The 57,671-nt window shown below is 68.9% G+C and carries 41 protein-coding genes, 1 pseudogene and 1 riboswitch (2 of these 43 running past the window's edge); of the genes and pseudogenes, 26 read left to right on the plus strand and 16 right to left on the minus strand.

The window, feature by feature from the left end:
- Window positions 1-650 carry the 5' portion of an alpha/beta fold hydrolase gene (locus OD750_RS01925; protein WP_263543679.1) on the minus strand. It extends 250 nt beyond the left edge of the window, so the window shows 650 of its 900 coding nt (coding positions 1-650); it begins with the start codon at window positions 648-650; its stop codon lies beyond the left edge, outside the window.
- Between the two features lie 159 nt (window positions 651-809).
- Here OD750_RS01925 and OD750_RS01930 point away from each other — a divergent pair, with 159 nt between their 5' ends.
- The 6 genes from OD750_RS01930 to OD750_RS01955 all read left to right on the plus strand — a co-directional run bounded on the left by OD750_RS01930 (window position 810) and on the right by OD750_RS01955 (window position 6,395).
- Window positions 810-1,397, plus strand: a complete 588-nt coding sequence (locus OD750_RS01930; RefSeq protein WP_263543678.1) for a TetR/AcrR family transcriptional regulator — start codon at window positions 810-812, stop codon at window positions 1,395-1,397.
- Between the two features lie 230 nt (window positions 1,398-1,627).
- A complete protein-coding gene (locus OD750_RS01935) occupies window positions 1,628-3,406 on the plus strand; it encodes a phosphoenolpyruvate carboxykinase (GTP) (RefSeq protein WP_263543677.1) in 1,779 nt (592 codons plus the stop codon).
- 40 nt (window positions 3,407-3,446) lie between these two features.
- Window positions 3,447-4,373, plus strand: coding sequence for a histone deacetylase family protein (locus tag OD750_RS01940; RefSeq protein WP_263543676.1), 927 nt, complete (start codon window positions 3,447-3,449; stop codon window positions 4,371-4,373).
- A gap of 35 nt (window positions 4,374-4,408) precedes the next feature.
- Window positions 4,409-4,990 (plus strand): RNA polymerase sigma factor, encoded by a 582-nt coding sequence (locus OD750_RS01945; protein WP_425508201.1) that lies wholly within the window; start codon window positions 4,409-4,411, stop codon window positions 4,988-4,990.
- Window positions 4,987-5,472: a hypothetical protein gene (locus tag OD750_RS01950; protein WP_263543674.1), complete on the plus strand. Its 486-nt coding sequence runs from the start codon at window positions 4,987-4,989 to the stop codon at window positions 5,470-5,472. The genes OD750_RS01945 and OD750_RS01950 overlap by 4 nt, the downstream gene beginning before the upstream one ends.
- 20 nt (window positions 5,473-5,492) lie before the next feature.
- The gene (locus tag OD750_RS01955; protein ID WP_263543673.1) at window positions 5,493-6,395 is read left to right on the plus strand and encodes a DUF4097 family beta strand repeat-containing protein; all 903 of its coding nucleotides are present in this window, start codon (window positions 5,493-5,495) and stop codon (window positions 6,393-6,395) included.
- Between the two features lie 50 nt (window positions 6,396-6,445).
- Here the strand turns inward: OD750_RS01955 and OD750_RS01960 are convergent, their stop codons facing one another.
- The 3 genes from OD750_RS01960 to OD750_RS01970 form a co-directional block, all read right to left on the minus strand.
- On the minus strand, window positions 6,446-7,024 hold the full coding sequence (locus tag OD750_RS01960) for a 2OG-Fe(II) oxygenase (protein ID WP_263543672.1): 579 nt from the start codon (window positions 7,022-7,024) through the stop codon (window positions 6,446-6,448).
- The gene (locus OD750_RS01965; RefSeq protein WP_263543671.1) at window positions 7,021-8,847 is read right to left on the minus strand and encodes a tetratricopeptide repeat-containing sulfotransferase family protein; all 1,827 of its coding nucleotides are present in this window, start codon (window positions 8,845-8,847) and stop codon (window positions 7,021-7,023) included. The genes OD750_RS01960 and OD750_RS01965 overlap by 4 nt, the downstream gene beginning before the upstream one ends.
- A 109-nt stretch (window positions 8,848-8,956) precedes the next feature.
- Window positions 8,957-9,940, minus strand: coding sequence for an aspartyl/asparaginyl beta-hydroxylase domain-containing protein (locus OD750_RS01970; RefSeq protein WP_263543670.1), 984 nt, complete (start codon window positions 9,938-9,940; stop codon window positions 8,957-8,959).
- A 168-nt stretch (window positions 9,941-10,108) separates the two neighbouring features.
- Between OD750_RS01970 and OD750_RS01975 the strand changes: the two genes are divergently transcribed.
- Window positions 10,109-10,735 carry a sulfotransferase family protein gene (locus OD750_RS01975; protein ID WP_263543669.1) on the plus strand — a complete coding sequence of 209 codons (627 nt, stop codon included), beginning with the start codon at window positions 10,109-10,111 and terminating at the stop codon, window positions 10,733-10,735.
- On the opposite strand, the gene OD750_RS01980 is transcribed toward OD750_RS01975, so the two are convergent.
- From OD750_RS01980 to OD750_RS01990, 3 genes are all read right to left on the minus strand, one after another.
- Window positions 10,717-12,522: a tetratricopeptide repeat-containing sulfotransferase family protein gene (locus tag OD750_RS01980; protein WP_263543668.1), complete on the minus strand. Its 1,806-nt coding sequence runs from the start codon at window positions 12,520-12,522 to the stop codon at window positions 10,717-10,719. The two genes, OD750_RS01975 and OD750_RS01980, sit on opposite strands and share 19 nt — an antisense overlap.
- A gap of 83 nt (window positions 12,523-12,605) precedes the next feature.
- Window positions 12,606-15,485, minus strand: a complete 2,880-nt coding sequence (locus OD750_RS01985) for a TonB-dependent receptor domain-containing protein (RefSeq protein WP_263543667.1) — start codon at window positions 15,483-15,485, stop codon at window positions 12,606-12,608.
- Window positions 15,486-15,879: 394 nt separating this feature from the next.
- Window positions 15,880-16,953 (minus strand): hypothetical protein, encoded by a 1,074-nt coding sequence (locus OD750_RS01990; RefSeq protein ID WP_263543666.1) that lies wholly within the window; start codon window positions 16,951-16,953, stop codon window positions 15,880-15,882.
- Window positions 16,954-17,307: 354 nt separating this feature from the next.
- On the opposite strand from OD750_RS01990, the gene OD750_RS01995 reads away from it, so the two are divergent.
- On the plus strand, window positions 17,308-20,289 hold the full coding sequence (locus OD750_RS01995; RefSeq protein WP_263543665.1) for a bifunctional diguanylate cyclase/phosphodiesterase: 2,982 nt from the start codon (window positions 17,308-17,310) through the stop codon (window positions 20,287-20,289).
- Window positions 20,290-20,296: 7 nt separating this feature from the next.
- Here OD750_RS01995 and hslO read toward each other — a convergent pair whose 3' ends face one another.
- Window positions 20,297-21,184, minus strand: a complete 888-nt coding sequence (hslO, locus tag OD750_RS02000; protein WP_263543664.1) for an Hsp33 family molecular chaperone HslO — start codon at window positions 21,182-21,184, stop codon at window positions 20,297-20,299.
- A 120-nt stretch (window positions 21,185-21,304) separates the two neighbouring features.
- On the opposite strand from hslO, the gene OD750_RS02005 reads away from it, so the two are divergent.
- The 9 genes from OD750_RS02005 (at window position 21,305) to OD750_RS02045 (ending at window position 36,301) form a co-directional block, all read left to right on the plus strand.
- Window positions 21,305-22,168: a Cif family virulence factor gene (locus OD750_RS02005; protein ID WP_263543663.1), complete on the plus strand. Its 864-nt coding sequence runs from the start codon at window positions 21,305-21,307 to the stop codon at window positions 22,166-22,168.
- 203 nt (window positions 22,169-22,371) lie between these two features.
- Window positions 22,372-25,905, plus strand: coding sequence for a S8 family serine peptidase (locus OD750_RS02010; RefSeq protein ID WP_263543662.1), 3,534 nt, complete (start codon window positions 22,372-22,374; stop codon window positions 25,903-25,905).
- Window positions 25,906-26,274: 369 nt separating this feature from the next.
- Window positions 26,275-29,772: a S8 family serine peptidase gene (locus tag OD750_RS02015; RefSeq protein WP_263543661.1), complete on the plus strand. Its 3,498-nt coding sequence runs from the start codon at window positions 26,275-26,277 to the stop codon at window positions 29,770-29,772.
- Window positions 29,773-29,885: 113 nt separating this feature from the next.
- The gene (mtgA, locus tag OD750_RS02020) at window positions 29,886-30,608 is read left to right on the plus strand and encodes a monofunctional biosynthetic peptidoglycan transglycosylase (RefSeq protein WP_425508202.1); all 723 of its coding nucleotides are present in this window, start codon (window positions 29,886-29,888) and stop codon (window positions 30,606-30,608) included.
- A 71-nt stretch (window positions 30,609-30,679) separates the two neighbouring features.
- Window positions 30,680-31,621, plus strand: coding sequence for a glycosyltransferase family 2 protein (locus tag OD750_RS02025; RefSeq protein ID WP_263543660.1), 942 nt, complete (start codon window positions 30,680-30,682; stop codon window positions 31,619-31,621).
- A 268-nt stretch (window positions 31,622-31,889) separates the two neighbouring features.
- Entirely contained in the window at window positions 31,890-34,562 is a 2,673-nt protein-coding gene (locus OD750_RS02030; RefSeq protein WP_263543659.1) for a beta propeller repeat protein, read from the plus strand.
- Window positions 34,563-34,654: 92 nt separating this feature from the next.
- Window positions 34,655-35,083, plus strand: coding sequence for a CBS domain-containing protein (locus tag OD750_RS02035; protein WP_263543658.1), 429 nt, complete (start codon window positions 34,655-34,657; stop codon window positions 35,081-35,083).
- A gap of 116 nt (window positions 35,084-35,199) precedes the next feature.
- Window positions 35,200-35,751 (plus strand): RNA polymerase sigma factor, encoded by a 552-nt coding sequence (locus tag OD750_RS02040; RefSeq protein WP_263543657.1) that lies wholly within the window; start codon window positions 35,200-35,202, stop codon window positions 35,749-35,751.
- Window positions 35,744-36,301: a hypothetical protein gene (locus tag OD750_RS02045; protein ID WP_263543656.1), complete on the plus strand. Its 558-nt coding sequence runs from the start codon at window positions 35,744-35,746 to the stop codon at window positions 36,299-36,301. Before OD750_RS02040 ends, OD750_RS02045 begins: the two co-directional genes overlap by 8 nt.
- A 71-nt stretch (window positions 36,302-36,372) precedes the next feature.
- Here the strand turns inward: OD750_RS02045 and OD750_RS02050 are convergent, their stop codons facing one another.
- A complete protein-coding gene (locus OD750_RS02050; RefSeq protein WP_263543655.1) occupies window positions 36,373-37,974 on the minus strand; it encodes a peptide chain release factor 3 in 1,602 nt (533 codons plus the stop codon).
- 52 nt (window positions 37,975-38,026) lie between these two features.
- Entirely contained in the window at window positions 38,027-38,965 is a 939-nt protein-coding gene (locus tag OD750_RS02055; protein WP_263543654.1) for a M23 family metallopeptidase, read from the minus strand.
- A gap of 227 nt (window positions 38,966-39,192) precedes the next feature.
- Window positions 39,193-39,308, plus strand: a riboswitch (SAM riboswitch).
- A gap of 85 nt (window positions 39,309-39,393) precedes the next feature.
- On the opposite strand from OD750_RS02055, the gene metX reads away from it, so the two are divergent.
- Genes metX through metL form a run of 3 tightly spaced genes read left to right on the plus strand, consistent with a single transcriptional unit; the run spans window position 39,394 to window position 44,083 of the window.
- Window positions 39,394-40,422 carry a homoserine O-succinyltransferase MetX gene (gene metX, locus OD750_RS02060; RefSeq protein ID WP_263543653.1) on the plus strand — a complete coding sequence of 343 codons (1,029 nt, stop codon included), beginning with the start codon at window positions 39,394-39,396 and terminating at the stop codon, window positions 40,420-40,422.
- A gap of 17 nt (window positions 40,423-40,439) precedes the next feature.
- Window positions 40,440-41,627: a cystathionine gamma-synthase gene (metB, locus tag OD750_RS02065; protein WP_263543652.1), complete on the plus strand. Its 1,188-nt coding sequence runs from the start codon at window positions 40,440-40,442 to the stop codon at window positions 41,625-41,627.
- Complete coding sequence (metL, locus tag OD750_RS02070; protein WP_263543651.1) at window positions 41,624-44,083, plus strand: bifunctional aspartate kinase/homoserine dehydrogenase II; 2,460 nt, start codon at window positions 41,624-41,626, stop codon at window positions 44,081-44,083. Before metB ends, metL begins: the two co-directional genes overlap by 4 nt.
- 69 nt (window positions 44,084-44,152) lie before the next feature.
- Here the strand turns inward: metL and OD750_RS02075 are convergent, their stop codons facing one another.
- Window positions 44,153-45,535, minus strand: a complete 1,383-nt coding sequence (locus tag OD750_RS02075; protein ID WP_263543650.1) for an L-serine ammonia-lyase — start codon at window positions 45,533-45,535, stop codon at window positions 44,153-44,155.
- A gap of 67 nt (window positions 45,536-45,602) precedes the next feature.
- Between OD750_RS02075 and OD750_RS02080 the strand changes: the two genes are divergently transcribed.
- Complete coding sequence (locus OD750_RS02080) at window positions 45,603-45,833, plus strand: glutaredoxin family protein (protein WP_263543649.1); 231 nt, start codon at window positions 45,603-45,605, stop codon at window positions 45,831-45,833.
- Here OD750_RS02080 and OD750_RS02085 read toward each other — a convergent pair.
- From OD750_RS02085 to OD750_RS02105, 5 genes and pseudogenes are all read right to left on the minus strand, one after another.
- Window positions 45,830-47,197 (minus strand): DUF697 domain-containing protein, encoded by a 1,368-nt coding sequence (locus OD750_RS02085; protein WP_425508203.1) that lies wholly within the window; start codon window positions 47,195-47,197, stop codon window positions 45,830-45,832. The genes OD750_RS02080 and OD750_RS02085 overlap by 4 nt on opposite strands.
- Window positions 47,198-47,207: 10 nt before the next feature.
- Entirely contained in the window at window positions 47,208-47,750 is a 543-nt protein-coding gene (locus OD750_RS02090; RefSeq protein ID WP_263543648.1) for a YceI family protein, read from the minus strand.
- Between the two features lie 127 nt (window positions 47,751-47,877).
- A pseudogene (locus tag OD750_RS02095) lies at window positions 47,878-48,414 on the minus strand (cytochrome b); the annotation flags it as partial.
- Entirely contained in the window at window positions 48,401-49,048 is a 648-nt protein-coding gene (locus OD750_RS02100; protein WP_263543647.1) for a YceI family protein, read from the minus strand. The gene OD750_RS02100 and the pseudogene OD750_RS02095, both read right to left, overlap by 14 nt.
- Window positions 49,049-49,140: 92 nt before the next feature.
- Window positions 49,141-50,637, minus strand: coding sequence for a GTPase (locus OD750_RS02105; protein ID WP_263543646.1), 1,497 nt, complete (start codon window positions 50,635-50,637; stop codon window positions 49,141-49,143).
- An 84-nt stretch (window positions 50,638-50,721) separates the two neighbouring features.
- Between OD750_RS02105 and OD750_RS02110 the strand changes: the two genes are divergently transcribed.
- The 5 genes from OD750_RS02110 to OD750_RS02130 all read left to right on the plus strand — a co-directional run.
- On the plus strand, window positions 50,722-54,222 hold the full coding sequence (locus tag OD750_RS02110) for a hybrid sensor histidine kinase/response regulator (protein WP_263543645.1): 3,501 nt from the start codon (window positions 50,722-50,724) through the stop codon (window positions 54,220-54,222).
- 63 nt (window positions 54,223-54,285) lie between these two features.
- Window positions 54,286-55,329 carry a LysR family transcriptional regulator gene (locus OD750_RS02115; RefSeq protein WP_263543644.1) on the plus strand — a complete coding sequence of 348 codons (1,044 nt, stop codon included), beginning with the start codon at window positions 54,286-54,288 and terminating at the stop codon, window positions 55,327-55,329.
- Between the two features lie 144 nt (window positions 55,330-55,473).
- Window positions 55,474-56,253 carry an SDR family oxidoreductase gene (locus OD750_RS02120; RefSeq protein ID WP_263543643.1) on the plus strand — a complete coding sequence of 260 codons (780 nt, stop codon included), beginning with the start codon at window positions 55,474-55,476 and terminating at the stop codon, window positions 56,251-56,253.
- A gap of 23 nt (window positions 56,254-56,276) precedes the next feature.
- Window positions 56,277-56,795, plus strand: a complete 519-nt coding sequence (locus OD750_RS02125) for an Ohr family peroxiredoxin (protein WP_263543642.1) — start codon at window positions 56,277-56,279, stop codon at window positions 56,793-56,795.
- Window positions 56,796-56,835: 40 nt separating this feature from the next.
- Window positions 56,836-57,671, plus strand: partial view of a bestrophin family protein gene (locus tag OD750_RS02130; protein ID WP_263543641.1) — the 5' portion only. Its footprint extends 172 nt past the window's final position; the window shows 836 of its 1,008 coding nt (coding positions 1-836); its start codon is at window positions 56,836-56,838; its stop codon lies beyond the right edge, outside the window.

Raw genomic sequence — 57,671 nt, forward strand, 5'->3', positions numbered from 1 at the left:
CGCTCGAAGCCCTCGGCGATCGCATCGAGCAGCCGGGGATCCCAGTGCCAGCGATAGCGCCCGTTGTCCTGTCTGACCAGGAGCGCGCGCAGGCGTTCGGGCGACCGCGGTTCGCGACGGTGGGGCAGATAGTCCGAAATCGCCTGCGAAGCGTCGGCGAGCGACTCGAAACCGTCCGGGTGCGCGCGCATGAACGCGAGGATGCGTTCGACGCCGGCGGTTTCCCAACGCGGCGTCACGTCGACGAGCACGAGCGCGCGGAACAGCGGACCGAGGTCGGCCTGCGCCAGGAGGCCCACCAGCCCGCCGAACGACGCACCGACGAGAACGGCGTTCGGACCTGCGTAGCGTGCAATCTGCAATAGATCGGTCGTGAACTGTTCGATCGCGTAGTTGCCGTCGGCGCGCCACCCGCTGTCGCCATGACCGCGCGCGTCGGCGAGCACGCAGCGAAAGCCGACGCCGGCAAGGCGCTCGGCACTGCCGCTCCAGGCGAGTCGGGTCTGGCCGAAGCCGTGCGCGAAAACGAGCGGCGGTCCGCCGATGCCGCCGTGCGTCCGGACAGCCAATTTCACCCCGTCGTCACCGACGAGTCGGATCTCGACGGTCGCATCGGGGCGTTGCGGACGGGGTGTGGGGCTGGCGGACATGCCTTCGAGTATCTGTGCCGAAATAGAGCAATCAATCCGTTAGCGCACGGAAAGTTCAATTCTTTCTCAATTGACCATTTCCTAAGTTCGCCGCGGAACGGCGGTGCTTCAATCGATCCCGGGTCGGCCCAATCCCCCCACTTCAAACCCCCTATCGATATGAATAGCGAAGCAGCAGTCGTCACTCAATTCAATCCTCGCGGCCGCTTGACGCCGGTCGACTGGGAGCAGGCAGGACTCGATACGCTCGGCGAACTCGGCGTCAGCGCCGTCGCCGTGGAACCGCTCGCCCGCAGGCTGGGCGTGACCAAGGGCAGCTTCTATTGGCACTTCCCCAGCCGAGAAGCGCTGCTCAAGATCATTCTCGAGCGCTGGGAGCTGCAGGACGAGGAAGAATTCGCCCTGGTCGAGGCGATCACCGATCCGAAGGAACGCATGCGCAGCCTGTTCCGCCGCACCGGCGAAACCGCCATGAAATCCCATGCGATCTACGCGTCGCTGCTCAGATCGCCGGAGCACCCGATCGTTCAGCCCGTGCTGACGCGGGTTACCAATCGCCGGCTCGCCTTCCTGACCGACGCTTATCGCCAGGCCGGCTACGAGGCGGACTCCGCGTTCCGTGCGCGCCTCGCCTATGCCGCCTACGCCGGTTTCCTGCAGCTCTCGTGGCAGGTCGGCCAGCAACTGGAAAACGCCGAATTCGACGCGTACACCGAGCACACGATCCAGGCTTTGATTCCCGATTGAAGCGTCGGCACCGATGCGCGCGACGAACGCGGAGGAGGCGCGGTTCGACGTGATGCAGCCACGCGCAAGTTATTGAAACCACTTGGCTTTGAACAGGCGCCCGGGCCGTCCGGGCGCCTGTTCTTTTTCCGCCGGGCTATTTGCGTTTTGTTGCAATACCACGCGTCGGCGGCTAACGTGAGGCGCCTGACTCATGAGCATAGGGCCTTGGCTGGCCCGGGACCGAGGACATGGCAAGCAAGCTAGAAGCGTTGAACCGATGGGTCGACGAAGTCGCCCGTCTGACGCAGCCCGACCGAATACATTGGTGCGACGGTTCCGAGGCGGAATACCAGGCTCTCGTCGAACTGATGCTCGACACCGGCGACCTGATCGAACTGAACCCGTCGACGCACCCGAACTGCTATCTGCACCGCTCGAATCCGTCGGACGTCGCACGCGTCGAGCACCTCACCTTCGTGTGCACGCAGGAGGCCGACGATGCCGGCCCGAACAATCACTGGATGGCGCCCGACGAGGCGCACCGGAAGATCGACGCCCTGTTCGCCGGCTGCATGAAGGGCCGCACGCTGTACGTGATCCCGTATTGCATGGGCCCGATCGACTCTCCGATCGCCCGCTGCGGCGTCGAAATCACCGACAGCCCGTACGTCGTCGCCAATATGCGCATCATGACGCGCATGGGCGTCAAGGCGCTCGAACGCATCGAGCGCGACGGAACGTTCGTCCGCGGTCTGCACTCGACCGGCGATCTCGACCCGGCCAAGCGTTTCATCATGCATTTCCCCGAAGAACGGGCCATCAAATCGATCGGTTCGGGCTACGGCGGCAATGCGCTGCTCGGCAAGAAGTGCCATGCGCTGCGTATCGCCTCGCATCAGGCGCGCCAGGAAGGCTGGCTCGCCGAGCACATGTTGATTCTCGGCATCGAAAACCCGCAGGGCGAAACGCACTACGTCGCCGCGGCGTTCCCCTCGGCGTGCGGCAAGACGAATCTGGCCATGCTGATTCCGCCGAAGGCATACCCGGGCTGGAAGATCTGGACGATCGGCGACGACATCTGCTGGATGCAGCCGGGCCCGGACGGCCGCTTGTGGGCGATCAATCCGGAGGCGGGCTTCTTCGGCGTCGCGCCGGGCACCAGCGCCAAGACGAATCCGAACGCGCTCGCGATGCTCGACCGCGATGCGATCTTCACCAACGTCGCCGAAACCGCCGACAACCAGCCGTGGTGGGAAGGCCTGCCCGACGGCAAGCCGGCCAAGGACTGGCAGGGCCGCGACTACGACCCCGCGAACGGCCCGGCCGCGCACCCGAATTCCCGCTTCACGGTCAGCGCGCGCCAGTGTGCGAGCTGGTCGCCGCGCGCCGAAGATCCGCAGGGCGTGCCGATTTCCGCGATCGTGTTCGGCGGCCGGCGCGAATCGCTGGTGCCGCTCGTGTTCGAATCGCGCGACTGGACGCACGGCGTTCTCGTCGGTGCGGCGATGGGCTCGGAAACGACCGCCGCGGCGACCGGCGCGGTCGGCGTGCTGCGCCGCGATTCGATGGCGATGAAACCGTTCTGCGGCTACAACTTCGCCGACTACTTCGCCCACTGGCTGAGCTTCGACAAGGCCGGCGCGAAGCTGCCGAAGATCTTCCACGTCAATTGGTTTCGCAAGGGCGCCGACGGCAAGTTCGTATGGCCGGGTTTCGGCGACAACATGCGCGTACTCGAATGGGTCATCGAGCGCTGCAAGGGTACGGCCGGCGCGAACGAAACGCCGATCGGCAACCTGCCGCGCGCGCAGGATCTCAATCTCGCCGGCCTCGACCTTTCGCCGGCCGACCTCGAGCTGCTGCTCACGGTCGACCGTGACGGCTGGGCGAGCGAATACGCGAGCATCGGCGAATATCTCGACTCGTTCGGCGCGCGCACGCCCGATGCGCTGCGCCAGGAGCACGCGCGCACGAGCGCCGCGCTCGCGCAGGCCGAACCGGCCGCGCCGAAGGTCGCGGTCGGCTGATGCTTTCGCGGCGCTCCCGCGCGGGAGCGCCGCGGCTTCGATGAAGGCGTTCTACTGCCACCATTTCGTGCTGCCGCTGCCGCCGGAACATCGTTTTCCGATGGCGAAATACGCGCGGCTCGTCGAACGCGTGGCGGCGTCGGCGTGCGAGTCGGGCATCGAACTCGTCGAGCCGGCCGCCGCGAGCGACGAGCAGTTGTGCCGCGCGCACGACCGCGCCTACGTCGAACGCGCCGCGCGCGGCGAACTCGACGCGGCGGAACTGCGAAAGATCGGCTTTCCGTGGTCGCCGGCGATGATCGAGCGCTCGCGGCGCTCGTCCGGCGGCACGATCGGCGCGCTCGCGGCGGCGTTGTCGGGCGACGGCGTCGCGGTCAATCTCGCGGGCGGCACGCACCATGCGTTCGCCGACCACGGCGCCGGCTATTGCGTGTTCAACGACTCGGTCGTCGCGGCGCGCGACGCCCAGGCGCGCGGACTCGCGCGCCGCGTGCTGATCGTCGACCTCGACGTGCACCAGGGCAACGGCACCGCGGCGATCGTGCGCGGCGATCCGAGCATTTTCGCGTTTTCGATGCACGGCGAGCGCAACTATCCGGCGATCAAGGAAGCCGGCGATCTCGACGTCGAGCTGCCCGACGGCTGCGACGACGCGCACTATCTCGCCGAGCTTGCGCGGCATCTGCCGGTCGCGATCGGCCGGGCGGCGCCCGATGCCGTGATCTACCTCGCCGGCGCCGATCCGTACGAAAACGACCGCCTCGGACGGCTCAAGCTGACCAAGCAGGGCCTGCGCGAACGCGATCGCATGGTCTTCCAGGCCTGCCTCGGGCATGATTTTCCCGTTGCCGTGACGATGGCGGGCGGATACGCGAGCGATGTTGCCGATATCGTGGACATTCACTACGCGACGGTCAGCGAGGCGGCGGCGTTCGCCAGGGTTCGTGCGGGAATCGTTCAGGTTTAAACGCTCCGCGGGTACGGTGCATCCAAGCGTGCACCATGAATACTGCCTGCCTGCCCATGAGCTTTGCGATGCCTGAATCGGCGCCGGTGCCAGCGGACGATGTCGCCCTGGTCGAGCGTTCGATGGCGGGCGACATGCGTGCCTTCGAGCTGCTCTACCGCAAGCACGTCGGCCGCGTGTACGGCGCGATCCTGCGCATCGTCGGAATGAACCACGCGCGCGCCGAAGAACTGACGCAGGACGCGTTCATCCGCGCCTGGCAGAAACTCGCCGGCTTCCGGTTCGAAAGCGCGTTCTCGACGTGGCTGTATCGCCTGGGCGTCAATGTCGCGCTGATGGACGTGCGCGGTGCGGCACCCGAGCAGAACGTCGAAGACGACGCGCTCGAGTACGCGGCCGGCGGCGACGTGCCGTTCTGCGCCGGCGAGCGTTCGGACCTCGAACAGGCCGTCGCGAAGCTGCCGCCGCGCGCGCGCGCCGTGCTGGTGCTGCACGATGTCGAAGGGTGGAAGCACGAGGAGATCGCCAAAGAGCTGGGCATGGCGGTAGGCTCGTCGAAGGCGCAATTGCATCGCGCGCGCGGCTTGATGCGGCGCGTGCTCGGAGATGCGGCATGAGCGATCACGAATTCCAATGGCGGCGCGGCATGCGCGAGCTCGGCGGACCGGTGCAACCCGGCCGCGACCTGTGGCTCGACATCGCGGCCCGCATCGAGGCCGAAGCGGCCGCCGCGCAACCCGCGATCGCGCCGCCGGCGCGACGCCGCTGGGCGCTGCCGCTTGCGGCCGCCGCGAGCATCGCGGCCGGCGTGCTGATCGCCTCGCACTGGCTCGCCGGCGTGCCGGGAACGGCCACGACGACACTCGCGCAAGCGACATCGGATCCGGGTCCGGCGCTCGAACGCGCCAACCGCGATTTCAAACAGGTGCGGCCGCAGGATCCGCGCCTTGCCGGGGCCGTCGCCGAACTCGACGCCGCCGCGGCCGAGCTGCAACAGATGCTGCAACATCAACCCGACGCGGTGTTCCTCGTCGGCCTGCTCAACCGTACCAACGAACGTCGCATGAAACTCGCGCGCATGGGGCTTGCTTCGAGCTGATGCCGACACGTGGAGAAACCATGAAAGTGAAATTGTTGCCACTGATCGCGTTCCTTGCCCCGGGCGCCGTGTTCGCCGGAACGCCGATCAACGAAACGCGCAGCGTCGACGACGACGTGCGCATCGACGTTTCCAACGTCAAGGGCGCAGTCAACGTCACCGCCTGGGAGAAGGACGAGGTCTCGATCTCCGGCACGCTCGGCAACGGCGCCAAGCGTCTGGCCGTCGACGGCGAGGGCGGCCACCTGTCGGTCAAGGTGGAAGGCCCCGACAAGTCGAAGGGCTGGCTCAACTGGGGTTCCGACTCGTCGATGGAAGAGTCGGTGCTGAATCTCAAGGTGCCGCGCAAGGCGTCGCTCGAAATCAACGTCGTCAGCGCCGCAGTGGTCGTGAGCGACCTCGCCGGCGGCGACGTGACGGTCGACAGCGTCTCCGGGCGCGTGCGCGTCGGATCCGACAGCCGCCGCGTCCGCATCGAAAGCGTCAGCGGCGACGTCGAGTTCGACGGCAAGGCCGGCGAGGCCGAAGTGCAGACGGTCAGCGGCGACGTGCGCGCCCGCGGCGTCGGCGGACGCACGCGCTTCGAAACGGTATCGGGCGCCGTGCGCGTCGTGGCCAGCGCGCCGCTGTCAGACACGTCGGCCGGCACGGTGTCGGGCGACATCGAAATCAGCGGCGAACTCGGCAAAGGCGGTCGCATGCACGTTGAAACGATGAGCGGCGACGTACGCATCGGCTTTGGGTCGAACCTGTCGGCGCGCATCCAGGCCGAAAGCTTCAGCGGCACGCTGCGCAGCGACTTCGGTACGGTCGAGAAGCGCGAGCACGGGCCCGGTTCGAGCCTCGACGTGCGCGTCGGCGACGGCGAGGGCGACGTCGATGTCGATAGTTTCAGCGGCGACGTGACGCTGCGCCGCGATTGACTGCCGCGCCCGCGACGATCGCGCGGGCCGAGCTGCGGAAACGCAAGATTCTAGAACAATAGATAAGTAGACAGAATGTACTTGTCGCCGGAGCGCGGCGGCGGTGCCTCGTGCTGGTACATCCAGTACGGCGGAAACATCAGCAGGCGTCCGGCGCGCGGACGCACGACGACGTCGAGATCGGGAAAGCGCGTTTCGCCGCCTTCGGCGATGTCGTTGAGATACCACAGAAACACGAGATAGCGGTTCGCCGCTTCGTTGATCGAATCGAAGTGCAGCTGAAAGCGTTCCTCGCGGTCGGGCCGGTAGCGTTTGATCACGAGCTCGGCGATGCGCGGCGACGGCGGCACCGGAATGGACAGTCCGATATCGGCGTTGTAGCGCGCGAGCGCTTCCTGCATGCGGCCCAGCAGAAAACCCTTGAAGCCGGCATCGGACAGCGGCGAGATGTCGAGTTCGGTCCACGCGCTGTCGTCCAGGCCCGCACGGATGCCGCGCCCGTTGCCGCGCTGGAAGCGCGCGAGTCCTTCGAACGATGCGATCAGCTGCGCGCACAGGTTCGCGTCGAACGCGTCGTCGTAAACCCGCAGATAGTGGCGCAGATCGCGCCGGTCGGCCTGTGCGTTCACGGCGGGTCGAGGTCGCGATAGCCCCAGCGTTCGAAATACGGTCGCAGCACGGGCAGCGCCGGCGCGAGCCATGCGGCATAGGCCTGCGCGCGGCCGACCGCGCGCGCGTTGATCGGTTCGATCACCTGGGTATAGCTCGGCGTCGAGATGTAGCCGCGCTTGCGCGCGTGCTCGTGGAAGCGCAGTACGGCGTCGTCCCACGGAAGGTCGAGGAACTCGATGAGGCGTCGCGCGTGCGTTTCGACGTCGGCGACGAGGTCTTCGTAGCGCAGTTCGAACACGTCGGGCTGCAGCACCTCGCGCTGACCGATCCAGAAATCCATCGCGTCGGCATAGCCGCGCGCGGTGGATTCGACCGTCTCGCACATCGCGACGAACGCCGGCGAGTTGAACGACTGCATGTAGTTGCTGACGACCGCGTCGGCCGGATGGCGCAGCATCAGGACGATCTTCGCGTGGGGCCAGAGTCGGCGGATCAGCGGCAGCTTCAGGAGATTGAGCGGGTTCTTGTCGACGAGCCGCTGGCCGTCGGCGAGCGTGACGTGGCGCGCGACGCGCTCGGCGTAGACCGCGCGCAGCGCGTCGCACTGCGCGGCGGTGAGCCGGCCGAGATCTTCGGGATACTCGAGCTTCTGCGCCTGCATGTCCTCGATCACGCGCTGCAGGAACGGCCGTTCGTCCATGCTCGCGAGCATCGGATGCGCGTCGAGCATCGTTTCGAGCATCGTGGTGCCGGAGCGCGGGAAACCGACGATGAAGATCGGGCTCGCCCCGCGCGCGGGCGCGCCGGCGTCGTCGGCCGGCCATTGCGCGTACTGCTCGGGCGTGAGGCTGTGGCGCGTGATGCGAAACGGCGAGCGGCCTTCGAACATGTAGGGCATGCGCTCGCGCAGCGGTGCCGCCTGCAGCCGGTGCGCCGTTTCGAGCGCGCGCATCGCCGCGGCATGGTCGCCGAGCTTGTCGCAGACTTTCGCGAGCGAAAAGTTCAGATGGAAGTTCGCGAACGCCACCGTGCCGGTCGAGATCAGCTCTTCGTGCAGGCGCCGCGCGGCCGGCAGGTCGTCGCCGCGCGACGCGAGCGACGCGCGCAGGATCGCGAGGTCCTCGCCGACCGCCGACGGCAGCGCCGGATGCCGCGACAGTTCGTGGACGATCGCCCACGCCTGGTCGAGACGATTGGAGCGCTCGTGGATCGCGCCCTGGCGCACGAGGACGCGCGGATGATCGGGCGAGGCGGCGGCGGCCTGCGCGAGTGCGAGCTCCGCGTCGGCGATCTTGCCGAGACGAAACATCAGCCACGCCGCTTCGGCGAACGTCGACGGATCGGCCTCGCGCCATTCGCGCCAGTTGTCGGTGAGCGTTCGCGCCAACCGCTTGTCGTTGTTTTCGAGCGCGGCGATCGCGCAGTAGGTGCGGATTTCCGGATCGTCAGGTTCGAGCGCGATCGCCTGCTCGAGCGCACGGAGCGCGTCGGCCGCGTTGCCGGCATCGAGGTCGTTCAAGCCGATGTTGAAGAGCAGGCCTGCCTGTGGGCCGGTGAGCCGGAGCGCGCGGGCGAAGGCCGCGGTGGCATCTTCGAACCGGCGCACGTCTCGTAGCGCGTTGCCGAGGTTGCTCCAGTATTCGTAGACGTCCGGTTCGTTCTGCGCGAGCTGCGACAGTAGCGGAATCGCTTCGCGCGAGCGGCCCTGCGCCTGCAGCGACAGCGCGAGCACGAGCGCCGCGTCGACGTTGCCGTCGTCCTGCGCGAGCAGCTGCCGGCACGCGTGTTCGGCGCGCGCAAACTGGCCGTTCTGGAAAAATGCGAAAGCCGCTTGCGACATGCCGTGGGACTCCGATGGATGCGTCGGCAATTATCGCGACGGGACGATCGATGCGCCAACGCAAAGCGTCGCGGCCGATCCGGATTGCGCGTTCGGGCAACGCACGGCGCTACATCGCGGCGCCGGCGCGGCCCGAGCGCTCGTCCGCGAGGTTCGTGCGGCTCTCGTCGATCACCGCGACGTCGCAGACGAGATGCTGGATCGCGAGCTGCGCGCCGATGCCGTTGTGGAGGAAGATGTTCGGCGCGAGATTGCGCAGTTCGACGCGAAAGCGGTCGACTTCGGCCCGATATTCGGGCCAGCCCGCGCGATCTTCGCCGTAGCACGCCCACAACGCCCGCCAGCGGCGGCAAAAATCGGCAATGTGGAAATGCAGCACGTCGAGCTGCGGGTGATCGCGCGCATCCTCGAGCACGAAGATCAGATGCTCGCGCACTTCCCACGGCGTCATGACGGCGGGCAGATTGACCGATTCGTACCGCAGTTCGGCCGGCCCCCCGTCAGGCGCGACATGGCGCGCGCGCCAGCCGGGCTGGTCGAGGCCCGGCACGCGTCCGGCGCTCACCAGCGGCCAGAAGCCCGGGCCGCCGACCGTGTCGGCGACGAGGTGGATGCGTGCGCGCGTGTCCGAATTGACCACCTTGTGACGGCGCCACGTGTCGAAGATCCAGCATTCGCCCGCAGCCATGTGCAGGTCGCTGTCGCCGCAATGAAACCGCACTTCCGGCTGCGTCACGATCGGCACGTGGACCCGAATGTGTTCGCGCCAGTAGTAGTCGATGTCGACGTGCGGCGTGACCTCGGCCTGGCCCGACAGGCGCATCAGGCGCGAGCGGCCGAGCGTCGCGCCGAACGATGCGAGCACCTGGCGCAGGTACGGAAGCCGCGCCAGATGCGGCGTCGGCCGCATCGGGCCGCGCACGGCGTCGTCGCCGGGGTCGCCGCCGACCGCGATCAGCGGCACCGCGGAATTGCCGGCGAAGCCCTGCGGGTGAGGCCGCCATGCCGATTCGCCGAGCTGCTCGATCTCAGCCGCGAGCGCCGCCGCGTCGAAGCTCAACGGAAGTTGCAGAAACGGAACCTGGAGTTTCATGGCGCGTGCGTTCGGTAACGTTCGGGTCGAACGCCGATAGTAGTGCGCCGACCCGCAGGTCGTCGAACGTTCCCGCGGGCGCCGCGCAGCGGGATCGATGCGCACGGGCTCCGCCCCATCGCGGAGCCTGTGCGAGAATTCGCCGATTGCCCCGATTCGCCGCCGCCCGTGATCATTTCGCACAGTTCCCGCTACGTTTTTTTCGCGGTGCCGAAAACCGGCACGCATTCGATCCGCCGCGCGCTGCGACCGCAGCTCGCCGATGGCGACATGGAGCAGGTCGGCCTGTTCGTCGACAAGCGCTTTCCGTATCCGGCGCTGGCGAGCCTGGGCCACGGCCATGTGAGCTATCTGCAGGTCGCGCCGGTGCTCGGTTCGGTGCTCGACGACTATTTCAAGTTCGCGTTCGTGCGCAATCCGTACGACCGCTTCGTGTCGTACTGCGCGTTCATGGCGCGCAACGGCGACGCGTTCGCGCAGCGGCCCGGAGACGTCATGCGTTTCTTCATCCGCGACAATCCGCAGCTCGATCATCTGCTGTTTCGCCCGCAGTACGAGTTGCTGGCCGACGAGAGCGGGCAGGTGCGCATGGATTTCATCGGCCGCAGCGAGCGCTCGCAGGCCGATTTCGACGCGATCTGCGCGAAGGTCGGCATCGCCTCGTCGCCGCTGGAGCAGGTCAACAGCACGCAGCACCGGCACTACGCCGACTACTACGACGACGAACTGCGCGGTCTGGTCGCGCGATTCTACGCACGCGACCTCGAGGCCTTCGGCTACGGGTTCGACGGGTAGTTCCAGCGTCGCAGATACGGTTCGAGCGTCGGCAGCACGCGCTCGAAATGGCTGCGGTAGCGCGTCCAGCGGCCGACGCCCTTGCGGTTGACCGGCTCGACCACCTGGCTGTAGCTCGGCGTGCCGATGAAGCCGCGCGTACGGGCGTGCTCGTGGAACGCCGTCATCGCGGGGTGGCGCGCAACGCCGAGAAAATCGGCCAGCGCGACAGCCGCGGCGTCGATATCGTCGACGAGGTCTTCGTGGCGCAGTTCGAACACGGCCGGTTCGAGCAGCCGGCAGTGGTCGAGCCACGCGTCGAACGCGTCGGCGTAGCCGCGCGCGGTCGATTCGAGCGTCGCGCACAGCGGCACGTACAGCGGTTCGCTGAACATCTGAAGGTAGTTGCTCAGCACGACGTCGCACGGGTGGCGCAGCGCGAGCACGATCCGCGCGTGCGGAAACACGCGCGCGATCATCGGCAGGCGCAGGAGGTTCAACGGATTCTTGTCGACGAGACGGCGCGACGCGTCGGCCTGCGTGCGGCTCGCGACGGTCGCGAAGTACTGCGCGCGCAATGCATCGAGGTCCGCGCGCGTCAACGCGCCGAGATCCTGCGGGTAGCGCAGCCCGCGCTGCTCGACCGCCGCGATCAGGTTCTGCACGAAAGGCTGTTCGTCCATCGTCGTCAGCGCGGGATGCGCGTCGAGCATGGTTTCGAGCAGCGTCGTTCCGGAGCGCGGAAAACCGACGACGAAGATCGGCGATGCCGCCGCGTCGGGCGCGCCGTCGTGCTGCCAGGTCGCGACGAGTTCCGGCGTCAGCCGGCGGCGTGTGATCGTCATCGTGTCGAACGACACGGCCTGCGGATGATCGATCGCGAGCTGCTTCATCTGCGCGGCGTGCGCGCGGTCCAGCATCGCCATCGCCGCGTCGGGCCTGCGCGCGCGGTCGTACAGGCGTGCGAGGCCGAACGCGATCGTCAGGTGGCGTTCGAGCGCGCCGGGCGCTTCGAGTATCGCCTCGTGCCGGCGTATCGCGTCGTCGACGTCGTCGCCGCGTGTGGCGACGAGCGCACGCACGACGGCGGCCTGTTCGCTCAGTTCCGCGGTATCGAGCGGACCCAGTCGCTCCAGCGCGGCTCGCGCTTCGGGTATGCGGTTGATGCGTTCGTACAGTTCGGCCTGGCGCAGCCGCACGCGCGGATCGTCGGGCAGTCGCCGCGCCGCGAGATCGAGCGCGGCTTCGGCATCGGCCGTGCGCTCGACGCGCATCAGCGTCCATGCGACGTCGAGCAGCTCGCCGGGTTCGTTCGCGCACCACGTGCGCCAGCCGTCGAGCAGGCGCCGGGCCGAAGCGTCGTCGCCGACCGCGTGGCTCGCCTTCGCGGCCTGCGCGCGAATCAATGCGTCGTCCGGCGCGAGTTCGTAGGCGCGCATCAGAAATTCGAAAGCTTCCGGGTTGCGCTGTTGCGACAGCGCGATCAGTCCGAGATTGCGCAGCGCTTCAGATTGCGCCGGATCGATCGAGAGCGCGTCGCGATAGACGCGCTCGGCGTCGGCGTCGCGTCCGAGCAGGCGCAGCATCGCGCCTTGATTGATCCGATATTCCGCGACGCCGGGGCTCACGACCGCCAGCCGCTCGAAAGCGGCGAGCGCGTCGTCGTAGCGCGATTGCGCATCGAGACTCAGTGCGAGGACCAGCAAGGCTTCCTCGTCGTCGGGCAGGGTGGCGAGGGCGCGCCGCGCCGCCGCTTCGGCGGCGCGCGCATCGCCGGACTGGAGCGCGTTGAAAGCGGATTGGAGCATGAAGAGTTGCCGGATCGTCAATGAAAAAGCCGCGTGGCTTGCGCCACGCGGCTTGTATAGCACTACGAACTACGTTGCGGCGCTTAGAACTTCACGCCGACGCGAGCCCAGAAGTAGCGGCCCACGGTGTCGTACGTACGCTCGTCGGTATTGCCGTTGAAGCCGTACTGCCACAGCACCGGCGCCTGCTTGTCGAACACGTTGTCGATACCGAGTTCGACGTGCGTGTTGATCGGCTCGATGTTATAGCCGAGCTGCAGGTTGTGGTACGTGTAGGCGCCCGTACGGAACGAGTTGTGGCCGGCGTCGATCACCGGAGCGATGACGTTGTAGCCCGACGGCGTCGAGATCGTATCGCCGAAGCGCGACGGACCGATGTAGCGAACGCGCCAGGACGCATCGAACGCGCCGAGGTTCCAGTTCAACGCCGCGAGAGCGCGCCAGCGGGCAAAGTTGCCGTTGCCGCCGGTCGACGACGACTGGTACGAACCCGCGTAGTTGATCTGCGTCTCGATCACGCCCTGGATGCTCTGCACGTTGTACTTCTGCAGATAGGTCGCATCGAGGCTCGCGCGGAAGTTGCCCCACGCGGTTTCCGGCAGACGGTACTTGAAGCCGATGTCGATACCCGAAGTGTCGATGCGGCCGACGTTCTGCGTCGTGTTGTTGACGAAGTTGACGTCGCCTGTCTGCGCTTCGCGCGTGAACAGGTTGCAGTAGTTGCCGTTGATGAAGCACTGGTCGAGGATGTTCTGCGTACCGAGCGCACCGATGGTGTCGGTGAGGTAGATGCGCCACACGTCGACCGACGTCGAGAAGCCTTCGAGCCAGTTCGGATCGTAGACGAAGCCCCACGTGAACGACTTGCCCTGTTCCGGCAGGACGTTGACGTTGCTGCCCTGCAGGGACTGCGTCTGCTGCGTCAGCTGCTGGAAGCCCGGCTGCAGGCCCTGGCAGGCCGGGTTGTTGACGTCGGCGGCGCTGAGGTTGTCGCAGGGATCGCGGTAGGTGTCGGCGCTCGGGGTGATGCCGCCGTACAGGTCGGAGATCGTCGGCGAGCGGAACACTTCGGCGATCGTGCCGCGAATCAGCAGGTCGTCGATCGGGCGCCATTCGAGGCCGAGCTTCGAGTTCGTCGTATCGCCGAACGCGGAGTAGTCGGAATAGCGGCTGCCGAGCGTGAAGTTCAGCGACTTGGCGAGGAACACGTCACGCAGAACCGGGATGAAGAACTCGGCGTAGACTTCCTTGACCGACAGTTCGCCGCTGTTCGGCGACGCGCACGCGTCGGTCGACGTCAAGCACTCGCCCGTGTTCGGGTTCGTGATGAGCGAGGCGAAGTCCGGCTGGAAGTACTGATAGTCCTTGCGGTATTCGCCGCCGAGCGCGAGGCTCACGGCGCCGGCCGGCAGTTCGAACAGTTCGCCGGTGAGGTTGAACTGAGCGGTCTTCTCGGTCGCGTACGAGTGCGCGAACGGGGTGATCGCCAGCGCCTGCAGCGCTTCGAGGTTCGCACGGCCTTCCGGCGAGGTGCCGTCGGTCACGTTGAAGATGTTGATCGGCACGCAACCGGCGATGACCGCGCCCGGACGGCCGCAGCGCGCGACGCCGTCGGCGTCGTAGAACGACGGGCCGACAGCGGCGGCCAGACCCGGCTTGTAGTAGTAGCCCGAGGACGAACGCGTCTGGTCGGTGCGCGCCCAGGTGATGCCCGCGTCCCACTGCCACGTGTCGCCGAAGCTGCCGCGCAGGCCCGTGCTGATCTGGTCGGCCTGCGTCGAGAAGCGGCCTTCGCGATTGCCCGCGAGGACCGTACGCGTGCCGCCCGACGAGACGTTGACGCCGAACGGGTTGTAGATGCTGTCGGCCGAGACGATCGCGCCCGAGTTGATGCCGAGGATCAGCGGCAGCGGGGCGATGACGAACTTCGAACGCGTCTTGTTCGTGAACGCTTCGACGTAGGCTTCGACGTTGTCGGTGATGCGGTAGTTGCCCGCCGCGAACAGGCCGGCGCGTTCGGTCGGCGTCAGTTCGAGGTTGTACGGCGAGTAGTCGTACGAGTCGTTGTTCGCGCCGCTGGCGACGTAGCAGCGGTAGTCGGTGGCGGCGGTGCCGCGCGTGCCGGAGATGCGCGTCACGTTGACGGTGGCCGACGTGCCCGGGCAGTTGATGCCCAGAGCGACGGCGCGCGAACGCGGAATGACCAGACGGCCGTTCGGCACGGAGCCCGAACCCAGCGCGAAGATGCTGGTGTTGCGGTAGTTGTACAGCGCCGGCGACGAGAACTCGCGCTCGCCCGCGCCGACCTGGCGCTGGCGGTTGTAGGTCATGCCGACCACGACGCTGCCGCGGTCGCTGGCATGGCCGAGGGTCATGCTGACGCCCTTGCGCTCGCCGTCGTCACGATCCGAGACGCCGTAGTCGAACGAGGCTTCCAGGCCCTGGAAGTCGCGACGCGTGATGAAGTTGACCACGCCGCCGATCGCGTCGGAGCCGTACACGGCGGACGCGCCGTCCTTCAGGATTTCGATGCGCTCGACCATGTTGATGGGGATCGAGTTCACGTCGTTGTAGAACACGCGGTGGCCGTTGAGCAGCAGCAGCGTGCGCTGCGAGCCCAGGCCGCGCAGCGAAACGGTCGCCGCGCCGGAGCCGCCGCCGTTGTTCACGGACGGGTTGGTCGCCGCGCCGGCGATCGACGGGGCTTCCTGGAGCAGGTCGCCGATCGTGACCTTACCGGTCTTTTCGATCGCGGACTTGTCGATGACGAAGACCGGGCTCGACGTTTCGAGATCGACGCGACGAATGCGCGAACCGGTGACGACGATCGTTTCCAGCTTGTCGGTGTTCTCGCCGGCGTCCTGCGCGAATACCGGTGCGGCGCTGAGGCCTACAGCGGCCGTCGTGCCCACGTACAGGGCATAGCGCACGGCGCGCAGAAGCTCGTTGCTGTTTTGTCTCATTGCACTCTCCAACGTCAGAGTTGTGACACGGTTCGGGACTTTGCTTTTCCTTCCTGGAAATGGCCAAGGAACTACCTACCTATGCCTCGGCAGCGGCCGATACTAGCAACATTCGCAACGTGTTGGAATCCCTGTTGTATTCTTGCAACGAGTGTCTCGCGTTAACCGAAATTCAACCTTTACATGGTTGATGTTAAAAGGAAATTCTGCTTTTTCGCGTTGTTGCAAATGCGCCGTTTGCGGCGACGGTACGATACCGAAATTGCGCAGTCGAGTGATCGGGCATGCGTCGGCCGGCGGCGTTTCGGAAGGCCGTCCGGACATCTTTCGAGGGGCTTGCGCGAGCGCGCGGAATATGCGTGGGGCAAAAAAACCGGCGCGTCGGCGCCGGGGGTTACAGATCCTGGTGGTACTGCACGTAGGGGATACGTGCCTGCGCTTCGGCTTCCTCGCCGGTCAGCGGCGGGCTGGTCCACAGGTTCTGCGCACCGATGCTCAGGTCTGCGCGCCACGGCGTACGCCAGGTGACGCCGAGATCGAAGCCGGTCCAGCGCTGGCCCGGCGTGCCGCCGGGCGTCAGCGTGTTCGGGTTGTACAGGCGGCCGGTGATGCTCGTGCTCAGCGAATTGCTGGACAGGCCGAGGCTCAACGCGGTCTGCTGCCATTCGGTGCGCGTGCCGGCGGCGTCGGGATTGAGGCGGATGCGGCCGAAGCTCGCGCCGAGATCTAGCGACTGCTCCGGCGAGAACGACCAGCGCCCGTGCGCACCGATCGCGCTCGAATCGCTGAAGCGCCACGCGTCGCGGGCCGGAATCACGAGACTCGGCAGCGTGCTGCCCGGCACGCTCAGCGTCGGCAGCGCGGAACTCAGGACCGGCGCGAACGTCGACGGAAGCGTCGGTTCGAGCCAGCTCAGGCCGAGCCCGAGGTCGAACGCGAAATCGTCGTTGGCCCAGCCGGCATTGAGGGTGCCGGCATACCAGGCGCCGGCCGAATACGTTGCGGGTGCGGTGCCGGCGAGGCAGTCGCCCGCATACGCGAGCTGCTCGAACCGCAGGGCGCCGCAGCCGGAAAAGCCGGCCTGGTCGGGTTCGGCCAGAATCAGCGGGGAAACGCCGAATCCGACCGAAACGTGGGAGTTCGCACCGATTCTCGCCGCGCCGACCAGCGCCGTCGCGTCGACGAGCTGCCAGTCGAGCGCGCCGCCGACCTGCGGCGCTACCGGCTGCGCCAGCGGCGTCTGGCCGGGATTGGCTTTCGCCGCGGCGATCAGGATGCGGCCGTCGGGCGTGCTCCACATCGGCGTCAGGGACAGGTCGGCCGCGCCGCCGCCGGGACGCAGCAGGCTGTCGAGCAGCGCCTGGCGGGTCTGCTGTTGCGGATGGTCCGGCTCGAGCGCAAGCGACTGCGCCGCGGCCACGGAGGGCAGCAGAGCGGTCAGACTGGCGAAGAGCAGGGCCTTGCGCATCGAATACAGGTTCCCGGGGCCGCGGTTGAGACTGTCGGGGCTGGCGTGAGTTCCGTACGGGCGACACACGGTTTACGGCCCGCAGTTTACAAAAAAATAACGTGCGCGTCTTGTGTTGCGTAGCACAGTTCGCGAAAGATCGGAACAGGCGTCCGCCGCAGTTCGCGATCCCGTTCATGGTCGCGACATCTGCGACGACGCGCGATCACCCAGGTTCCCCTAACGCGGCAATCCGGCGCCGGGCGCGCGCGATTTCGGGCTCGCCGGCTGAACCGAATCGCCGATTTGTTCAGCACTTCGCCGCATTGCACTACACTGCGCCCTGCGCTTTGCTCCGCCGAGATCCGTCGTCGCATGTCGATCCCCAAGCCGCCCAGTGCCGGAGCCAGCCTGCGCCAGTTGCCGGCCAATCGTGCCGATCTCGTCGACGCGGCGCTCAAACGATTGCTGCAAGCCGTCGGTTGGGACGACGTAGGGCACGCCGGCGTCGCACTCTGCGGCGCGCTGCTCGGCGACGGGCAGTTTCGCCTGGTCGACAGCGCCGCTGCGGCGGTGCTGATGGCCGGTCACGTCAATGCGCGCCAGGACGCGCTGACCGCGCCGTCGGTGCTCGCGCCGCCGATCGTGCTCGTGGAACCGGCCGCTTACGGCGTTCGCGTGCTGCAGCCGCTCGGCAACCCCGGTGCGACGACGGGCCTCCTCGATGCGCGCGTCGGCGCCGAGGCGTGGTCGAGCCCCGACTGGCAGGAAAACTGGGCGCGCTGCGTGATGCTGCTCGACGCGAAGCTCGTCAGCGTGCGCGCGGCCGACAGCCTGCAGCGCGCGGTCGACCGCCTGGAGCGCGCCGAACGCCTGCAGCGCGCGCTGTTCGCGATCGCCGACCAGGCGAACACCGACCGCGAGATGCCCGAAGTGATGGCGGCGCTGCATCGCATCGTCGGCAGCCTGATGTACGCCGAGAACTTCTACATCGCGCTGTACGAGCCCAAGACCCGCACGCTGCGTTTTCCGTATTTCGTCGACATCGCCGACCAGGACGTTCCCTCGCCGCAGCGCGAGTTCAGCCTCGACGAGCTGCATCGGAGCATGACCTGGCATCTCGTCGTCGGCGGTCGCGCGCTGCGCGGGCCGCCGGGCGCGCTCGCGGCGCAGGTCGACGGCAAGATCGTCGAGGTCGGCCCCGAATGCGTCGACTGGCTCGGCGTGCCGCTGTTGCGCGCCGGCAGCGTCGTCGGCGGGATTGTTGTACAAAGCTACAAGGACAGCGAGCGCTTTTCGGAGCAGGACCAGGCGCTGCTCACCTACGTCGCGCAGCATATTCTGACGGCGCTCGAACGCCGCCGCGTGCACGAGGAGCTCGAACGCCGCGTCGAGGAGCGCACCGACGCGCTGCGCGAGGCCAATCGCGTGCTGCAGCAGCAGGTGCTCGAACGCCAGCGCGGCGAGCGGCTGCAGGCGGCGCTGTTTCGCATCGCCGAACTCGCCAACACCACCGACAGTCTCGACGAGTTCTACGCCGCCGTGCACCGCGTCGTGGGCGGCCTGCTCAACGCGCGCAATTTCTACATCGCGCTCGCGTCGGACGATCGCGGCGAGCTCGGTTTTCCGTATTCGGTCGACGAATTCGACCACGAGCGCAAGGCGCGCAAGCCCGGCCGCGGCCTGACCGAATACGTGCTCAATCACGGCACCGCGCTGCTCGTCGACCGCGACGGCATCGAGCGGCTGCGCATGAGCGGCGACGTCGTGAGCTTCGGTTCGCAGTCGGTGTGCTGGCTCGGCGTGCCGCTGATCTGCGCCGACAAGCCGGTCGGCGTGCTCGCGGTGCAGAGCTATTCCGAAGACTACCGCTATACCGCGCGCGACCAGGAACTGCTCACGTTCGTGTCGTACCACATCGCCAACGCGCTCGAACGCAAGCGCAGTGCCGAATCGCTCAAGCACGCGTACGCCGAACTCGAACAGCGCGTGGCCGAGCGCACCGGCGAACTCGCCGCCGCGAACCGCGACCTGCGCGAGCAGATCGCCTATCGCGAAAGCATCGAGCGCCAGTTGAAGCACGAAACGCTGCACGATTCGCTGACCGGCCTGCCCAATCGCACGCTGTTCCTCGAACGGCTGGAGCTTGCGCTGGATCGTTACCGGCGCGACGCGCAGCGGCCGTTCGCGGTGCTGTTTCTCGATCTCGATCGCTTCAAGATCATCAACGACTCGGTCGGCCATCTCGTCGGCGACGATCTTCTGTATGAAGTCGGCGGGCGCATCGCGGGCTGCCTGAACCCGGGCGACGTCGCCGCGCGCCTCGGCGGCGACGAGTTCGCGATCCTGCTGCACGACGTGCCGCAGCCCGACACCGCGATGGCGTTCGCCGCGCGCATCATCGACGCGCTCAACGCGCCGATCCGGCTGGGCCCGAAGGAAGTGTTCACCTCGACCTCGATCGGCATCGCGCTCGCATCGTCGCGTTACGCGAAGGCCGAAGAGCTGCTGCGCGACGCCGACGTCGCGATGTACCGCGCCAAGGCCGAAGGCCGCCACCGCTACGCGCTGTTCGACGAGCGCCTGCACCAGGAGGCGCTGCGCCTGCTCGAGGTCGAGAACGACCTGCGCCGCGCCGTCGCGCGCGGCGAACTCGAGCCGTATTTCCAGCCGATCGTGCGACTCTCGGACCGCGGCATCGTCGGCTACGAGGCGCTCGTGCGCTGGCGCCATCCCGAGCGCGGCGTGCTGCTGCCGGCGGAGTTTCTCGGGGTGGCCGAAGAGGGCGGCCTCGCCGAGCAGATCGACTGGCAGATGTTCGAGCGCGTGTGCGCGATCGCGCCGGCGCTGACGGCGCAGGGCGGTTTCGTCAGCATCAATCTCACGGCGCGTCATTTCCGCCTGTCGGAGCTCGACCGCGAACTGTTCGCGATTCTCGACCGCAACGGCGTGCTGCCGAGCCGCATTCGTATTGAAGTGACCGAACGCGCACTTCTGGAAAATCCCGCACAGGTCAAGCAGATACTGGTCAACCTGCGCCGCCGCGGCGTCAGCGTCGCGCTCGACGATTTCGGCACCGGCTACTCGTCGCTGAGCTATCTGCACCAGTATCCGCTGCAGGCGCTCAAGATCGACCGCTCGTTCGTCGCCGAGCTCAAGCCGCGCGAAGACGCCAGTTCCAGCGCGGTGGTGCGCGCGATCCTCGCGCTGGCCGGTTCGCTCGGCATGCAGGTGATCGCCGAGGGCATCGAAACCGAAACGCAGCACGAGGCGCTCGAGGTGCTCGGCTGCGAATTCGGCCAGGGCTTTCTGTTCGGCCGGCCGCAACCGGCGGAGCATTGGCTCGCGGGAGGCTAGCCTCGGCCTAGTGCGCCGTCGGCGACGACGGCGCGTCGGGCAGTGCGCGGAACACCTGCTCCAGATCGATGCGGTCGAAGTGGTAGCGCGTATTGCAAAATTCGCAGGTGACTTCGACGCGTCCGTCGTCCTGGATCGCGGCCATCGCCTCGTCGCGGCCGAGATTGCGCAGCACCGCGGCCACGCGTTCGCGGCTGCATTGACAGCCAAAGCGCAGAGGGCGCGATTCGATGAGGCGCGCGCCCTCTTCGTGAAACAGCCGGCGCAGCACCTCGACGGCCGGCAGGTCGAGCAATTCGGCGTCGGTCAGCGTCGCGAACAGGTGCTGCGCGCGATTCCAGCCGTCGGGATCGGCATCGCCGATGCCGCCGCCGCTCGCGATCGGCTGCAGGAGGATCGCGGCGCAGCGCCTTCCGTCGCTGGCGAGGCGGATGCGCGTGGGCAGCTGTTCGGATTGTTCGAAGTAGTTTTCGATCAGCTGCGACAGCTCGCCGTGCTCGACGGGCACCAGCCCTTGATAGCGATGGCCGGTCGCGGCGTTCTCGATCGTGATCGCGAGTATCGGGTTGACGAGGTCGGCAAGGTCGCGCACGCCGTCGAGCGAATCGGCGTACTGCGCCAGGCCGCGCAACTGCCCCTCGTCGGTGCATTGCGCGAACAACAGGCGCACCGGACCGTCGCTCTTGAGCTGTATCGACAGGCTGCCGCGAAATTTCGTGTTGCCGGTGAGCACCGCGCAGGCGGCGAGCGCCTGGCCGAGCCAGGCCGCCACGCGCGGCGGATAGTCGTCGCGGCCGACGACCTCCTGCCAGCTTTCCTCCAGCTGCACGATCACGCCGCCGGCACCGGCGCGTTCGAGCAGGAAACGGTGCAATTGGTCGTTCGCGTCGATCACGTCGGCTCCGGGTCGCGGGTTGTTGCCTTGCGTTGCAGGCGTTGTCGATAGGCGCCGGGACGCTGGCTGCGCCCCGGGCGGGTTCTCTACAGTCCGGCACATCGACCGGAGGGCGGAATCATGAACTGCGTATTGTGGCAGCGCGCGGCGCTGTTGTGCATCGGCTTTTCGATGGCGGGCGCCGCAGGCGCCGCCAACACCGCGCAGGCGCGTGTCGACGATCTCGCGGCGGCCGAGCGCGCGTTCGCGGCCGAGGCGCAGGTCGTCGGCGTTCGCGGCGCGTTCGTGAAGCATCTCGCGGCCGACGCGTGGCTGCTGCGCCCGCAGCCGGTACGCGCCAAGGCCTGGTTCGACGCGCATCCGGGCGGCCCGGGCACCCTTCGATGGGGCCCCGAATACGCCGAAATCGCCGCGTCCGGCGACTTCGGCTACACGTACGGTCCGTGGAACAGCGAGACGCCGGAAGGCGAGAAGGCCGCCGGGCATTTCTTCAGCGTGTGGAAGCGCGGTGCCGACGGCGTGTGGAGGAACGCGCTCGATCACGGCGTCTCGCACGGCCCGGTCGTGCTGGACGCGTCGTTGACGCTGCGCGCCCCGGGCGCCGCGTTGCCCGAACGGCTCGCGATCGACGCGCTCGATGCGGCGCGCACGTCGTTGCACGCGGCCGACGACGCACTCAACGGCGACACGGCGCAGGCCGCGCTCGCGCAGTGCAGTAGTGCAGAAGTGCGCTTGTTCGAAGAGGGGAAAATGCCGCAGGTGACCTCCGCGCCGCCCGCCGCGAGCGTCGCGCCGTCGGGACTGCGCCGGGTGGGAAGCGATCTCGCCGCGAGCGGCGATCTCGCCTATACCGTCGGCGGCCGGGCGGACGCGCGCGCCGATGCGCCGGGCGGTTATGTGCGCATGTGGCGGCGCGACGCGGCGCGCGGCTGGTTGCTGGTCGCGGCGCTGGCGACGGCGCCGGACGAGCCGCGGAAGCGCTGAGCGGCGAGAGACCGTACGGGCGGCCGGCGCGTCGGCATCGCGAAATGTCAACAGTTCGGCCATCCAGTTGCGCATGGATATCGCGCGCCGGGACTATCGGCGCGCGGGACCGCGAAGCGCCCTGACGCCCCGACCGGCGTGGACTCCCGTCATCGCAGTGCAGCCGTTGCAGCCGGCCGCACCGCTCAACAGGGAGAACGCGAATGAAACGTCATCGCCTTGCCGCGGCGATATCGCTGCTGACCGCGGCCGATATCGCGGGCGCCGCCACGCCGCGCGCGGTCGACGCGCAACCGGTCGAATCCGCCGCGCTGTCGGATGCGCGCATCGCCGATCCGAACCGGCTGCTGCTGCGCGCCGGTCTGATCGATCCGACGGTCGAGCGCGTCGACTACGCGCGCACCGGCGCCGCGGCCGACGTCGCGAGCGGCCGTTACGCACTCGTGCAGTTCGACGCCGGCGACACCGACGCGCGGGCGCGGCTCGAAAAGCGCGGCTATCGCATCGTCGGATACGTACCCAATCACGCGTACGTCGTCGAACTTGGGGGCGCGGCGCTCGACGCGCTGCGCACCGACGCGCGCGTGCGCTGGGCGGGCTGGTACCAGCCCGGCATGAAGCTCGATCCCGCGCTGTACGCCGACCGGCTCGCGTCGCTCGCGCGTGCGCCGCACGGCGGCTACGACATCGTCGTGTACGGGTTCGCGGGCGTCGCGGCCGAAGCGCTCGCCGGCGCCGCCGCGAAAATCGCCGGCGCGAACATCCTGCTCGTTTCCGCGCACGAGACGTTGCCGAGCGTTCGCGTGAATATTCAACAAGCGCAGTTGCCCGCGCTGATCCGTGCGATGACGGGCGTCGAGGGCGTCGCGCACGTCGGCCATTACCTGCAGCCCGAACCGTTCAACGCGGCATCCATCCCGACGATTCAAGGAAACAGCACGAGCACGTCCGCGTCGGGCACCGGCACGGTCGGGACGCCGACGCCGCTGTGGGATCACGGCATCTTCGGCTCGGGCCAGATCGTCGCGGTTTCCGATTCGGGCGTCGATGCGAACGAGGCATGGTTCGTCGCGCTGAACAAGGGCGCCGGCACGGTCGCGGCGATCACGCCGTCGTCGTCGCCGCTGCCGCCGGCCGTGGGGCCGCTGTTTCCGGACAACAAGATCGTCGGGTACTGGGTGCAGCCCGGCGCTACCGCGAACGACAACACCGCGACGTGCCCGGGCGGCAATCCGACCGGCTATCACGGCACGCACGTCGCCGGGACGCTGGCCGGCGACGCCGCCGGCACGTTCGGTGCGACGACGTACGTCGCTTCGACGCCGACCGCCGCCAATCACGAACTGGCCGACGGCATGGCGCCGAACGCGCAGATCCTCGTGCAGGACATCGGCAACGACACGACCGGCTGCCTCGCGGGCGGCGCGCTCAACGCGATGCTGACCCAGACGGTGCGTGGCGGCGCGTACGTTCACAACGCGAGCTGGGGCTTCGCATCGGGCGGCGCGTACGGCGGGAACGATGTCGAAGCCGACCGCGGGCTGCGCGACAACGAAGATCTCCTGTTCGTCGTTGCGGCCGGCAACAGCGGGTCGGCCGCCGGCACGACCGGTTCGCCCGGCAACGCCAAGAACACCCTGACCGTCGCCGCGCTCGGCCATGCCGGCAGCACGTCGGTCGCGGGTTTCAGCAGCCGCGGGCCGACCGACGACGGCCGGCGCAAGCCCGATATCGCCGCCCCGGGCGTCAGCATCGTGTCCGCCGCGGGCGACTCGAGCACGACGGCGACGATCGAGGCGCCGGTCGAATCGACGAAGCAGGGCACGTCGATGGCATCGCCGACGATCGCCGGCAACGCCGTGCTCGCGCGCCAGTTTTTCGCCGACGGCTGGTACCCGCGCGGCGTCAGGACCGTCGCCGATGCCTACAAGCCGAGCGGCATGGCGATGAAGGCGGTGCTGCTGAACGGCACGAACGCGATCAGCGCGACGAACTGGAACAGCAACAGCCACGGCTGGGGCCGTGCGTGGCTCGATTCGAACCTGTGGTTCGCAACGACGCTGGCCGGCGGGAACGACGCGCGCCGGCTGCGTCTGTTCGAGCGGACGAACGCGGCCGGACTGCGCAGCGGCGAAACGCACGAATACCGCATCGAGGCCGTTGCGGCGGGCCAGGAACTGCGCGCGACGCTGGCCTGGTACGACGCGCCGTCGACGCTCGCGGCCGCCCTCGCGCTGACGAACAATCTCGACCTGGAAGTTGTCGGTCCGACCGGCACGAGCTACCTCGGCAACGTCTTCGCGAGCGGGGTATCGACCGCCGGCGGGACGGCCGACGTACGCAACACGGTCGAGCAGGTGCGTTTCACCGCGCCGGCGGCAGGCGCGTATACCTTTCGCGTGAAAGGCGCGAGCGTGCCGGGCGACGCCGGGGGCAACGGCGCCTCGGCCGTGCGGCAAGGCTACGCGCTGGCGGTTTCCGGCGCGTTCGGCCTGCCGAATCCCGCTGCGTTTCCGGCACCGGTGCCGACCGCGGCGACGACGGTCGGCGACACGGCGCAGATCGCGTTCACCGCCGCGGCCGGCGCGCAGGGCTTTCAGCTGTACCGCGCGAACGGCACCTGCGCGACCGCCGGCGCGGGCGACTTCCGCCTCGTCGCGACCGGCGCTGCGAGCCCGCTCGTCGACACGGCGGTCTACGGCGGCTACGCGTACGCATACAAGCTGCGCGGCGTATCGGGCGATGTCGAAGGAGACGCCTCCGCGTGCATCGATCACGTGTCTACCGCCGCCTGCGCGCTGGCGCCGACGTTCGACCGCAACGGCGTTGCGGTGACCGATACGCAGGGCGCGAACTGTCACGTGGCGCTCGCCTGGTCCGCGGGTGCTTCGAACTGTCCCGCCCAGTCGCTCGCCTATCGCATCACGCGCGATACGAGCCTGGCGTTCGCGGCGCCGACCACGCTCGCGGCGAACCACCCGGTGCCGTCCTATGACGATACGAGCGTCGCGTTCGGCACGCCGTACTACTACCGCGTGGAAGCCGTCGATGCCGGCGGCAACGCGTCGGCGCCCGGCCCGGTGCTGGCGACGTCCGCGATCGGTCCGAACGGGCTGGCCGGCGACGCCTATCGCGACGACGCCGAAACCGCGATCTATGCGCTGAGCCGGCATCCCTGGCACGTCAGCGCCGCACAGGCGTCCACGGCGGGCGGACGCAGCTACTTCGCCGGCACCGAAGGTTCGACGTACCCGGCCAACGTCTGCGCGGCGATCACCACGCCGAGCCTGCGGGTGCCTTCCGGCGCGACGCTGAGCTTCAAGGCGCGGTACGACCTCGAGTTCGAATGGGACGGCATGGTCATGGAGATTTCGACCGACGGCGGCACGACCTGGACCGACCTTCCGCCGGACGGCGGCTATCCGAGTTCGTTCCGGCAGACGGTCGACAACAACGCCTGCGGCTTCCCGACGACGCAGGGCGCGTTCAGCGGCGTTTCGACGGCCGCGAACAACGCCGATCCCGGCAACGGCACGGCGGCCGCGGTATTCAAGCCGTTCGCGCGTTCGCTGTCGGCGTATGCGGGGCAGACCGTGAAGATCCGTTGGCGCCTGTCGACCGACGGTGCCAGCGAATACGAGGGCGCGTACCTCGACGACATCTCGCTCGGCGGCACCGTCGTCGACCGGCTGTTCTCCGACGGATTCGACAGCGGCGGGATGCCGGCTTGCCACTAGCCTGACTTGCCGACGACCGCCGTTTGCGGCGGTCGTCGGCACGTTGCGGCGACGAACATCCGTCCATGGGCGTATGTATCAATGCGCACAAATCAGTCTAGAGAAATAGTGAGGAAGGGCGCGGGGTTGAGCCCCGTGGTCTGAAGAAAAATTCACGTACTTTTTAGTCGGGAATGTTCTTGCTTAACCCGTTCCGGCTCACCGATGATCGATGGTGCGTTTGCTGACCGTTGACCGGACCGGGGGTGGTTCGGCCGCGGATCGATTCGCAGTGCCGCGGTGCTACGCGTTCGCGACAGCGCCGTAAATCGTCATTACCCCCCGGGAGGGTCTTGCATGAACCGTCATCGCCTTGCAGCGGCGATATCGTTGCTTATTGTCGCCGGCGCGGCCTCCGCCGCTTCCGTGCGCGTCGTCGCTCCGCAGATTTCCGGCCCCGACCAGTTGACCGACGCGCGCGTCGCCGACAAGCGCCTGTTGCTGTTGCGCTCGGGTCTCGTCGATCCCGTTTCCGAAAGAGTGGATTATTCGCTCACGGGCGCCGCCGCCGACGTCACGGTCGGCCGCTACGCCATCGTGCAGTTCAACGAAGGCGACATCGCGGCGCGCTCGCGTCTTGAGAAGCGCGGCGTGCGCATCGTCGGCTACGTGCCGAACAGCGCGTACATCGTCGCGCTCGACGACGCGCATCCGCTGACCTCGGTCTCCGAGGATTCCGGCGTGCGCTGGACGGGTCTTTACCAGCCCGGCATGAAGCTCGACCCGTCGCTGTACGCCGACGCGCGCGCGAACCTCAAGCAGGCGCCGCAGGGCGGCTACGAGGTCGACGTATACGGCTTCGCCGGCGAATCGGCCGAAGGTCTCGCCAAGGGCTTCAAGAAGGTCGCCGGGGTTTCGGTCGTCGTCGTCAACGAACGCGTCGAAGCGCCGTACGTGCGCCTGCACGTGGGCGATCTCGCGCAGCTCGCCGCGCTCGTGCGCGCAGCGACCGCGCAGGAAGGCGTGTCGTGGGTCGGCCACTACCTGCAGCCCTACAACGACAACGCCGGCGCCGTCGCCGCGATGCAGGGCAACTCGACCGCCGCCACCGCCGGCAGCGGCACCGTCGGCTCGCCGACGCCGCTGTGGGACCACAACATCTTCGGCAGCGGTCAGGTCGTCGCGATTTCCGACTCGGGTCTCGACAACAACGAAGCGTGGTTCACGACGCTCGACAAGGGCGCGGGCCCGGTGACCGCGATCACCGCGTCGCAGAACGCGACGCCGCCGGCACTCGGCACGCCCAGCCCGAACAACAAGCTGTACGGCTACTGGGTGCAGCCGGGCGCGACCGCGTACGACAACAACAACACCTGTCCGGGCGGCTCGCCGACGAGCTTCCACGGCACGCACACCAGCGGCACGATCGCCGGCGACGCGGCCGGCACGTTCGGCGCGACGACGTATCTGGCGTCCACCCCGACCGCGGCGAACCACGACCTCTCGGACGGCATGGCGCCGAACGCGCAGCTCTTGTTCCTCGACATCGGCAACGATACGTCGGGCTGCCTGTCGATCCAGGATCTTCCGGGCACGATCAAGCAGGGCTACGACGCCGGCACGCGCATTCACAGCGCCAGCTGGGGCGCGCCGAGCGGCGGCGTGTATTCGGGCAACGACTTCGACGCCGACTTCTCGCTTTCGCAGGCCGAAGACATGATCTTCGTCGTGTCGGCCGGCAACGAGGGCTCCGCCGCGCAGACGATCGGCTCGCCGGGCAACGCGAAGAACACGATCACGGTCGGCGCGCTCGGTCACGCGGGCAGCACGACCGTCGTGGGCTTCTCCAGCCGCGGCCCGACCGCCGACGGCCGCCGCAAGCCGGACATCATGGGGCCGGGCAGCTCGACGATCTCGGCGCTCGGCGACACGACCAACAACGGCACGCCCGAAGCGCCGTTGACGCAGGCCCTCAGCGGCACGTCGATGTCCGCGCCGACGATCTCGGGCAACATGGCGCTGATGCGGCAGTTCTTCGTCGACGGCTTCTATCCCGGCGGCGCGAGCAACGCGGCGAACACGTACAACCCGACCGGCCCCGCGCTCAAGGCCGTCGCGCTCAACGGCACGAACGCCATCAGCACGGCGAACTGGAACAGCAACGCGTACGGCTGGGGCCGCATGTGGCTCGATTCGAACCTGTGGTTCTCGACCACGCTGACCGGCGGCAACGATACGCGCCGTCTGCGCCTGTTCGAACGCACGAACGCGGCGGGCATCAAGACCGGCGAGCAGCACGAGTACACGATCGCGAACGTCGCGGCCAGCCAGGAACTGCGCGCGACGCTGACGTGGTATGACATCGAGGCCCAGCCGGGCAACGCGCTGTCGCTCGTCAACAATCTCGATCTCGAAGTGATCGGTCCGGGCGGCACGTATCTCGGCAATGTGTTCACGACCGGCGTGTCGACGACCGGCGGCACCGCCGACGTGCGCAACACCGTCGAACAGTTCCGCCTGACGGCGCCGACCGCGGGCAGCTATACGTTCCGCGTCAAGGGCACGAACGTCCCGGGCGGCTCGCGCGCGAACACGGACCGCCAGGGCTACGCGCTCGCGGTGTCGGGTGCGTTCGGTCTGCCGGCGGCGGCCGCGTTCCCGGCGCCCACGGCGGTGTCGGCGACCAATGCCGGCGGCGCCGTCAACGTCGCGTTTACCGCGGCGGGCGGGGCGCAGGGCTTCCAGCTGTATCGCGCCAACGGCACGTGCGCGGCGGCGGCGGCGGGCGACTTCCGCCTCGTCGGCACCGGTGCGGGCAGTCCGCTCGTCGATACCACGAGCCAGGGCGGCCTGACCTACGCGTACAAGGTCCGCGGCGTTTCGGGCGATGTCGAAGGCGACGTGTCGAACTGCGTCGACGTGTCGTCGAGCGCCGCGTGCACGCTGCAGCCGAACTTCAACCACGACGGCGTCGCGGTGACGAACACGACGGGCTCGAACTGCCACATCGCGCTCGGCTGGCAGGCCGCGCCGGCGGTGTGCCCCGGCGCGTCCGGCGTGACGTACTCGATCGCGCGCGACAGCTCGCCGTACTTCACGGGTCCGTCGACGATCGCCACGGCGCTCGCCGTCACGACGTACGACGACACCGACGTGGCGCTCGGCCAGCCGAAGTACTACCGCGTGACCGCGACCGACTCGCTCGGCAATTCGGCGCCGGCGAGTGCGATCGTCGCGGGTTCCCCGGTCGGCCCCAACGGCGTCGACGGCAACGACTACGTCGAGAATGCCGATCCGACGGTGTACTCGACGCTCGAGTCGCCGTGGCGCGTCACCAACACGGCAGCCGCGAGCGGCACCTACAGCTTCCACGCGGGTCCGGACGGCACCACGTATCCGGCGAACGTCTGCACGACGATGACGTCGCCGACGATCGCGGTGCAGGCGGGCGCGGTGCTGAGCTTCAAGGCGCGCTACGACATCGAGTACCAGTGGGACGGCCTCGTCATGGAAATCTCGACCGACGGCGGCACGACGTGGAACGATCTGCCGCCCGACGGCGGCTATCCGAGCAACTTCTCGCAGACCGGCAGCCCGCCGGGCAATGCGTGCGGTTACCTCGCGTCGCACGGCGCCTTCAACGGCGTCAGCACGGCGGCGAGCAACGCCGACCCGAACAACGGTACGGCGACGTCGGTGTTCAAGCCGTTCACGCGCACGCTCGCCAGCTACGCGGGTCAAAACGTGAAGATCCGCTTCCGCTTCTCGACCGACGGCGGCGCCGAGTTCTCCGGCGTGTGGCTCGACGACATCAACCTCGGCGGCAGCGGCATCGAGAAAATCTTCCGCAACGGATTCGAGACGCCGGGACCGTTCGAGTGCCAGTAATCGTCAGTTAGGCAGGGCGCGCCGGCGAAGGCCGGCGCAACCGGCACGGGCGCGGCTTGCCGCGCCCGTGCCGTTTTGCGAGGCTCGCATTCCGCTCTCCGACCGGCGAATTCGTGGCTCCCAGGAAAAATGCGTTCAAGCGCGTCGCGCGTGCTCTGTGGCGCTGGAGCTGGCGGCTCGCCGTCGCCTTCGTCGCACTGAGCATCGCGTTCGTGCTGGTGTTCCGCTTCGCGCCGGTGCCGTATTCGGCGTTCATGCTCGAGCGCCAGATGGATGCGTGGGGCGGCGGCGAACGCGGCTTTCGCCTGCGCCAGACGTGGACGCCGATCGACAACGTATCGCCCGAGCTGCCGATCGCGCTGGTCGCCGCCGAAGACCAGAAGTTTCCGCTGCATCACGGCTTCGACGTCGAAGCGATTCGCGATGCGCTGGAAGACGCCGAAGACGGCGAGCGCCTGCGCGGCGCCAGCACGATCAGCCAGCAGACCGCGAAAAACCTCTTCCTGTGGAGCGGCCGCAGCTTTCTGCGCAAGGGCGCCGAAGCCTATTTCACGGTGCTGATCGAAGCGCTGTGGCCGAAGCGGCGCATTCTCGAGGTGTATCTGAACATCGCCGAATTCGGCGACGGCGTGTACGGCGCCGCCGCGGCGAGCCACGCATTCTTCGGCAAGTCGCCCGGTGCGCTCAATGCGCGCGAATCGGCGTTGCTCGCCGCCGTGCTGCCGAATCCGAAGCGCTACCGAGCCGACAAGCCGTCGGGCTACGTGCTGCGCCGCGCCGCGTGGATCGAGCGGCAGGTGCGCCAGCTCGGCGGGCGGGACTATCTGCTGCGCTAATACTGCGGTCAGCTTTGAAACGTCACATTGCCCCGGTAGCATCGTGCGGTTTTGGGTCCGGAGAAACGTCGATGACCTCGCTGTCCGTGGTCGTGCCCGCCTACAACGAAGGCGAGGGCCTGCGCGAATTCCAGCGCCGCGTCGCCGCGGTCTTCGATACGCTCGACCTCGACTGCTCGGTGCTGTACGTCGACGACGGCAGCCGCGACGACACCTGGAGCGTCATGGAATCGCTGCGCGCCGCCGACGGCCGCGTCGCGACGCTCAAGCTCAGCCGCAACTTCGGCAAGGAACTCGCGTTGACGGCGGGGCTCGACCACGTCGACGCCGATGCGGTCGTCGTCATCGACGCCGACCTGCAGGACCCGCCCGAACTCATCGCCGACTTCGTCGCCAAATGGCGCGAAGGCTACGACGTGGTGTACGGCACGCGTGCGAGCCGCGCCGGCGAAACGGCGTTCAAGAAATTCACGTCGGCCGCGTTCTACCGCGTGATGGAACGCATGACCGACCTGCCGATCCCGCGCGACACCGGCGACTTCCGCCTGATGTCGCGCCGCGCGATCGACGCGTTGAAGCAGCTGCGCGAACGCCAGCGCTTCATGAAGGGGTTGTTCACCTGGGTGGGCTTTCCGCAGGCCTCGATCGTCTACGACCGCGATCCGCGCTTCGCCGGCGACAGCAAATGGAACTATTGGCGCTTGTGGAATTTCGCGCTGGAAGGCATCACGTCGTTTTCGTCGTTCCCGCTGCGTCTGGCCACCTACGTCGGCGTCGTCGCCGCGCTCGTCGCGTTCGTATTCGGCATCGTCGTGTTCGCCAAGGCGCTGATCTTCGGCGATCCGGTACGCGGCTATCCGTCGCTGATGGTCGTCGTGCTGTTCCTGGGCGGCGTGCAGCTGATGGCGCTCGGCGTCATCGGCGAATACCTCGGCCGCACGTACGTCGAGTCGAAGCAGCGGCCGCTGTATCTGATCGACCGGCATCATCCGCCGCGCTCGGGCGACCGCTGACCGCGCCATCATTGGAACGCCGGCGTCGAAACGTACAGTCGCAGTATCTGCAACCCTAGACGCAGGTTTTTGCGTCGTGCATAGTTCTTAAGGCGGGGACTGATCGGGCTTCAGGGTCGATTCGGCGCCGTATCAGGGCTGCGTGCGAGGGAGGCTGCGTCAGCCCGGCCTGATCGTATCGATCCGGTTTCGACGGGGGCGCCAAGCGCCCGGTGGGGTGTGCACGGATGTGCGCCCGCACGCCAGCGCAACCTGCGGAGATCGACTGATGTTGACCATGCAACTGCTGCGGGGGCCGGTACGGCTCGCGCTGGCCGCCTCGTTGTTGTTCGCGCTCGGCGCCTGCCAGACGACGGGCACGCGCGTCGCCGCCGAACATGAGGAAGAAGAAGGCGAGAGCTGGAACGGCTGGGCCAAGGCGCCGTCGGGCGACTATTGGGCGATCCGCGCGGCGTATCCGACCGGCGTGTTCAAGCAGGAATGGCTCGTCGAAGCCGCCGCGCACGAAAAATCGATCGCGCAGGGCGTGCCGTCCGGCGACAAGTCGTATCGCAAGTCGGGCGTCTCGCCGCTCGCGCTCGATCCGTCGACGTTCACGCTGCTCGGACCCAAGCCGCTCAACGACACCGAATTCGGTTTCGGCCACGTTTCAGGGCGCGTCAACGTGCTGGTCGTCGACCCGGTCGACACGTCGATCGCGTACCTCGGCTCGGACGGCGGCGGCGTCTGGAAGACGACGAACTGCTGCTCGAACGCGACCACCTGGTCGATCAAGACCGACAACTTCGCCGAGATCTCGAACATCGCGATCGGCGACATCGCGCTCGATCCGAACGATCACAACGTCGTCTATGCCGGCACCGGCGACCTGCGCTACGGATCGTTCTCGTTCGGTTCGGCCGGCGTGCTGCGCAGCACCGACGCCGGCGAAACGTGGAACGTGATCGGCGCGAGCGTGTTCGGCCCGCTGTACACGCCCTCGTCGGGCGGCTTTCCGCAGTACCAGGCGATCGGCAAGGTCGTCGTCGATCCGAACGACTCGACCAACCTCGTCGTCGGCACGAAGACGGGCCTGTTCTTCTCGTACGACACCGGCGCGACGTGGTCGGGCCCGTGCTACACGAACGCGTTCTCGAGCGGGCCGAACGCGCAGCGCCAGGACATGACCGGCCTCATCGCGATCAACGACGCCGGCACGACGCGCCTCGTCGCCGCGGTCGGCACGCGCGGCACCGCGACGCCGGTGCAGCCCGATCTCGGCAAGAACGGTGCGAACGGTGTCTACAAGGCGACGATGCCGGCGAGCGGCTGCCCCGCGCTCGCCGACTGGACGCTGCTCAACAGCGGCTGGCCGGCCGGGACCGGCAACGGCACGCCGAGCACCAGCCTGGGTCGCATCGAACTGGCGGTCGCGCCGTCGAACAACCAGATCCTCTACGCGATGGCCGCCGACGTCACGACGCGCGGCGTGCTCGGCGTGTGGAAGTCGATCAACGGCGGCACGACCTGGACGCAGACGACGACCGGCTCGGGCTTCACCGGCTGCGGCGACGCCGGCACGCAGATGTGGTACGACGCCGGCCTGACCGTCTCGCCGACGAATCCGGACGTCGTGTTCGCGAGCGCGGTCGATCTGTTTCGTTCGACCAACGGCGGCACGGGTTTCACGAACCTGACCTGCGGCTATGCCGGCGGCTCGACGCACGTCGACCACCACGCGCGCGCGTTCGTCGGCACCGACCAGAACCGCATGCTCATCGGCTCGGACGGCGGCGCGTATTACACGGCCAACGCGCAGGCCGCGACGCCGACGCTCACGCCGATCAACGATTCGCTGACGACGATCGAGTTCTATTCCGGCGACATCACCGCGAACTTCGCGACGTCGGCGAACCCCGGCGCGTCCGGCGGCGCGCAGGACAACGGCAGCTCGGCCGTGCAGTTCGGCGCGAATCCCGGCGCGATGCTGTGGGAGTCGACGAACAGCGGCGACGGCACGTATTCGCGCATCGAGCCGCTCAACGGGCAGCGCTGGTACTACCAGTCGCAGAACGGCAACTTGCGCGTGTCGACGACGGGTCCGTTCGGCGCGACCGTGAACGCGCGCGGCGGCTGGACCTCCGACCGCGTGAGCTTTCTGATGCCGCTGGAAATCTACAAGCACGGCGATCCGGCCGTCGCCAACAGCGGCTGCGCGGCCGGCGTCAACGGCTGCGGCCGCATGCTCGCGGGCACCTACCGTCTGTGGGAGACGCTGACCGGCGCGGTGCCGTCGTCGAGCTGGCAGGCCAAGACCGGCGACCTGACCAAGAACAATCTCGTGCTCGGCACCGACAACCGCTCTTTCATCAATCAGATGGCGTATGCGTTCACCGATCCGACCGTCGCGATCGTCGGCACGAACGACGGCAACGTGCAGTACGTGTTCGGCCTGGGCGTTTCCGGCACGAACAACGCGACGGCGGTGAACGTCACCGGTGCGAACGCGGTGCTGCCGAACCGGCCGGTCCAGGACGTCGTGATCGACGCTGCGAACCCGCTGGTCGGCTACGCCGCGATCGCCGGCTTCGACGAGAACACGCCGACGACGCCGGGCCACGTTTTCCGCATCGCCTGTACGGCGAACTGCGCGACGTTCGTGTGGGAAAACAAGACCGGCAACCTGCCGAACATTCCGGTCAACGCGATCATGGTCAATCCGAAAGTGCCGGGCCAGGTGTTCGCGGGTACCGACTGGGGCCTGTACTACACCGACGACATCACTGCGGCCAATCCGGTGTGGCAGCGCTTCGCGAGCCTGCCGCGCGCGATGATCTGGGATCTCGTCGTCGATCGCGGCTACACGACGCTCGCGGTGTTCACGCGTTCGCGCGGCGCCTGGGCTTGGCCGCTGCCGAGCGGCACCGACGTCATCTTCAAGAACGGGTTCGAGCTGCCGTAGCGGGACGTGCGAAACGGGTTTGCGGCGGCGCCGTGCCGACGGCGCCGCCGCGCAGTAGACTTGAACCTCCCGGATTCGCGAAGGGAGCAACCATGCGACAGGTCAAGCATCTGCTGTCGGAGAAGGGCGGCCAGATCTACGCGATCGAACCGGAAGAACCCGTGCTCAGCGCAATCCAGGCGATGGCCGACCACCACGTCGGCGCGCTCCTGGTCATGCGCGGCGACGAGCTCGCCGGCATCGTTTCGGAGCGCGACTACGCGCGCAAAGTCATCCTGCTCGGCCGCTCGTCGGCCGAAACGCCGGTCTGGCAGATCATGTCGGCGCCGGTGCAGACGGTCGATCCCGGTCAGACGGTCGAAGACTGCATGCGCCTTTGCACCGAACGGCGCATCCGGCATCTGCCGGTCGTCGAGCAGGGGCGCGTCGTCGGCGTCGTGTCGATCGGCGATCTCGTCAAGGCCGTGATCGAGGCGCAGGCCGAGGAACTCGCGCAGTACCAGCGCTATATCGCGGGCTGAAGCGGTTGCGCGTCGGCGCGGCACAGGTCCGCGGCTGTACGGAATGGCCGAAAGCGGGATTGCCACGTCCGCCGCTTTCGCGGACGATGCGCGGCTCCCCAATCCACCGGTGTCACGTGGGCCGCAGTTCCGACCCGAATCACGAGCGCCTGCAACGCCTTCTGGCCGATTTCGGTGCGAAGGTGCGCATCCTGGTCGCCACGCACGGCCTGGCCCAGCACGGGATCGATCCGGAGGACGTCGAGCAGGAAGTTCGCATCCGGCTGTGGCGTGCGGTCGAGCGTGACCGGTCTGCGGCCTTTCATGCGTCTTATATCCAGCGAGTCGTTGCCAGCACCGTGATCGACGCCCTGCGTCGGGCTCAGGTGAGGGCAGCGGAGCCGCTGCCGGACGAACACGACGAGGGCCCGGCCCTCCCGGACGAGTCCGTCGGCCCCGAACAAAGCGCCAGCGGCACGCAGCACGTCGAGCAGCTCAAGGCCTGTCTCGACGCGCTGCCGGAACGCCGGCGCCTGCCGATCTCCCTGCATCTGCAAGGCTTCGCCCTGCAGGAAATCGCGGATCTGATCGGCACGTCGGCCGAAGCGGCACGAAAACTGGTTTCGCGCGGGCTGGACGAACTCAAGACCCGTCTGCGCGACATGGGAGCTGGAGACTACGATGACTGAGCGCAGCCTTTCGGAGCTGTACCGCCAACTCAACGCCCACGCGCCGCTGTCGTCGCGGGCGCTGATCGACAGCGAAACCGCCGTTCGCGCTTCGCGCGGCCGTGTCGTGCCGCACGAGCGCCTGGAAGTTGCCGGCGCCCTCGCGGCATCGACCGCCCACGCCGATCTCGTGCGCCTGCTGCGCGCGCTCGAACCGGCCTCGACCGAGCTTGCGCAGTCGCTCGCGCAGTCCGCGCCGGTGCACGAGCATCGCGAACGGCACCAGCGCGTGGCGCACGGCCGCCGTCACGGCGAGCGCGGCTGGCAGTGGGGCGCGCTGGCGGCGAGTCTGGTGGCGGCGGTCGCGCTGTTCGCGGCCCGCGGCAACATCCATGGCATGGGCGAAGAAGCGGCGCTGGCCAAGCTCCACGACGCGCCCGTCGACGGCATCTTCGGCAACGCCCTGGAAACCCGTTTCGCGCACCACGACAAGAGCGACACGATCTCGCGCGCCGATTTCAACGGCGACCGACCCGACCACATCTTCAGCGGCAGACTCGGCGGCGGCTGACGCGCCGGATCGACGGTTTGCGAAAAAGCCCGGCTTCGCGCCGGGCTTTTTCGTTAGCGAAGCCGTCGTCGTCAGACCTCGACCGCCGTCGCGTGCTCGCGCGTCGCGGCAAAGCGGATATCGGGCCAGCGTTCCTGCGTCAGCTGCAGGTTCACGCGGCTCGGCGCGAGATAGACGAGTTCGCCGGCTGCGTCGATCGCGAGGTTCATCGCCGCCTTGTCGCGGAATTCCTCGAGCTTCTTCGCGTTCGTCGCGTGCACCCAGCGCGCGGTCGCCACGGCGATCTGCTCGAACAGGCACTCGACGCCGTATTCGTCCTTCAGGCGATACGCGACCACGTCGAACTGCAGCACGCCGACCGCGCCCAGGATCAGGTCGTTCGACATCAGCGGGCGGAAGAACTGCGTCGCGCCTTCTTCCGACAGCTGCGCCAGGCCCTTCTGCAGCTGCTTGATCTTGAGCGGATCGCGCAGGCGCGCGCGGCGGAAGAGTTCCGGCGCGAAGTTCGGGATGCCGGTGAACGACAGCGCTTCGCCTTCGCTGAACGTGTCGCCGATCGAGATCGTGCCGTGGTTGTGGATGCCGATCACGTCGCCGGGATACGCCTCGGCGACGATTTCACGGTCGGACGCCATGAACGTGAGCGCGTTCGCGAGCTTCATTTCCTTGCCGCTGCGCACGTGAAACGCCTTCATGCCGGCCTCGAAGCGGCCCGAGCACACGCGCATGAACGCCACGCGGTCGCGGTGCATCGGGTCCATGTTCGCCTGGATCTTGAACACGAAACCGGTCATGCGCGGTTCGGATGCGGCGACCTCGCGCGTCGTCGTCGAGCGCGACTTCGGCGACGGCGCGTGCTCGACGAAGAAGTCGAGCAGCGGCTGCACGCCGAAGTTGTTCACGGCCGAGCCGAAGAACACCGGCGCCTGGCGCCCGGCGAGATATTCGGCCGGGTCGAACGGGTGCGACGCGCCTTCGACGAGTTCGAGCTCGTCGCGCAGTTCGCGCAGCATGTCCGCGCCGATGCGCGATGCGAGTTCCGGCGCGTCGAGCGATGCGTAGATCGTCGAATCCTGGCGCGTGAAGTTGCGGCCCGGTTCGTACAGGTGCACCTCGCCGGTCACGAGGTGATACACGCCCTTCAGGCGCGAGCCCATGCCGATCGGCCAGGTGATCGGCGCGCACTGGATCTTGAGTACCGATTCCACTTCGTCGAGCAGCTCGATCGGCGAGCGGCCCTCGCGGTCGAGCTTGTTGATGAAGCTCATGATCGGCGTGTCGCGCAGGCGGCACACCTCCATCAGCTTGATCGTTCGCTCTTCGACGCCCTTGGCGCAGTCGATCACCATCAGCGCCGAGTCGACCGCGGTCAGCACGCGATAGGTGTCTTCCGAGAAGTCGGCATGGCCCGGCGTGTCGAGCAGGTTGACGATGCTGTCCTCGTACGGGAACTGCATCACCGACGAGGTGACCGAAATGCCGCGTTCCTTTTCCAGTGCCATCCAGTCGGATGTCGCGTGCTTGGCGGCCTTGCGCGACTTCACGCTGCCGGCCATCTGGATCGCGCCGCCGAACAGCAGCAGCTTTTCGGTCAACGTCGTCTTGCCGGCGTCGGGATGGGAAATGATGGCGAACGTGCGGCGTCGCCGGGTTTGCGTCAGTTGGTCGGTCATGAGCATCGCGCCGGTCGGACGAGCCGCGGCGCCGGCAGGGAAAGACCGGCGATTATAGCGGGCGCGGGGCGCCGACCGCGGCGGACTGCGTGGGAATCGCGATCGGACCGTCCGAACCCGCCAGGCGAAACGGCACCGAAACGAGCTTGAGACCGCGGTTCACCTGCACGCAGAAGTGCAGATGCGGCCCGGTCGAAAAGCCGGTATTGCCCGATTCGCCGAGCTTCTGGCCGACGTAGACGTGCCGGCCGGCCTGGATCACGACGCTTTCGGGCCTCAGATGCGCGTAGATCGCCATGCTGCCGTCCGCGTGCAGCACGCGCACGACGTTGGCGCGCGTGCCGAACTTCTCGCGGTCGAGGCCGGCGCCGTAATAGTCGTCCTCCACCTGCATCACCACGCCGTCGCGCGCGGCGAGCACCGGCGTGCCTTCGTCCGCGGCGATGTCGATCGCGTAGCGCGACTCGTCGTCGGTATGGCTGAACGAGCCGCCGAAGCCCTGGCCGATCGCGACCTGGGACGTGCCGAGCGGCCAGCGGTACTCGACGTCGCTGGCCTGCGCGCGCGGATCGCCCGGCATCGCGCGCATGGCGAGTTCGAACGACGCGCGCCGCGACGGATCGGTCTGCACGAGGTTCGCCAGCACGCGCTCCTCGTTCGCCTGCAGCACCACCTTGAGCGGCAGCGCCGGCGTGCTCGTGATGTTGTCGATCGCCCCGGCGCTGATCTCGACCTCGGTCGGGCCGGACAGGTTGTTGAACACGCGCGCCTGCCGTTCGCCCGAGCTGCCCTCGATCCGCAGCGCGACCCAGCGCTTGTCGCCGGCCGCCTTTATGGCCGTTTCCTCGACCGGCCGGTCGGTTGCCGGCTTCACGTCGGTGAAATGCGTGATGCCGTTCGCGTCGGTGTATTTGTAGATCTTCTTGGCCGCGACGGGCAGCGCGGCGGCGGTCAGGGCTAGGGCGGCGATGAGGCGAAAGTTCGGGGCCATACCGGGCGGGACGTCAAAGGGCGCCTAGCGTACCCGGAATCGGAGCCCGGCGCTGTGCGGCCGGCGTTCGCGCCGTTCCGCCAGGTATGGGCAGCGCCGTGGCGACGCCGCGGCGCACGAGCGTCGCGGCGCGCCGCCAATGCCGCGCGGTTATATGAGCGTCCATCCGTATAGACGTCTAAACGGCTATTGACGATCGCCGGTCGCGCCGATACAGTGCGCGCCACGATCCATCGAGACCGGCTGAGGGAAAGGCCCTTGGAAGCCGGGGCAACCGGCGGAGTAATCCGCACGGTGCCAACTCCTACGGAGAGCGCGCTAGCGCCTTGCCGAGAGATGGGTGGCAACAGACCACGGCGCATGCCGTGCGTGCTGTGCGACCTGCTCGCGTACTCCGTAGGGTTTCCCGACCACCGCCGGAGATACGCATGAGCCTCAACGCCGCTGCCGCTTTCGCCCCCGCCGACGACACCGTCTGCGCTTTCGACGCCGTAACCGCTTGCGCGCCGCCGCAGACGTCGATCCGCGGCGACGTCGCCGTGCGCATCGTGCCGAAGTACGGCCGCGCGCCGGTCGTCGCGAACGTCAGGTATCTGTGGCATGGCGCCGACGGCGCGCCGACCGTCATCGTGCAGGGCGGCATCTCGGCGTCGCGCAACGTCTGCGCGAACGGCGAGGTCGCCGGCTGGTGGGACGACATCGTCGGCGTCGGCCGCGCGCTCGACCTGTCGCGCTTCCGCGTGCTCAGCATCGAATACCTCGCGGCCGGCGATCTGGGCGCGCCCGACGCCGTGTCGAGCGAAGACCAGGCCGACGCGATTGCCGGCGTGCTCGATGCGCTCGGCATCGACTGCGCGCACGCGTTCGTCGGCGCGTCGTACGGCGCGATGGTCGGCCTTGCGCTGGCTACGCGGCATCCGCCGCGCATCGGCCGTCTCGTCGCGATCAGCGGCGCGCATCGCGCGCATCCGCTCGCCACCGCGCTGCGCGCGATCCAGCGCGAAATCATCCGCGGCGGCGTCGCGGCCGGCGCGATCGAACCGGCGCTGGCGCTCGCGCGCCAGCTGGCGATGACGACGTATCGCGGCGCCGACGAATTCGCCGAGCGCTTCGACGGCGAGGCGCAGTTGCGCGACGGCCGTTTTCATTTTCCGGTCGAGGACTACCTCGTCGCGGCCGGCCGCAAGTTCGTCGCGCGCTTCGACGCGCAGCGCTACCTGAGCCTTTCCGAATCGATCGACCTGCATCGCGTCGACCCGGCCGCACTCGTCGTGCCGGCGACGATCCTCGCGGTGACGAGCGACCGTCTCGTGCCGACCGACGACCTGCGCGCGCTCGCCGCCGCGAGCGCGGCGCCGGCCGAACTGCACGAAATCGATTCGCGCTACGGCCACGATGCTTTTCTCAAGGAACCCGGGCGCGTCGGTGCGCTCGTCGCCCGCGCACTGTGCTGTTGAACTCAAGGACCAAGGCCATGACCGAACTCTCCGCGAACACCCGCGCCGTGCGCGCCGGCATCGAATCCGACACCCAGCACGGCGCGGTCGTGCCCGCGCTGCACCTCTCGACGAACTACACGTTCGAAGGGTTCGGCAAGAAGCGCAAGTACGACTATTCGCGCAGCGGCAATCCGACGCGCGATCTGCTCGGCGACGCGCTCGCCGAACTCGAACTCGGCGCCGGCGCGGTGATCACGGCGAGCGGCATGGCCGCCGTGTCGCTCGTCGCCGAACTCGTGCCGGCCGGCGGTCTGATCGTCGCCGCGCACGACTGCTACGGCGGTACATGGCGGCTGTTCGACGCATGGCAGAAGAAGGGCCGCTTCCGCGTCAAGTTCGTCAACCTGACCGATCCGCTCGCGCTCGCCGAGGCGCTCACGTGGAAGCCCGACGTCGTGTGGGTCGAGACGCCGTCGAACCCGCTGCTGCGCATCACCGACGTGCGCCACGTCGCGCACGCCGCGCACGCGGTCGGCGCGCTCGTCGTCGTCGACAACACGTTCCTGTCGCCGGCGCTGCAGCAGCCGATCGCGCTCGGCGCCGACGTCGTGCTGCACTCGACGACGAAGTACATCAACGGCCACAGCGACGTCGTCGGCGGCGCGGTGATCGCGAAAGATCCCGCCGTCGCGCAGCAGCTCACGTGGTGGGCGAACTGCAACGGGCTGACCGGCGCGCCATTCGACAGCTTCCTCACGCTGCGCGGCCTGCGCACGCTCGGTCCGCGCCTGCGCGCGCACCAGGAAAACGCGACCGCCGTCGCGCAGCTGCTCGACGGGCACGACGCGGTTTCGAAGGTGTACTTCCCGGGTCTCGAATCGCATCCGGGCCACGCGCTCGCGGCGCGCCAGCAGTCGGGCTTCGGCGCGATGCTGAGCTTCGAACTCGACGCCGACACCGACGGCATCGCCGCGTTCCTCGACGCGCTCTCCTGCTTCTCGCTCGCCGAATCGCTCGGCGGCGTGGAGAGCCTCGTGGCGCATCCGGCCTCGATGACGCATGCCGCGATGGCGCCCGAGGCGCGTCGTGCGGCCGGCATCGCCGACAATCTGCTGCGCCTGTCCGTCGGCATCGAAGACGCGGCCGACCTCGTCGCCGACGTCGCCGCGGCGCTCGAACGCGCGCAGGCCGTCGGCAAACCCGCGCGGAGAGTCAGCGCATGAGCGCCGTCGCGATCGAAGCGCGTCCGCCGTCCGCGCCGTGGCTCGACGCCGCCGCGCTGCAGGGTACACAACGCTGGCAAGTGCATAAATTCGGCGGAAGCTGCCTGGAGGACGCCGACGGCTTCCGCCGCGTCGTCGAAATCCTGGCAGATGCCGCGGGCGCACGCGCGTTCGTCGTCGTCTCGGCCGTGCGCGGCGTGACCGACGCGCTGCTTGCGCTCGTCGAAGCGGTGCGCAGCGGCCGGTTCTTCGCGACGGATCTGGAGGATCTCGTCGACGCGCAGCGCGACCTGATCGACGCGCTGGCGCCGGGCGCGAAGCCGCTCGCCGACGCACTCGATCGCGACGCCGGCGAACTGTCGCGTCTCCTGGCCGAACTCGGCGCCGGCACGCGCGACACCACCGCGCTCGTCGACCGCATCGCCGGCTTCGGCGAGTTCTGGTCCGCGCGCCTGCTCGTCGCGGCGCTCGAACGGCGCGGACTGGCCGCCGCGGGCGTCGATGCGCGCGATCTCATCGTCGTCGAGGCGACGCAGCGCGGTGCCGACGCGATCGCCTGGGACGACAGCGCGCGCCTCGTGGCGAGCGCGAGCGGCACGTGGACCGCCGACCTCGTCGTCGCGCCGGGTTTCGTCGCGCGCACGCGCCAGGGCGTCGTCGCAACGCTCGGCCGCAACGGCAGCGACCTGTCGGCAGCGGCGTTCGCGCGCCTGCTCGACGCGCAGACGCTGACCGTGTGGAAGGACGTCGCCGGCGTGCTGAGCGCCGATCCGCGGCTCGTGCGTCATGCGCGCACGACGCCGGAACTGAGCTACGCCGAAGCCGAAGAGCTCGCGGCCGCCGGCGCGCGCGTGCTGCATCCCGATACGCTGCGGCCGCTGCGCCGCGCCAACGTACCGGTGCTCGTGCGGTCCAGCCGCGATGCGCTCGCGCCGGGCAGCCGCATCGTCGGCGTGCCGGCCGGCTGCGGGGCCGCGCGAGCGGTGACGCTCGAAGAAAACGTCGTGCTGCTCGGCGTGCGCGGCGCGCCGCCGTCGCAGACGCTCGCGGCGCTCGAACACGCCGGCGTGCAGCCGCGTGCGATCGTGCAGTGCAACGCGCGGCGCAGTCTCGACATCGTCGTCGCCGCCGGCGACCGCGCGCGCGCCGAGCAGGCGATCGAAGCGGCGCTCGGCGCGTCCGCACTCGTGGAATGGCGCGCGGGCCTGGCGCTGCTGCGCGCGGTACGTGCCGGCTTCGGCGGCGATCCGCGTCGTCTCGCCGCGTTGTACGGCGCGCTCGCGGAGCTCAACGTGCCGATCCACGCCAGTTTCCAGGACGGCCACGACCACGGCGTCTCGGTACTGCTGCCGCAGGACCGCGCGCGCGCCGCACTGTCGGCCGTGCATGCGCGCCTGTGCGTCGAGGCGCCGGGCGTCGCGATCGCCGTCGTCGGCACCGGCCTCGTCGGCGGCACGCTGCTGCGCCAGCTCGAACGCGAACTGCCCGGCGCGCCGGACCTGCGCCTTGTCGCGGTGGCGAATTCGCGCGCGACGGTCGTCGACACTGCCGGCATCGCGCCGGCGCAGGCGCTCGCGCGTCTCGCCGAATCGACGCAGCCGGCCGATCTCGATGCGGCGATCGCCGCGCTCGCGCAGAGCGGCGCGCGGCGCAAGGTCGTGATCGACGCGACGCCGGCCGAGGCCGTCGCGCAACGGCACGTCGAGTGGCTGGCCGCCGGCATCCACGTCGTCAGCGCGAACAAGATCGCGCAGGGCACCTCGCGCGATCGCTGGGACGCGCTGCGCCGTGCCGAGCGTTCGGGCGCGACGCGCTACGGCGACGCCGCGACCGTCGGCGCCGGTCTGCCGGCATTGAAAACGCTACGACGGCTTCAACAAAGCGGCGATGCGCTGCTGGCGCTCGAAGGCGTGTTCTCCGGGTCGCTGTCGTTTCTGTTCAACCGCTACGACGGCACGCGCCCGTTCTCGGCGCTGCTCGCCGAGGCGCGCGAACGCGGCTATACCGAGCCGGACCCGCGCGCCGACCTTTCGGGCGGCGACGTCGCGCGCAAGCTGCTGATCCTCGCGCGCGCCGCGGGTTTTGCGATCGACGAGGCCGACGTGCGTGTGAGCGGCCTCGTGCCGGACGAGCTCGTCGCATTGCCCGTCGATGCGTTTCTCGCACGCATCGGCGAGGTCGACGCGCACATCGCGCAGCGCCACGCGGCCGCCGCGGCCGAAGGCAAGGTGTTGCGCTATCTCGCGTCGCTGTCCGCCGACGGCCGCGCGACGGTCGGCCTCGAGGCCGTGCCGCTCGATCATCCGTCGGCGAAGCTGTCCGGCGCCGACAACCTGTTCGTGTTCACGACCGAACGCTATCGCGAACGACCGCTGGTCATCGCGGGTCCCGGCGCCGGGGCCGACGTCACCGCGCTCGCGCTGCTGGCCGACACGCTGGAGATCGCCGCCGCGTAACGGCGCCGCACACAACGGAGCCCCGCGACGCGGGGCTCTTCGGCGGGAACGGCGATCGAACCGCGGGCCTCAGCACTCGATGACGTTGACCGCGAGACCGCCGCGGCTCGTTTCCTTGTACTTGTCCTGCATGTCCTTGCCGGTGTCGCGCATCGTCTTGATGACCTTGTCGAGCGATACGCGATGCTTGCCGTCGCCGCGCATCGCCATGCGCGAGGCGTTGATCGCCTTGACCGAACCCATCGCGTTGCGCTCGATGCACGGAATCTGCACGAGGCCGCCGATCGGATCGCAGGTCAGGCCGAGATTGTGTTCCATGCCGATTTCGGCGGCATTCTCGACCTGCATGACCGTGCCGCCGAGCACCGCCGTGAGTCCGCCGGCCGCCATCGAGCACGCGACGCCGACTTCGCCCTGGCAGCCCACTTCGGCGCCCGAGATCGACGCGTTCTCCTTGTACAGAATGCCGATCGCGCCCGCCGTCAGCAGGAATTCGACGACCTTGTCGTCGCACGCACCGGGGCAGAACCGGTCGAAATAGTGCATCACCGCCGGAATGATGCCGGCGGCGCCGTTCGTCGGTGCCGTGACCACCCGGCCGCCGGCGGCGTTTTCCTCGTTCACGGCGAGCGCGTACAGGTTGACCCAGTCGAGAATCGTCAGCGGATCTTTCAACGCCGCCTCGGGGCGCGCGAGCAGTTCGGCCTGCATCGACGGCGCGCGCCGCTGAACCTTCAGACCGCCCGGCAGCACGCCGGCTTCGCGCGTGCCGCGCGCGACGCACGACTGCATCGCGCGCCAGATCGTCAGCAGGCCCTCGCGTATTTCGGCCTCGCTGCGCCACGCCAGCTCGTTCGCTAGCATCACGGCTGCGATGCTCTTGCCCGATTCCTCGCACACCTTGAGCAGCTCGTCGCCGCTGTGGAACGGATGCGGCAGCGGCGTGGTGTCGGGCACGATGCGGTCTTCGGCCGCCTCGTCGTGATTGACGACGAAGCCGCCGCCGACCGAGTAGTAGTCGCGCGTCGCGAGCACTTCGTCGTTGTCGCCGTACGCCGTGAAGCGCATGCCGTTGGAGTGGTACGGCAGCTTCTGGCGCTTGTTGAACACGAGGTCGGCCTTCTCGTCGAACGCGATCTCGCGACGGCCGAGCAGCTTGATGCGCTTGTCGGCGCGAATGCGCGCAAGCTTGCCTTCGATGATGTCGGGATCGATGCGGTCGGGCCACTCGCCCTCGAACCCGCACAGCACGGCCTTGTCGGTGCCGTGGCCGCGGCCGGTGTGCGCGAGCGAGCCGAACAGCTCGCCGCGGATGCGCACGACGCGCTCGAGGAGGCCGCGCTCGTCGAGCCAGCGGCTGACGAAGCGCGCCGCGGCGCGCATCGGTCCGACCGTGTGCGACGACGACGGTCCGATGCCGATCTTGAAGATGTCGAAAACGCTGACGGCCATCCGAAAGGTTCCGCGAAACGATGCAGCCGCATATTCTACGCGCCACTTTGCGCTACACGGCGGTTATATGCCGTTCGTCCTGTTTCAACTCGAAGACTGTCACCTGTGCGAGGAAGCCGCGGCGCTCGCGTTTGCCGCGGGCCTTGCGCCCGCGTTCGTCGACATCGGCGACGACGACGCGCTCGACGCGCGCTACGGCGTGCGCATTCCGGTGCTGCGGCACGAGCCGAGCGGTCGCGAGCTCGACTGGCCGTTCGACGCCGCGGCGCTGGCCGCGTTCGTGGCGGAAGAGGGCTAGGCCGGTTTCCTGCGCAGCCGCGCGAGAATTTCCTCGCGCGCCTCGCGCAGGATCGAATCGCGGTCGAGGTTCGAGACGATGTCCTGTACGACGCGTTTGGGACCGGCTTCGCCCCACGACTTGCCGGCGACGAGATACTGCTCGGCCGCGCGGCCGACCAGCGTCGTCGCGTACCACGCGAGCGCGCCCTGCGCGCCGGCGGTGACGACGGTCGACAGGCCCGCGCTCGCGCCCTTGAGCGCCGAGGCGACGAGGTGCACGCCCCAGATCGCGCCCATCAGCGCGACGAGCTGCGCGCAGATCGTCGCGATCAGCTGGCCCGCCTCGCTGCGCGTCAACGGAAAACCGTATACCTTTCCCAGATGCATGATCAGCGCCGCGTCGAGCGCGGCGGCGGCGAGCAGGTCGGCGACCGGAATCGGATTCAGGGCGACCGCGATGCCCTTGGCGATGCAGTACTGCCGGATCAGCTTGTCGGCGACCTCGCGCCGCGTCTGCGCGATCTTTTCGGCGACCTGGTCCGACACGCGTCCGGCGAACAGGCTCGCGTTCAGCGCCGAGAGCGTCTTGCCTTCGCGCTCGCACACGGCGATGAGGCGTTCGCGCAGCGCGGCGATATCCGGCGCTCGCGGCTCGCGGCGCTCGCGTTCGCGGCCGTCGGCGTCCACTTCGATCACGCGCCGGTCGGCCGGCTGCGCCGCGCACGCGACCACGTTCTGCGGCTGCACGAGCCCGCTCGCGTGTTCGCGCAGGCGCTCGAGCAGGCGTTGCGATTCGTCGTCGCTGTACCGGTCGGCCTTGTTCAGCGCAAGGATGACCGGCCGGTCGGTGCGCGCGAGCGTCGCGAGCGCGTCGCGTTCGCTCTGCGTCATGTCGCCGTCGACGACGAAGATCACGAGATCGCTGACTTCGGCGACGTCGAACGCGAGCTTCTCGCGCGCCTCGCCTGACAACTCGTTGATGCCCGGCGTGTCGATCAGGTGCAGGCCCGAGCCGCCTGCTTCCACCCATCGGCGCTGGTTCGCATCGACGGTCGTGCCGTGCAGCACGCCGGTCTCGAACGCCGCTTCGCCGAGGAGTGCATTGCCGAGCGCCGACTTGCCGACCGACACGCGGCCGAACACCGCGACGTGCAGGTCGCCGCGTTCGAGCTTGTCGAGCAGCGCCTCGATGCGCGCGAAGTCGGCCGCGAGCTCGCGCCGCACCGACGCCGGGATCGCCGGGTCGTCGAGCAGGTCGCGCAGCGCGTGACTCGCCTGCGCGGTGTGCGCGTCCGACGCGGCGGCGGCGGGCGCGGACGCGCCCGCGCTCCACCACGAGCGCAGGCGGTCGAACCATTGCGCGGCCGTGTCGCGCGGGTTCACGCGAGGCCGATCACTTGAGTTCGAGGTGCGCCGTCACCGGCACGTCGTTGCCGATCACGCTGGTGTCGGCCCAGTCGCCGGTGCCGACGTCGAAGTCGAGGCGCTTGAGCGTCGTTTCGATGTCGAGCGTCGCGCCGGCCGCGGCCGGCTTGAACGTGACCTTGAGCTGCACCGGCTTGGACTTGTCGCGGATCGTCAGCGTGCCGTCGGCGACGAGGCCGTCGTCGCCTTCGCGGAACGCGCTCGTGACGAAGCGCGCTTTGGGAAATTTGGCGAAGTCGAAAAATTCGGGCGCCTTGATCTGCGCGTCGTAGTCGCCGTTGCCGGTCTTGGCGCTCGTCACGTCGATCGTCACGTCGAACTTCGACGCGGCGAGGTCGGCCGGATCGAACTTGATCGCCGCCTCGAACTTGCCGAACGCGCCGGTGAACTTCTCGCCCTGGTACATGCCGGAAAAACCGAGCGTGCTCTTGGCCGGATCGACCGTCCAGTCCTTGGCCTGCGCGCCGAACGCCGCGAGGGCGAGCGCCAACGTTGCGATGAGACGATACATGTCAGTTCTCCTTGGTTTCGGGTGCGGGCGCCGCCGCTACCTCGGCGACGGTCGGTTCGGGTTCGGGTTCGGCAACTGCGACCGGCGCCGGAGGCTGCACGGGTGCCGGCGTCGGATCGCCGACGATCGGCAGCATGCGCGCGAGCGTCGCGTCGCGGTCGATGAAATGATGCTTGAGCGCCGCGCCCGCATGCGCGAGCAGTGCGGCGACGAGCAGCATGAACAGCCAGAAATGGGCGCCGTGGGCGAACGATTTCAAGTCCGGGTCGGCGCCGCCGGTCAGGCTCGGCATCTGCACGGTCCACCACCACTGCAGCGGGTAGCCCGACGCGGAGTTGTAAAGCCAGCCCGACAGCGGTATCGCGAACATCAGCGCATACAGCAGCCAGTGCGTGGCGTGTGCGGCGAGCTGCTGCCAGCGCGGCATCGGCAGGTCGGTCGGCCGCCGCTCGGACAGACGCCACACCACGCGCAGCAGCACGAGCGCGAGTATCGTCAGGCCGACGGATTTGTGGATGGCGTAGATTTTTATCTTCTGCGGCGAATTGGGCAGATCGGCCATGTACAGGCCGACGCAGCCGGCGCCGATGATGAGGATCGCGATGATCCAGTGCAGCGTGCGCGTGACGCCGCCCCAGCGCGTTTGCGTACTACGCAGTGCCATTTTTACTCTCCTCGGGAGTGTCTGCCGGCGCCGGCGCGGCCGGCTCGGCGGGTTCGTCCTTGCCGCGGTCGCGCACGGCTTCGACTTCGATCGCAAGATCGACGACGTCGCCGACGGCCGAGAGCAGTTTGTCCATGCCGAACGCGCTGCGCCTGATCTGCGTCGTCGCCGAAACGCCGAGCGTTTTCCGGAACGTGTACGGATCGTTGCCGAGCTTGTTCAGCGTGAACGCGATGTCGAGCGGCTGCTTGTGCCCGGCGAGTTCGAGATCGCCGTGCGCGACGCCTGAATTTTCGCCGGTCTTTTCGACGGAACGGCTGACGAAGCGCGCCTGCGGCCAGCGCTTGACGTTGAGAAACTGCCACGAGCGGACTTTCTCTTCCCAGTCGGCGTCGCCCATGACGAGCGAGGCCGGGTCGGCGGTCACGTCGACCGACGAGCGGCTCCAGTCGTCCGGATCGAAGCGGATGCGACCGCCGGTCACCTTGAGAAGGCCCATCGCGCGCGAGAACCCGAGATGGTCGACGCGAAAATGCACCTGCGTGTGCACCGTGTCGAAGCGCCACGCTTCTTCCTTGGCCGCGGCGAGGCCGGGCGCGAGGATCAGCGACAGCAGCAGGAGGCGTAGCGTCATGGCGGCGGCTCGGCGGGCAACGGCGACAGAGTGGCAGATTTGTTCGGGCGGATGAAGCCGGGCGCGGTGAAAGGACTGTTGCACCGCGCGAATCAGTCGGCGCCGCCTTTGCGCGCGTCCATCGCCATCGCGGCGATGTGCGCGAGCCGCGCGCGCGCGTTTTCGCCGAGCAGTTCGCGCAGCGCGCCGGCGATGTGCTGCTGGTCGAGGCTTTGCCGCTCGGCGAGCGTGCGCGCCACGGCGCGGCCGAGGCTGTCGAAAATGAGGCCGTAGGCGATCGCGTGCAGCACGCCGCCGCCGAGCGTGCCGAGGCCGGGAAACGCCTTGAGCGCGTTGCCGGCGATCGCCAGCACGACCGAACTGGTCGTGCGCACGGTCAGCGTCGCCTTTTCGAGAAACGCGTCGAGGTCGAGTTCCTTCACCGGCACCGCGTACAGGTTCGCCAGTTCGCGCACGAGGCCGGTCGCGAGCGCGCCCTGGATCAGAAGGTCGGTGCCCGGCGCGACGGCGGCGAGCGCGCCGATCACGGCGCGGCGCGTGTAGCGGTCGACGATGCGCGTCGCCTCGCGTTCGCGCGCCGCGTGCTCGGCCGCCGCGACGCGTTCGTTCAATCCGCCGAGCACCGCGTGTTCGCGCGCGGTCTCGAGCGCCTGCGCGTCGCCGTTCACGACCGCCGCGAGCGTGCCGCGCAGCGCGGCGACGTCGGGCGCCTGTTCGCGCACGACCGATTCGCGGCGGCCGTCGGCGAGCACGCGCTCGAACCGCTCGCTGCCGCCGGCGCGTACCGGTACGAGCGCGGCGATCGCCTCGCCGTAGCGGCGGCGCAGCGCCGCGACGAGCTGTTCGCGTTCGGTCGCGTTCCACTGGTCGGTCTTGTTGAGCGCGAGCACGAGCGGCTTGCCGTAGCCGTGCAGCCAGCGCAGTTCGTCGTCCTGCTGGCGCGTCAGGTCGCCGGCGGCGACGTAGACGACGGCGTGCGCCCGCAGCGCCTCGTCGCGCGCGATGCGTTCGCGTTCGCGTGCGCCGACTTCATGCGTGCCCGGCACGTCGGCGAGCACGAGCGGGCGACCGGCGATCTCGCCGCGATAGTGCGCCACCTGCGTCGTGGTGCCGCCGAGCACGTCCACGTCGGGCGAGGCGACGTCGGGTGCCGCGCGCGGCGCGAGCGCGCGGATCACGCTCGACTTGCCGGCGCTGATTTCGCCGAACACCGCGACGTAGCACTCGCCGCTCGCGCGGCGCTGGTCGAGTTCGACGAGTTCGGCCTCGAGCGCCGCCGTCTCGGCGCGGATCGACGCGAGTGCGTCGACGCGCGCCTCGAGACTCGCACGGTCGGGTGCTTCGACCGGTTTGAACGTGCGCCTGCGCGGCGCGAACAGGCGCCAGCCGAGCCATCCGGCCGCGGCGGCAAATGCGCACAATGCGGCGCCGATCGCGACGGCGAGCCAGGTCGGCAGTTGCGCGATCTCGTGCCACAGCGCGAGCGCCGAGCGCGTGGCGCCGAGCAGGAGCCACAACAGAGCGATTACGCCGAGGCCGAACGCGGCGGCGAGGGCCAGCTTGACCTGGCGCGAGCGCGGAGTCGTCATGGCGCCGATTGTAGGGCCGCATCGCCGCCGAGTCGCCGGTCGAAAGGCGTGGGCATCTGGCATGATCGGGCGAGGGAGGAACCGATGCTGCCGACTTTGCTGCTCGCGCTGGCGTGGAACGCCGCGCCCGCGCCGGAACTCGCGGCCACGCCGCTGTTTCGACGTTACGGCGCGGCGCAGGGTCTGCCGTCGTCGACCGTCTACAAGCTTGCGCAGGATCGCGACGGCTTCGTCTGGGTCGGTACGCAGGACGGCCTTGCGCGCTACGACGGCGTCGCGTTTCGCGTGTGGCGCAACGATCCCGACGATCCGGCGTCGATCGCCGGCAACGAAGTGTCGGCGCTGCTGGTCGATCGCGACAACCGCGTCTGGGTCGGCGGCGAGGGTACGGCGCTCAACGTGCTCGATCCGCAGCGCCGCGCGTTTCGCCGCTACCGCCACGACAGGCAGCGGCCCGACGGGCTCGCGGCCGACGACGTCTGGGCGATCGCGCAGGATCGCGGCGGCGCGATCTGGGTCGGCACTTACTCGGGCGGGCTCGACCGCCTGCGCGACGACGGCTCGGGCTTCGACCATCATCGGCACGTCGACGGCGATCCGGCGACGATCGCCTCGGACACGGTGCTGAGCCTGTACGGCGACGACGACGGCAGCCTCTGGATCGGAACGAACGCGGGCCTGGACCGGCGGCTGCCGGACGGCCGCATCGCGCACGTCGATCTCGGACTGCCGCGCGCGCCGCAGGTGACGAGCGTCGTCGACGACGGCGACGGCGTGCTCGCGGCGACGTCGGCGGGCCTGTACCGCGTCGACGCCGACGCGCGTGCGCGGCGTGTCGATCCGGGCGCGCCGCGCATGGTCTACGGCGTCGCGCGCGATCGCGCCGGCGACCTGTGGCTGGCGACGCGGCGCGGCATCGTGCGCCGCGCCGGCGATCGCGAAACGGCCTGGAGCGCCGAGCCGCTCTTGCCGGGCGGTCTGCCGGGCGACGCGCTGTTCGACGTGTTCGCCGACGTCGAAGGCGGTGTATGGATCGCCGCGCTCGACGGCGGCGTGGCGTATCTCGATCCGGGCTGGCGCGCGCTGACGCAGATACGCGAACTGCCGAACACCGACACCGGGCTGACGCGCGGTCGCGTGCAGGCGCTGGCTTTCGGCGCGGGCGGCGCGTTGTGGTCGGTCAATCTTGCCGGCGCGGTCGATCGTATCGACCTCGTCGCCGGCAAGGTCGAACACTGGGGAACGCGGGTCGGCGGCAGCGAGGTGCGCCGGCGCTCGATCCACGAAGACCGCCGCGGGCGATTGTGGATCGGCCAGCAGCGCGGCGTACGAATGTACGATCCCGCGACCGGGCAGGCGCGCGATTTCCCGGCCGACGCGACGCGGCCGGACGCGCTGCCCGAGGCGGCGGTCGACCAGATTGCCGAGGCCGACGACGCGATCTGGTTCAGCGCGCGCGGCGGCGGCATCGTGCGCATCGACGCCGCGACACTCGCACTGCGCCGTTTCGATCCGGGCGAGGCGAGCGGCCTGCGCGACGCGGACGTCGAAGAACTGCGGTTCGACGCGGCCGGCACGCTGTGGGTCGCGCACGCCCAGGGACTCGACCGCTACGACGCCGCGCGCGAACGGTTCGCGCCGGTGGCCGGCGCGCCCGAGCAGCGCGTGCACGCGTTCGCGTTCGCGCGCGACGGCTCGCTCTGGCTGCACCGTTTCGGCGCACTCGAACGCTACGCGCGCGACGCGGGCGGCGTGAAGCTCGCGCGCCACATCGACGCCGACGACGGCTGGCCCGCGCTCGCCGCGGGCGGCCTTGCGCTCGACGCGCGCGAACGCCTGTGGATCGCGACGCCGCGCGGGCTGTACCGCGTCGATCCGGAACGACGCGGCATTCGCCACTTCGACGCGAACGACGGATTGTTGAGCCCGGAATTCGTGGACCGCACGCTCGCGCTGCGCGCCGACGGCGTGCTGGCCGCCGCGACGCTGGCGGGCGTCGTCGCGCTCGACACCGCGCGCGAAAACGCGCCCACGCCGAATCCGCCGATGCGCTTCACCGCCGCGAGCGTGCGGCGCGGCGACGCGCGTCATGCGTTCGATCTCGCCGCGCCGATCGAACTGGCGTGGAACGACCGCGACCTGCGCGTCGAGGCGCGCGTACTGTCTTACGCGGGGCCGAACCGCTACCAATTCCTGCTCGACGGTTTCGACGACGCGTGGACCGACGGCGGTTCGCGCGGCGAGCGCGAGCTGGCGCAGCTGCCGGCCGGCGACTACCGCCTGCGGCTGCGCGCCGCGGCAAACGGCGCCGATCCGGTCGAAGCGTCCGCGCCGCTCCTGCTGCGCGTCGCGCCGCCGCCGTGGGCGACGCCATGGGCGTATGCGTTGTATGCGCTCCTCGTCGCCGCATTTGCCTGGGCGGCCATCCTTGCATGGCGGCGCCGCGTCGAACGGCGTCACGCGTATGCGCTCGCGTCGCAGCGGCGCGCACTGGCCGAGCAGGCCAGCGCGTCGAAGACGGACTTCCTCGCGCATCTCGGCCACGAAATCCGCACGCCGATGACCGGCCTGCTCGGCATGACCGAACTCCTCGAACGCACCGGTCTCGATACGCGGCAGCGCAACTATGCCGAGGCGATCCGCATGTCGGGCAAGCACATGCTGCGGATCGTCAACGACGTGCTCGACCTGGCGCGCATCGAGGCGGGCAGGCTGGAGCTCGAACTCGAGGCGTTCGATCCGGCCGTGCTGCTGCGCCAGGTCGGCGCCGTCGGCTCGGCGCTCGCCGAGCGCAAGGGCATCGCCTGCGAGGTGCGCGCCGAGGCCGACGTGCCGCGCGCGGTGCTCGGCGACCTGCGCCGCGTGCGCCAGGTCCTTTTGAACCTTGTCAACAATGCGGTGAAGTTCACCAGCGTCGGCGGCGTGGCGCTGCGCGTGGGCGTCGAGGCCGACGGCAGGGTGTGCTTCGAGGTGCGCGACAGCGGCCCGGGCATTGCCGCGGAACTGCGCCAGCGCCTGTTTCAGCGCTACGAGCAGGGCGAGCGCGGCCGGCGCGCTGGCGGTAGCGGCCTGGGCCTTGCGATCTGTCGCGAGCTGACCGAACTCATGGGCGGCGATATCGGCGTCGACAGCACGGCCGGCAGCGGCAGCTGCTTTCGCGTGCGCCTGCCGCTGCAGCCGATCGGCACGGAAGTGCCTTCCGGCGGCATCGAAGCGCCGCGCGACTGCGACGTGCTGATCGTGCAGGGCGACCCGGTGCTCGCGCAGGCGCTGCAGACGCAGCTCGTCGGCCTCGGCGCACGCAGCCGCATCGCCGCGAACGCGCTGACCGCGCTCGCCGCGCTGGAAACCGCGCGCACCGACATCGTGCTGTTCGATCTCGTCCTGCCCGGCGTCGACGGCTTCGGCTTCGCGCGGCTGATCCGCCAGCGCGAAGCCGGCACGCGCGTGCCGCTCGTCGCGCTGCTCACGCACGGCGACGCCGACGCCGAACGCCGCTGCCGCGAGGCCGGCGTCGACGGCGTGCTGTGGAAGCCGATCACGCTCGACGGACTCGTCGCGGTGCTCGACGCGCTGTGCGCGTAGCGGCTCGGCAGCGGACCGTACGGTCGATGTCACAGGGCGTCGCGCACGAACGTCTGGCGAGGCATGGACACCTTCCTTCCCTTCAAATCGTCGTCGCCGCGCTCCCCGGCGAACGCGGGCGTCGACGCCCACGACCCGCTGATGTCGAGCTTTTCGGCGAGCTACGCCGGCGTGGTGGCCTTCATCGCCGTCGCGACCGAAGGCAGTTTCGCGCGTGCCGGCGACCGCCTGGGCATCGGCCGTTCGGCGGTCAGCCGCAGCGTGCAGAAGCTCGAAAGCCAGCTCGGCACGCGCCTGTTCCTGCGCACCACGCGCGCGACGTCGCTCACGGGCGAAGGCGAGTTGTTCTTCGAGAACTGCCGGCCCGGCGTCGAGCGGGTCATGCAGGCGCTGGAGGAAATGCGCGACCTGCGCGAAGGCCCGCCGCGCGGGCATCTGCGCGTCGGCGCGACGTACGGCTTCGGCCGCCAGGTGGTCGCGCCGCTGCTCAAGGCGTTCCGCGCGAACTTTCCGGAGGTGTCGGTTGAACTCGTGCTCGACGAGCGCGATGCCGACCTCGTGACGGACCGCATCGACGTCGCGTTTCGCGACGGCGTGCTCGACGACAGTCAGGTGATCGCCAGGCAGTTGATTCCGATGCGGCTCGTCGTCTGCGCGTCGCCGGACTACGCGCGCAGGCACGGCCTGCCGCGGTCGCCCGACGAGATCGGCGCGCACGCGCTGATCAACCGGCGTCTTGCGCAAGGACGGCTGCGCGCCTGGGACTTCCGGATCGATGGCCGCGCGCGCAGCCTCGTCCCGCCGGCCGGGCAGACGTTCAACGATCCCGATCTGATCCTCAAGGCCGCGCTCGACGGCGAAGGGCTCGCGCAACTGCCCGCCTATCAGGCGTGCGCGGCGCTGCGCGAGGGATCGCTGGTCGCGTGCCTCGAGGCGTTCGCGCCCGGCGACGGCGGGCACTACCTGTGCTACCTGAGTCGCCGGCAGCTGCCCAAGCGCATCCGCGTCTTCGTCGATTTCATGACGACGCGCGTGCGGGCGCTCGATCTCGACTGCGGCGGCATCGCGCATCCGGCCAATCGGGAAGAGACCGCCGCGGCCGCCTGAGCGGCGATTGGTGCGCGCAGGGAAACACCGCGCGTCCGCCGCCGGGGCTACTCGCGCGCAACGGCGCTTCCTAGCATTCGTCCACACCCGCCCGGCGCCGCCACGGCGCGCCGGGTTCCCCGGTCTACCGCTCAGGAGGTTCCCGTGAAAATCGTCGTCATCGGCGGCACAGGCCGCATCGGCAGCAAGGTGGTCGCACGCCTGCGCGATCAGGGGCACGACGTGCTGGCCGCGGCACCGTCGAACGGCATCGACGTCGTGAGCGGCGCCGGGCTCGACGCGGCGATGGCCGGCGCGGCCGTCGTGATCGATCTGGCGAACTCGCCGTCGTTCGAAGCCGACGCCGCGCTCGACTTCTTCACGAAGGCGGGACGCAACGTACTGGCGGCCGAAGCGAAAGCCGGCGTCGGCCACCATCTCGCGCTGTCGGTCGTCGGCACCGAGAAGCTTTCCGCGAGCGGCTATTTTCGCGCCAAGCTCGCGCAGGAGCGGCTGATCCGCCAGTCCGGCATTCCCTACACGATCGTTCATTCGACGCAGTTCTTCGAATTCCTGCCGGGCATCGTCGCGTCGGCCGCCGACGGCGACACGGTGCGGCTGCCGACGGCGCTGGTGCAGCCGATCGCGTCCGAAGACGTCGCCGAAGCCGTGGCGCACTTCGCGCTCGCGCCGGCGGTCAACGGCACGGTCGACATCGCCGGTCCCGAGCGCGAGCCGCTCGCGGGACTCGCGCAGCGGTTCATGGCCGCCGTGGAAGATCCGCGCGACGTGATCGCCGATGCGCGGGCGCCGTATTTCGGCGTGCAGCTCGACGTCGACACGCTCGTGCCGGCCGGCGCGGCGCGGCTGGGCGCGCTGAACTTCGACCGCTGGCTCGAACAGTCGGAATACGCGGGCTACGAGCACGCTCAAGCGGTCCGCTGATTCGCGTAGCGCAGGGGAACGCCATGTCCGAACTGCGAGGGCCGTCGCCCGATCTGCTCGACAAGTATCGCGGCGACGACGTGCAGCCGCTGTACACCGGCCGCGTGCGCGTCACGGGCGGCGAGGCCGCGCACGGACGCGCGTCGGGCGTCGCCCGGTCCGACGACGGGGCGCTCGACGTCGCGCTGCGCCTGCCGGTCGAACTCGGCGGGCCGGGCGGCGGCAGCAATCCGGAACAGCTCCTCGCCGCGGCCTGCGCGGCGTGTTTCCACGGCGCGCTGACGCTGCTGGCCCAGCGCGCCGGCATCGCGCTCGTCGACGCGAGCGTCGAGGCCGACGTGACGTTCGCGCGCGATCCGGTCGACGGCATGTTCCTGCTGTCGGCGCAGATCCGCGTGACGCTGCCCGGCGTCGACGCGCGAATCGCGGCCGAACTCGTGCGTCACACCGAGCGCGTCTGTCCCTACGCGAAGCTGTTCCGGCAGGGCATCGGCCACGTCGTCGCGGTGGCTGCGCCGGCGCATCCGGCCGACGGCGGCTAGTGGCATTCGCACGAACATCGAACGAAGATCGGAGAGCCCCATGCATACCGGAAAGTCATACACGCTTCCACAATTTATCTTCTGGACGCGGCGGTCGATCTACGTGCTCGTCGTGCTGGCCCTCGTACCGGTCGCGCTGCACGAATTCCTGGGGCTGAAGTGGCTGATCGTTCCGTGGGGCGTCGTATTCCTGCTCGGCACGACCGTCGCGCTGTCGGCCGGGTTCAAGAACCTGCAGACGTACAACCGCATGCAGGACGCGCAGCAGGTGTGGTCGTCGATCGTCAGCGCCAGCCGGACCTGGGGAATCCTGTGCCGCGATCTCGTGCCCGATCGCGAAGGCGCGCGCGAGTTTGCGTGGCGGCATCTCGCGTGGCTCGCCGCGCTGCGGCACCGGATGCGCCGCGTCATGCCGTGGGAAACGGCGAATCGCGCCGCCAACGCCGAGTACATGCGCGGCCGGGCGGTGCCCGAACGCGAAGCGTCGCTCGAATCCGAACTCGGCCGGTACCTGTCGCCGGACGAACTGGCGCAGGTGCTCACGGCGGGCAATCCGGCGCTGCAGGTGCTCGCGCTGCAGAGCCGGCAGGCGCAGTCGCTGCTGGCGCAGGGCGCGCTCGCCGCCGGCGCGTTCGCCGACCTCACCGGCCGTCTGCGCGAGTTTCAGGAACTGCAGGGCCGCTGCGAGCGGATCAAGCACTTTCCGTATCCGCGCCAGCACGCGTTCATCAACTCGCTGTTCGTCGGCATCCTGTGCGTGCTGCTGCCGTTCGGCATCGTCGGCGAGTTCGAGCGCCTGAACGCGCTGGCGGACGGCTGGACGCGCGGCTACATGATCTGGTTCAGCGTGCCGCTGAGCCTTCTGATCACCTGGAT

Origin of the sequence: Tahibacter soli, assembly GCF_025717065.2 — a bacterium.
GTDB classification, from domain to species: Bacteria; Pseudomonadota; Gammaproteobacteria; order Xanthomonadales; family Rhodanobacteraceae; genus Tahibacter; species Tahibacter soli.

Coding starts and splice junctions, on each gene's coding strand:
- OD750_RS02125 (WP_263543642.1), top strand. CDS start 56,277: ATGTCCGAACTGCGAGGGCCGTCGCCCGATCTGCTCGACAAGTATCGC.
- OD750_RS02045 (WP_263543656.1), top strand. CDS start 35,744: ATGACTGAGCGCAGCCTTTCGGAGCTGTACCGCCAACTCAACGCCCAC.
- metB (WP_263543652.1), top strand. CDS start 40,440: ATGACCGAACTCTCCGCGAACACCCGCGCCGTGCGCGCCGGCATCGAA.
- OD750_RS02035 (WP_263543658.1), top strand. CDS start 34,655: ATGCGACAGGTCAAGCATCTGCTGTCGGAGAAGGGCGGCCAGATCTAC.
- OD750_RS02100 (WP_263543647.1), bottom strand. CDS start 49,048: ATGACGCTACGCCTCCTGCTGCTGTCGCTGATCCTCGCGCCCGGCCTC.
- metL (WP_263543651.1), top strand. CDS start 41,624: ATGAGCGCCGTCGCGATCGAAGCGCGTCCGCCGTCCGCGCCGTGGCTC.
- OD750_RS02090 (WP_263543648.1), bottom strand. CDS start 47,750: ATGTATCGTCTCATCGCAACGTTGGCGCTCGCCCTCGCGGCGTTCGGC.
- OD750_RS01965 (WP_263543671.1), bottom strand. CDS start 8,847: ATGTCGCAAGCGGCTTTCGCATTTTTCCAGAACGGCCAGTTTGCGCGC.
- OD750_RS01970 (WP_263543670.1), bottom strand. CDS start 9,940: ATGAAACTCCAGGTTCCGTTTCTGCAACTTCCGTTGAGCTTCGACGCG.
- OD750_RS01940 (WP_263543676.1), top strand. CDS start 3,447: ATGAAGGCGTTCTACTGCCACCATTTCGTGCTGCCGCTGCCGCCGGAA.
- OD750_RS01930 (WP_263543678.1), top strand. CDS start 810: ATGAATAGCGAAGCAGCAGTCGTCACTCAATTCAATCCTCGCGGCCGC.
- metX (WP_263543653.1), top strand. CDS start 39,394: ATGAGCCTCAACGCCGCTGCCGCTTTCGCCCCCGCCGACGACACCGTC.
- OD750_RS02080 (WP_263543649.1), top strand. CDS start 45,603: ATGCCGTTCGTCCTGTTTCAACTCGAAGACTGTCACCTGTGCGAGGAA.
- OD750_RS01990 (WP_263543666.1), bottom strand. CDS start 16,953: ATGCGCAAGGCCCTGCTCTTCGCCAGTCTGACCGCTCTGCTGCCCTCC.
- OD750_RS01950 (WP_263543674.1), top strand. CDS start 4,987: ATGAGCGATCACGAATTCCAATGGCGGCGCGGCATGCGCGAGCTCGGC.
- OD750_RS01945 (WP_425508201.1), top strand. CDS start 4,409: ATGAATACTGCCTGCCTGCCCATGAGCTTTGCGATGCCTGAATCGGCG.
- OD750_RS02005 (WP_263543663.1), top strand. CDS start 21,305: ATGAACTGCGTATTGTGGCAGCGCGCGGCGCTGTTGTGCATCGGCTTT.
- OD750_RS01980 (WP_263543668.1), bottom strand. CDS start 12,522: ATGCTCCAATCCGCTTTCAACGCGCTCCAGTCCGGCGATGCGCGCGCC.
- OD750_RS02025 (WP_263543660.1), top strand. CDS start 30,680: ATGACCTCGCTGTCCGTGGTCGTGCCCGCCTACAACGAAGGCGAGGGC.
- OD750_RS01995 (WP_263543665.1), top strand. CDS start 17,308: ATGTCGATCCCCAAGCCGCCCAGTGCCGGAGCCAGCCTGCGCCAGTTG.
- OD750_RS02030 (WP_263543659.1), top strand. CDS start 31,890: ATGTTGACCATGCAACTGCTGCGGGGGCCGGTACGGCTCGCGCTGGCC.
- OD750_RS02055 (WP_263543654.1), bottom strand. CDS start 38,965: ATGGCCCCGAACTTTCGCCTCATCGCCGCCCTAGCCCTGACCGCCGCC.
- OD750_RS02105 (WP_263543646.1), bottom strand. CDS start 50,637: ATGACGACTCCGCGCTCGCGCCAGGTCAAGCTGGCCCTCGCCGCCGCG.
- OD750_RS02110 (WP_263543645.1), top strand. CDS start 50,722: ATGCTGCCGACTTTGCTGCTCGCGCTGGCGTGGAACGCCGCGCCCGCG.
- OD750_RS01985 (WP_263543667.1), bottom strand. CDS start 15,485: ATGAGACAAAACAGCAACGAGCTTCTGCGCGCCGTGCGCTATGCCCTG.
- OD750_RS02050 (WP_263543655.1), bottom strand. CDS start 37,974: ATGACCGACCAACTGACGCAAACCCGGCGACGCCGCACGTTCGCCATC.
- OD750_RS02010 (WP_263543662.1), top strand. CDS start 22,372: ATGAAACGTCATCGCCTTGCCGCGGCGATATCGCTGCTGACCGCGGCC.
- OD750_RS02115 (WP_263543644.1), top strand. CDS start 54,286: ATGGACACCTTCCTTCCCTTCAAATCGTCGTCGCCGCGCTCCCCGGCG.
- OD750_RS01955 (WP_263543673.1), top strand. CDS start 5,493: ATGAAAGTGAAATTGTTGCCACTGATCGCGTTCCTTGCCCCGGGCGCC.
- OD750_RS02075 (WP_263543650.1), bottom strand. CDS start 45,535: ATGGCCGTCAGCGTTTTCGACATCTTCAAGATCGGCATCGGACCGTCG.
- OD750_RS01935 (WP_263543677.1), top strand. CDS start 1,628: ATGGCAAGCAAGCTAGAAGCGTTGAACCGATGGGTCGACGAAGTCGCC.